The organism is Saccharicrinis aurantiacus, from assembly GCF_947489045.1.
Lineage (GTDB): Bacteria > Bacteroidota > Bacteroidia > Bacteroidales > Marinilabiliaceae > Saccharicrinis > Saccharicrinis aurantiacus.
In genome coordinates this window covers 57,672-115,342 of sequence record NZ_CANLCN010000014.1, presented here as the reverse complement: position 1 = coordinate 115,342, position 57,671 = coordinate 57,672, and the positions used below count along the sequence as shown (strand labels likewise).

Genomic DNA, 57,671 nt, shown 5'->3' with positions numbered 1-57,671 from the left:
TTTGGCTTTATACAAAGCTATATATACTTGCAATCCGAGACAATTGGCATATTTTATATCATCAATAACCTGTGGAATGGCTTGGCTATTTTTAGGTCCACTAAGTCTCACATACTTAGCTCCGGACTCTTTAATTAAACGGAGAATCTGCTTACGATCATCAGCTTTCTTTTTAAAATCGAGGTTCATTCGGGTAACTCCGAGTTCAAAATCGATCTGTTTTTGCGATACCGCTTGCTGCATTAATGCCCAATAGCAGCAAATAATAAGAAGGATGTGTTTATGTGATACCATACTTTGTGCCTTAATATTGTTTATGCTAAAATAGCTGTATTTTTTATGTCATAAATGTGTTGCAGGACTCTTGTTGTGCTTGGGAGTTTTTATATTTATAGAGTTTGCCTATCTAAGTAGATGTGTTCAGAAGAAGCAACAGAGCACGTGGCTTACGGGGTGAAGCGGCATCCTTTGCGAGCCCCTTATGGCGAGTAAAGATATAGCGGAAAACCCGACCCCGATTTTATAGTGGTATTATTTGAATAGTTATTGTTGGAGGGGGAAGCCCCAAAAACAAAAAAAAGCTACCTCGGAGTGAGATAGCTTTTGGTTTCATATGTGAAATATATTTTATAGCTGTTTTGTAGTTAGTAAGAAGCGGCTTCTGACCACTAAATAAAAACTACCTGCCTATTCAATTACTTTTAGCTCTTTACCTATTTTAATGAAAGCGGCAATGGCTTTATCGAGGTGTGCTTGCGTGTGTGCTGCCGAAATTTGAATTCGGATGCGGGCTTGATCTTTAGGTACCACAGGGTAAAAGAAGCCGATTACATAGATGCCTTCGTCTAATAACTTAGCAGCAAACTCTTGCGATAGTTTTGCATCGTAAAGCATTAGGGCAACAATGGCCGAGTTGGTTGGCTTAATATCGAAACCTGCTTCAACAATTTTGTTTTTAAAGTACGATGCATTGTTAATAACTTGATCGCGAAGCTCGGTTGATTCGCTTAACATGGTAAATACTTCGTTGGCTGCACCTACAATGGCAGGGGCCAATGAGTTTGAGAATAAATAAGGGCGAGAACGCTGACGAAGCATATCGATAATTTCTTTTTTACCGGTTGTGAATCCGCCTAAAGCGCCACCAAGTGCCTTGCCTAATGTGCTGGTGATGATATCAACACGATCCATAACATTGTGGTACTCGTGTGTTCCGCGACCAGTTTTACCAATAAAACCAGAACCATGACTATCGTCAACCATTACCAAACAGTTGTACTTATCGGCCAAATCGCAGATAACATCTAACTTGGCAATATCGCCGTCCATTGAGAATACGCCATCGGTAACAATAATACGGTAACGCTGATCTTGTGCTTTTATTAATTGTTGCTCCAAATCGTCCATGTTGGCGTGCTTGTATCTGTAACGCGCAGCCTTACATAAACGAACGCCATCGATAATTGAAGCGTGGTTTAATTCATCAGAAATAATGGCATCTTCGGCAGTAAATAAAGGTTCAAATACTCCACCGTTAGCATCGAATGCAGCAGCATAAAGAATGGTGTCTTCCATACCAAAGAAATCGGCAATTTTAGCTTCAAGCTGTTTGTGGATATCTTGAGTACCACAAATAAAACGAACCGACGACATACCGTATCCGTGTGTATCCATAGCTTTTTGGGCTGCGCTTACAATGCGAGGATGCGAGGATAAACCTAGGTAGTTATTGGCACAAAAGTTAAGAACCTCTTCGCCAGTGCTTACTTTAATTGCAGCGCCTTGTGCAGTGGTGATGATGCGTTCGTTTTTATACAAACCTGATTCTTTGATATTTTCGATTTCGGTTGATAGGTAATCTTTAAAATCTCCGTACATATCTGATGTTATTAATTTTAATTTGCAGCAAATTTAGAAAGCTTAGTCTTAAAAAAGAATGACTTTTAAATAATTATTTACGTGTATTGTTGTTCTTTTTTCTAAATCGTTTTCGCCACAAAAGATAACCACTCAATACCACCAAAGCACTGATTATACCCGATAGTGGTACAATTAAAATATAAAACATACCCAATACATCTTGGAATATCCTGCCGGTGTGTATCTCAAGCGATAGGTTCCATAGCGATATTGGTGAGGCCTTTATAATGTTATTGGGCATTGGAGGAAAGGCCTTGTTATGATGCAAGGGTAGGGCGCCTCTATCGTAGTCGATCATGTACTGCGAGCCATCAGTATTGGTAATTACTCCTGTTATTTTATGATCGCCCACAGGACGACACGAACTCTTACCTTTATATAGTTCAGATTTTGCATAGTTATAAATATCAGGATGGGAGGGATGCCATAAATATAAACCACTGAACGATGCGACTAAATATGCGCCATTTCCAAACGGTTCAAGTGTATTGATGCCCATAACGCTAACAGGTGGCTGCACTTCAAAAGGACGAGGTAGCCACTCGTTGGCAAACATATAATGGGTGCCTTCGGATGTTGATAGTATAAATATACCTTCTTGCCTATCGTAACAAAAGTCTCTAAGCTTATCGTGCCAAGGGTTGGGCTGATCGAGGTGGGAATACCTAATGGGTTTTGTTTTGCTATTTACAATACTTATTAATAATGGCGGACGTAAAAACATGCCGGTAATAAACAGTATCAATAATGCAATATAGGTCCACCTGCCTAGGTAATTGTGCCACATTAACGACCACCGATTGGTTTTAACCAGTGCAGTCACTGATTTTTCATTACGCTTCCTTTTCTTAATCCAGCTGGGAAATATAAAGTATACAATGCCCGTAAGTGATAAAACTAATGTGATGAGGCCCAATAAACCTACAAACAGTTTGCCAGGTAGCCCGAATATTTCGCCAGAGTGAATTTGCCACGTAGTTTTAAATAGACTTACTTCGTTTTTGTAGTTCGGAGGTTCATGTAATTGTTGTTTGTTTAGTTCTGTGTAGATGCCTTTATCTGCTCCCTTATAGAGATGAGATCGGGTTAATGCAAATAGGGTATCGCCTATGCTTTCAATGGCAACAAATCGCGCGTTGCGGTCTTCAGTATTCAGTTTGTGCCATGCTTGCTTTTGCCAATTGTATGTATATAGTCCAAACAAGGTAGCGGCATATAGTTGATTGGTACTGGTGTAATGTATATCAAAAATCTTTTTGTTATCTATCCCTTTAGGAAAACCTGAGTTAAAATTGCGATAATTAATAAAGCTTGAATCGGTAAGCCATACGCCTATATTGCCGTACACTAAAATACTATCGGCATTTATAATTAGGTTGCCTTTTAATGCTGCATTGTTCCAGTTGGTGTAATTAAAACTTTTAGGTAGCAAATTTCTATTCACATCTATTGATGAGAATACATCTCGATGATTCATGAATATACCCGTAATGCTATAATACAGTAACAGGAACGAGATGATTAAGCCCGGCCATTTATGGCATTTCTTATAAAACTTAGTGAATCTCTTATTGAATTCTTTCATTGAGCTTATTCTAAAAATATATGCCAAAAGTACAATTGCTTTATGGAATTGTATTACTGAGTTTTATAAAAAAGCACTCTGTTGCTTAAAAGGAGTGTTTTGCATTTGTATATTTTACTTAACTTTTTTTAAGTGAAACTTAACTTTTTGTTAACTATATTTATTGTGTTGCTATTAATTAATATCTCTAGAGACCAGATTGTATTAATACCATAGAAACGTCTATCCCTAATGCAATTGTACTTCAATGGCAATTAAATTTTATTAATCGTCTTTCTTAAAAGACCTAAAAAATTTAGTTATGGAAGTAAAAAAAGCACCCCACGCAGATTTGGAAAAACGTAAATCAATGTTTCTTCAAATAGGATTTGTTCTTGTATTAGCATTAGTATTGGTGGCCTTTGAATGGTCGTCGTATAGTGTGAATGTTCCAGATGAATTTGAAGTGAATGGTGATGAAATAGCAGATGTTATCATCCCAATTACGTATCCTAAGGATGCAACTCCGCCACCACCACCTCCCAAAACAATTATTGATATCATAAACTTAGTTGATGATAATACCATTATTGAGGATGATAATTTAGAATTTACTACAGAGTCTAACGAGGATATTGTGTTTGACATACCAATAATTGAAGAAACTCGCGATGATAGTATTTTTATTATAGTAGAGAAAATGCCAAGTTTCCCGGGTGGTAACAGTGCATTACGACAGTATTTAGGTGATGCCGTTCAATATCCGAGTACAGCTATTGATAATCAGATACAAGGAAAAGTATACGTTTCTTTTGTAGTAAGTAAAACCGGAGAAGTTAAAGATGTTACCCTATTAAGAGGAATTCACCCCTCTTTAGATACTGAGGCGCTTAGGGTAGTTCAATCAATGCCAAGGTGGGAACCAGGAGAACAGCGAGATAAAAAAGTAAATGTGTCTTATACTGTTCCAATAAACTTCTCATTAAGATAGCTTAACATTTTTTAAGGAATTCAATATAGCCTTGTTTACCTGATGTTTGAGTCGTAAAATAGTGTATTATTAAATTCTGAATCCTTGATTTGGAAAAAATTAGGTGTCTATTGTACTTTTTTAAATAGAAAGTTCTATTTTTATGACCTGAAATTTTTTTAGGGTAAAATAAAATTTACTAAATGAGCTGTTATAGCTTATTTATAGGCATCAAAAAACAAAATTAATTATGGAAGTAAAAAAGTCGCCAAAAGCGGATCTTGAAAACAAGAAATCAGTTTTCATGCAGGTCGGTTTGGTAGTCGTTTTAGCCCTTATTCTTATTGCGTTTGAGTGGTCTACTACAGATGTAGATGCGAGTCAATTTGCAATGATGGAAGATGTAGAGGCTGAGGAAGAGATTGTTCCTATCACTAGACAGGAAGAAGTTAAACCACCACCACCACCACCACCACCAAAAGTTACTGATGTATTAAACATTGTGGATGATGATGTTGAGCTTGATGAAGAGCTTGATATTGAAGATTCTGAGGTGGATGAGGACATGGAGATTGAGTTTGACATGGACTTAGAAGAAGAGGAGACAGAAGATGCTCCAGTATTCTTTATCGTGGAAGAGATGCCTGAATTCCCAGGTGGAGACTTAGAATTAAGAAAATATATTGCTCAATCGGTTAAGTACCCAGTAATTGCACAAGAAAACGGTATTCAAGGTCGTGTTTATGTACAATTTGTTGTAAGTACTAAAGGAGCAGTTGAGCAAGTAAAAGTTGCCCGTGGTGTTGATCCAAACCTTGACAAAGAAGCTATTCGCGTAGTTCAGTCAATGCCGAAATGGAAACCAGGTAAGCAACGTGGTAAAGCTGTAAAAGTATCTTATACTGTGCCTATTAACTTCGTGTTACAATAGTAATAAGATTCATAATATTTAAAAGAGGTCATCCTAGGATGACCTCTTTTTTTATGCATTTATATTAAAGTAAACCGAAAGGTATAAACAATAGATTTTTAGTATTTTAAAAACACTATCTTTGCTCTGATTTAAAGAGATTAAATGGGAAAACACATATCTACATCTCAGGAAAGAGAAAAAGTAATTTTAGTAGGGATCAAAACCCCTGATATAACAAGTACTCAGTTAGAAGAGTATTTGGATGAGTTGGCATTTTTAGCTGAAACCGCAGGTGGAATTCCTGTGAAAAGATATACTCAAAACTTAACCATGCCCGATAATAAATATTTTGTGGGAAGTGGTAAGTTGGATGAAATACTTGAAGGAGTAAAAGTGCACGAGGTAGCATCGGTAATTTTTGATGATGAATTAACACCATCGCAACTCCGTAACTTAGAACGTGAACTTAAGGTGAGAATATTAGATAGAACAAATCTTATTCTCGACATATTCGCGAAGAATGCAAAAACAGCAGCCGCAAAAACGCAAGTTGAGTTGGCACAATATCAATATTTATTGCCTCGATTAACGCGTATGTGGACTCACCTAGAGCGCCAACGTGGAGGTATTGGAATGCGTGGCCCTGGTGAAAAGGAGATTGAAACAGATAGACGTATTATTCGTGATAAATTAGCCAAGCTGAAGCAAGACCTTGTAAAAATTGATAAGCAAAAATCAACACAACGTAAAAATAGAGGAAAACTAGTTAGGGTTGCTCTGGTAGGGTATACCAATGTGGGTAAAAGTACTTTAATGAATACGCTGAGTAAGTCTGATGTACTGGCCGAAAATAAGTTATTTGCCACACTAGATACTACTGTTAGGAAAGTGGTGATTGGTAATTTACCATTTTTAGTAGCTGATACAGTTGGTTTTATACGTAAGTTACCCCACCATTTGGTTGATTCCTTTAAATCGACATTGGATGAAGTTCGTGAAGCCGATATCTTAATTCATGTGGTTGATGTATCGCATTCTGGATTTGAAAATCAAATTGAAATTGTAAATCAGACCCTTCGTGAGTTAGATAAAACGGAGAAGAAGATGATTATGGTATTCAATAAAATTGATGCCTACTCTTATACAAAAAAGGAGGAAGACGATTTAACACCAGTTACGCAAGACAATTTATCATTAGATGATTTAAAGAAAACTTGGATGGCCAAAGGTGTTGATACTGTATTTATTTCTGCAAAGAATAAGGATAACTTGGATGCCTTTAAAGAAATTGCCTACAATGAGGTACGTAAAATACACACGGCTCGGTTTCCATTTAACGACTTCTTGTATCCTAATATAAATCCATTGGATTTAATAGAAGACTAAAATATTTGTCTCATCCCTTAAGTTATAGGGGTGAGATATTTTTTGAGTTTTAGTAAGCATCACTTTTCAACACCTCACTAGGTAATATATTAAAGGTCTTTTTAAATACGTTGGTAAAGTTTCCTATGGAAGAATATCCCAATTTAAAGGCCACCTCCGATACGGGACTTCCTTTAAGTAAAAACTCCATTCCTGCATCCATTTTAATTCTCAGAATATTGTTATAATAGGAATCTCCCATTATAGTCTTAAAAATGCGTTGGAACTTACTCATACTCATTCCGAGTATTTTAGACGCTTCCTCGATATTAGGAATGTTACCTATATTGCCATAAATATTTCCCATAAAGTTATTTAGCTTGGCTAAATCATTCGGATGAATTGATGATTTTACTTTTTGGGTATTAATATTTCTAAGCACGTCAGTAAACAGGAGATAAATTAGCTCGATGCTTTTAATTTCCAGGTAAGGCAGTAATATTTCATCCTTACTATCTAAATGATTTCGAATTAGAGTAGTTACCAAACTAGAAGTTGAAGTTGTGGATATATTCAGATATAGATTGTTGGTATACTTAAGGTTCTCTAATATTTGGGTAGGAAACGATATCGCCTTGTTAATCTTTTCGAACCATGATTTGCTGAAATGTACAAATAATAGATTGCATTGAATATTGGGTAACCAGAGTTTCCGTCGGTAATTATTTCTTGTAAATATTACAGCGCCATGTTCTAAAGTGTTATCATCAGAATTAGTTTGGTTTGCAATGCGTTCAGATATATTATGAAAAAGGAAATATTCAGTAGGCTCTGTATCATTAAATCCCCATTGAATAAGTAAGGGTTGATTTAGAACGAAATCAAAAACATATAGGTGTAAATCATCATGCAAATGATAGGTTAGTATTTGGCCAGTGCCATATATGGATTTAATGTTATGTGCGAACTCATCTGTACTATCGCACATTTTGTCTAAAAAATGACTTAAGCTATTCTCCTCATTAAAATGGAAGTTCATATTTATTCAGTGAAATTATATAATGACATGATTTCATAAATATATGAACAATCTCCATAAACCTCAAGGAGGTGAAACCCCATATATTTGTAATGTAAATTAAAACGAGGAAATATGAATACTAAAATTTTATTATTCAGTTTGCAGGTCATGATCGTAATGCTTACCTCATGTACTAGCACAAAAGTTGTATCAGATGTTAACGATACTTATGATTTTAACAAAGTTAAATCGTTTTCCTTGGCATACAATGATGAAAAAAGTAGCCAACAAACCAATGATCTAAATAAAGATCGTATTGAGAAAGCTATTATCAAAGAATTAGAGGGTCGAGGCCTTAAACTCGTATCTGAGAATCCGGATGTAGAATTGCATTATTTTACAAAAGTTGAGTTAGAAAAAGATGTGTATGTAAGTGGATCAATGACTGGCAGTGGTTATGGTAGAGGTGCATATAGAGGTATGAATGCAATGGGGTCAAAATCTGCATCAGTAGAAACCACAACGCATGGTTTTATAGTAGTGGAAATGATTGACGCCGAACTTGGCGATATGATATGGTACTCTTATGGAGAAAGAGAAGTGAATAACAATTCTGTTGGAAAAAATGCAACTGAAAAGATTCAGACGGCAGTAGAAAAAATTATGGAGCCGCTTCCAATAAAGAAATTGCAGTAATGTAGGCTGAATGAGCTACTCGTATCTTTTTAATTAGTGAGCAAACTATTTGTTTGTGAGTTAAAACTATAATCGAAAACTTAAATGATAACATATAATGAAATACAATATTAGAACCATATTTATTGCTTTAACTCTTGTGTTATTTGCGATAACAGAACTAAGTGCTCAACAAGATACGTCAGCTGCGCCAGTTGCTGCAAGTACACCAGGTCAACCAGCCGCACAGCCAGCACCAGTTGCCACTACTACTTCTATTGCAAAGGGATTAGGATTATTTGTTTTTCCTGGTGAAGGGCAAACACAAGAAATGCAAGATGCCGATGAAATGTCGAGTTATAAGTGGGTTATGGAGCAAACTGGCTATGACCCAATTAATCCGCCTCAAATACAAGCTAAAGAAGTGGATACTTCATTGGATGGGTCTGCAGTAGTAGGTGGCGCAAAAGGAGCCGCAGCAGGAGCTGCTATTGGTGCAATTGCAGGCGATGCAGGTAAAGGAGCCGCTATAGGAGCAGTTGCAGGAGGTTTAGCTGGTAGAAGAGCTAGAAAGTATGGCGATCATGTTGAAAAGCAGCATAATGAGCAGGAAGTAGCTGCTCAGAAAGCTAAAATTTTAGATGATTTTAAAAAGGCATTTTCAGCAAGTATGGAAGCTAAAGGCTATACAGTTAAGTAATATTTCAGTTATTTCATAAAGGGTATAAAATAAGAAAGGCTCACAATTATGTGAGCCTTTCTTATTTTATTATTCTGAGATAGGTTTATTTTACCAAACCTTCTTTAATCATATATTCCGCAATTTGAACAGCATTTAATGCAGCCCCTTTTTTAATTTGATCTGCTACACACCAAAATGCAATACCATTTGGGTTTGAGATATCTTTACGGATACGACCCACAAAAACATCATCACTTCCTGCTAAATGAAGCGGTAATGGATATTCGTTTTCCTCTGGTTTATCCATAACAGTGATACCTTCTGTTTTCTCACATTCAGCTTTAAAAGCTTCAGGGGTAACAGGCGATTCTGTTTCGGCCCAAATAGCTTCAGAATGTGCACGCATTACTGGTACACGAACTGTTGTAGCACTTACTTCAATATCCGAATGCATAATTTTCTTCGTTTCATTATACATTTTCATTTCCTCTTTTGTATATCCATTATCGGTAAATACATCCACATGAGGAATTACATTGAATAGCAACTGGTGGGCAAATTTGTCAACGGTTAAATCATTTCCAGCTGCAAAATCTTTTACTTGCTGCAATAATTCTTCCATCCCTGATGCACCTGCACCACTAGCCGATTGGTATGATGAAATATGAACTCGTTTGATATGAGATAAATTCTCTAATGCTTTTAGAGCAACCACCATTTGGATAGTCGTACAATTGGGATTTGCAATAATATTACGCGGACGATCCTTGCAATCTTCAGCATTTACTTCAGGTACAACCAATGGCACATCAGCGTCCATTCTAAATGCACTTGAGTTATCAATCATAACTGCTCCGTGCTTTGTAATGGTATCTGCATAATCCTTTGAAATACCACCTCCTGCTGAAGTTAAAGCAATATCAATGTCTTTAAAATCATCATTGTGCTGTAATTCTTTCACAGTAATTTGTTTGCCCTTAAATGTATAAACGTTTCCTGCACTTCGTGCTGATCCAAAAAGAACCAGTTCGTCTAACGGAAAATTACGCTCTTCCAACACCTTCAAAAATTCTTGTCCTACTGCGCCACTCGCACCAACTACTGCTACTTTCATTTTCTGACTACATCTTTTTTTAGTTGAATTATTAAGTATAATCTTTTGATTATTAATCAATATCAACTATTTTAAATTATTAATTAATTTTTGTTGTGATTATAAAATGGGAATAAACTCATTTTATGTTGGTGATGATGATGATATTTATCATGCAAAAATAACTATTTTACCTTAAACCTAAACCTATGAAGCTTCTTTTTTTCACGCTTTTATTCTTTCCGTATATACTTAACGCCCAATTTTCAGAAGCATGGAACTACCCTAATTTATCATCACAATCAAACTGGAGTGGCGACCTTGAAAAGTTCAAGATATATACAGCCGGAAAGCTCCAGTTAAATGCCCCTGCAGTTACTTCAGATGCTTATATATTTAGACCGAGTGAAGCCATTAATAATGCAAAATGGCAATTTGATGTTAGTATGGCTTTTAATCCATCAGCATCAAATTATATGAAAGTTTATTTGATAAGCAGTACTCAATATATATCTGAGAATACTGAAGCGTACTATGTAATGATTGGTAACACTGCCGATGAAATTTCGCTTTGGAAATTAGTGAATGGCAAGAATACTAAAATTGTTGATGGACAGGATAAAATAATTGCAGAAAATATTAACGATATATCAATATCTGTTGAGCGCGATGCTATTGGTAATTGGAGTTTAAGTGGCAATGTTAATGGCATAGTAATAGATGCTTTACAGGTATTTGATGATGAGATTAAGGGTAGTTCTTATTTTGGTTTGTACTGTAAATATACCTCCACCCGCAGTGCTAAAATGTTGTTTGAGGGTATCGAAGTAGAAGGGGATGCTTTTGTAGATGATGAAAAGCCGTATGTAAAATCTCATACCTTATTAAATGGAACTACGATTCAGATCATTTTTAACGAAAGCATCATTTTGCCGAGGGAGTTATCTGATTTATTTATATTGCCACATCAAATTCAAGTAGAATCTTATACAATTGATTCTAACATTCTGACCCTTCAATTGAATGATTATCTGCCTGACACTAAAGATGGAAGTATCGCGATAAAAGGGATACAAGATTTGTTTGGTAATACTATGGATGAGGAATATTTGTCCTATTCATATAACAGAATTGCGGTATCTGGTACCGAGGTATTAAACGCTAAAGCACTACTTATATATTTTTCACAAAGCTGCGAGCTTGATTCTATCCCGCAAATTACTTCTAATGACTTGCAGTTTACAGCTGAATTCAATTCAGATACAAGTCTGCTTTTGAAAAGTGCGAATCAATTCACATCAGATTTTAATTATGATTTCTCAATTAACAAGATATATAGTACCAATGGGGATGTAATACTACCATCAACTATTCAGTTTAACTATTATCAGCCCAAGCGATATGATGTTGTGTTTAATGAGATAATGATTGACCCAAGCCCAAGTATGGGACTGCCAGAGGAAGAATATATTGAACTTTTTAATAATACTGATAAAGCAATAAGCCTAAAAGACTGGTTCTTAGATGTCAATGCTAAGGAAAAGGTTCTGCCTGATGTAAATATACTTCCTCAGCAGCATTTAATATTAGTTGATAATGAAGGTGCTTATGTAACATCAGATAATATTATAGGAATTAGTGGTATGCCTAGTCTTAATAATACCAGTGGTGAAATTGTTCTTAAACATAGGGAAGGTTTAGTAGTGGATGCCATAAGATACCCTTTTGCGAAAAAAGAGGATACTTTTAAAAATGATGGCGGTTGGTCCATTGAGAGAGTTGATGTAAATAATTACCAGAATTATGGCGATAATTGGCAGTATTCAATGGCCTTGAATGGAGGAACTCCAGCAACGCAAAACTCTGTGTTTGATAGTAACCCAGATCATATTTATCCATCAGTTAAAAATATAGCTTGGCATACTGATTCGCTTTTTAGCATCACTTTTTCGGAGGCAATGAAACCAGAAGCGATCTCAGAACTTAAAGTCGCAAATATTGAGTCTTATTCCGTAAGCTTTGATTCTGTATTTATGGATAGATTAGATATCCATATAGAGCAACAACTAATCCTGAACGAGATCCACTCCCTTAAATTTGAAAACCAGCCCACTGACTTGGCAATGAATAAACTGTTAGATCTCTATAAGTTAAGATTGGCAGTTCCTGTAATGCCCGATAGTTTAGATATTATTTTTAATGAGATTTTATTTAATCCATATACTGAGGGCTCTGATTTTGTTGAGGTGTTTAATAAGAGTAATAAGGTATTTAATCTAGATTCGTTAAAAATAGCCCGCTTAAATTCAGATGGTGTCCCTGACAAATTGTATTCCTTTACAGATAATGGCAAACTTTTCTTCCCAGGTGATCATTTGGTAATTTGTAATGATTCATCAACAATTAAATCGCAGTATAAAAACGTAGATGCGGAATTGTTGATAGAAACATCCATGCCAGGTTTACCTGATGATGGAGGTTATATTGTATTGTGTAACTATAGGGGAGAAGTGATTGATGCTTTTAGTTATACAGAGGATATGCATTTTGCATTATTGAGTGATAATGAGGGTGTATCTTTGGAGCGGATTAGCTATGCAGCACATACCAATGATGTGAATAATTGGCACTCGGCCTCAGGAGAAAGTGGTTATGGTACCCCCACGCAAGTGAACTCTCAGATACTGACAGAGGCAATTTCAGATAGTGATAAAAACTTTTGGCTAACAGAGCAGGAGTTTAGTCCGAATAGCGATGGGCATAATGATGTTTTACAGATAAATTACAATGTTAAAGATAATGGCTGGATGGCTTCGATTCGTGTTTATGATGATATGGGCCGTTTGGTTGATAAACTTATTGATGGTGATTTAATGGCTCCTAATGGATTTGTAACTTGGGATGGAACAGATGCTAATCATTATAAATCACAGCTTGGTATATATATCGTATTTATTCATTTTTATCATCCCGATGGCAGAGTGGAGGATGAGAAACTAGTGGCTGTTTTAACTGCGGGGGCAATATAATATTTAGTGCTTATTCTTTAGCAATAGGACCTATATAGCGAGTGGCTATTACAATATTATCGGCATAACGCTTCATAGCCTGAGGGAAATTAGCAGTTGTTCGATGTAAGTTTAGTTGTACATATTGGGGTTTTAAATCCTCGATGTTTCTAAAACGCATATTGCTAGCTCTAGATTGTAAAATTCCATTAATCCAGAAACGGACTTCACCATTACTTTTACCAGGAGTATTTAGGTATAAACCAATTTAGTAACAGTACCATTGATCGAATTTAATATAAAGATATGGATCACCATAAATTGAAAAGCGATAAGGTTTATCACCTGCTTCAGGATTGCTCACTGTAATTTTACCCAACTCAGCAACTGATTTATCAGCTTCTGGATGGTAGCTATAAAGATGTCCGAACCATAAATATCCATCATTCGCTTCAGGCTTTTGAGAAGGGCCCCAGCCTACAAATTGACAAGAGGCTGCATACCAATTGGTACCATCGCATGGTTCATTTAGTCCTGATGCCCCCTGTTCATTGTATATGCCAAATCCTTTTACACCAACCCCTTCCATTCCATCTCCAGGGTGAAAGCTTTTATCGTACTTTAAATACATCCGAATAAAATATCCTTGTCTCACTTCTTTGTGGGCGGCATCAGGAATGGGGTATCTGCATGTTGGTCCATTTTCTCCTTCTTGCCAGGTGTGCAATGCTCCATATTTGCTTTCTAATGCAGCACTAGCAGTTATATCAACATTGTTTTTGTACCTATCCTCTTCTGTGTAAATATTTACTTCGCCATTTTCGAAATCATCTGCGCTAAGCACGTACTCATTACTTTCAATGTCTACATCGTTATTATAGCCCGCAGCAATGCCATAATTAATCCCTGTTGACAAGCCTTCATTGTAAAAGGGAGGTAGAGGAGTATTTGATTTACTCTTTTTACAAGTTGTTAAGGCAAGAAAACTTAGAAAGACTAATACTATAATATTTGGTGCAAGTTTCATCTTAATAAAATAATGCTTTAGCGCTTGCTTGTCAACTAATAATATATTGGTGTTATATTTCGCTGTACGTTATACATGCATGGCACGCATTGTTAATATATTTAAAAGTACTTTATCCACTTGTTGCTACTTTGGCGTTTGTAGTTAGAGAAGTATTTAGTAGGGAAATATAAAGCAATGGATAGTGTAATTGTAAGTGCCCATATTTGCCAAATATGGTTAAACCCAAAATATTCACCTTGCTGGGTGCCATATATTGCAGTAAGTATTTTATACAATGTTAAGAGTACATATAAATGAAATATGTAAAAGAACATTGGTGCTGAGCCATATGTTTTTAAGGCTGTGGTAAACTTATTATTCATGTTTTCAAACCACGCTAAAAGTAAACAGCCAATTCCAATGGTTAATAATAAGAAGTCGAGTGAAGGTGGATATTTGGTATAATTTATAAATGACATAAGAGTTTTAACAAACGTTTCTTGAAATTCAAAAGGAAGCGTTTCTCCATACATATTAAAATACCTGAATACAAAAAGCATGAATAAGCAGCTTAAGCCAATATATACTAGGCTAATTTTTCTGGTATTTGATGTTATAGTTTTACCAAATAAAGGTCCTGCAAAATAACCCAATAGAATTACGCCAATCCAAGGCAGTACAGGGTAGGATGCTTTAATAGTTAATATCTCATTGTTAATTAAAAATCCTCTATCGTGTAAAATTGCCCATATAGTATATCCAGTTTCATCAGGAGAAAATGAAATAGGAACCAATAGATTATGTCCAAAAACTATTAGGGCGCCTAATGTACCAATCCATTTTCTATCTAGTTTGCACAATGCAGCAAGGCATATCATACTAATACCTATTGCCCAAATAACTTGTAGGTACAATACCTGATAGTCTCCAAACCAAGAGAAGTTAATAATAGTAATCTCTAGTAAAACCAAGAATAGCCCTCGTTTAAATAAAAAGGCACTAGCTGAGCGCGATGGTTTTTGAGCAGGATTGGCGTATAGCCATGCAGATAATCCTGTTAAGAAAACAAATATTGGAGCGCATAGATGGGCCGTTATTCGTGTAAAAAACAATGTTGGATGTGTATCGTCAATATCTAATGGGTCGAGAATTTTCACATGGTAAAAGAATCGCTCTCTTACGTGGTCTAATAGCATTAGTAGCATTACTAGGCCTCTTAATATATCTATTGATGCAATTCTGCTTACGGCAGGTGTATTGGTTTTATTCATTTAATGTAATTGATAAAAGGACAAACTATTAACTAGCGGTTTTCTTATTTATTAAGGTGTAATTTGTATTCTGTTTTTTGATACTACAACAATTATTAGAACACTTTGAGCACTTTCGGTTATAAAAATGTAAGCCAGCCAGTAAGCTAGCTGCTATATACAAAGGAAATATAGCTACATCAAAAAATATTAGGTGTTCATTAATTATTAGTAAGCTTATCATGCCAAATAACAAATAAAGAGAGATGCTAATCCAATTTTTTGAAGAGCTCTTTGCTGAAAAATAGACCGCAATAAACGATATAGCCAAAAAGATAAAATCAACTACCTTCCACCATATTGGAGCAGTGGCACAGCAGCTCGAAGTACATGCTTGAGCAATAAATATAAAAGGTGTTGTTATGCAATGTATTAAACATAGAGTTGAACTTGCTATGCCAATAGAATCAGCCGATACGATTGTTTTAATGGATCTATTAATCATAGCTCAGCATTGCTTAATAATGAGTATAGGTTTTCTTTTATTTCTGTTTCATTTAAATTGGTTCCTATAAAAACAAGGGTACTTTCTTTTACTTCATCGCTATTCCATAAACTGCCTTGTGTTATCTGATAATCATTGCCAACAGATTGAATAATTAGTTTATGTTTCATGTCCTCAATACACAAAATGCCTTTTACTCTGAGGATTGATAGAGGATTGAGAAACATAAAATTATCAAACCACATGGATATCCTTTCCATGTTAAAATATCCAGGAATTTTATAGGATAGGGTTTGTACTGTGTGAGAATGGTTCTGTGTTTTTTTTATCAAGCTAAGTTTACTAAAATCAGAAATTGAATCTTCAAGTTTATTCACCTTAAACATTTCACAATTAAGAATCTTAGTTGCATCAACTTTGCCATGTGTTGTTTTTTCAATTTTTGCAAAAGGGTTTATTTCAGATACTTTTTGTACTATCTCATCTACTCCCTCTTCAGGTATTAAATCACACTTGTTTATGATAAGAAGATCAGATTGGGCAACTTGTTGATTTACTTCATGAAACTCGCCAACTCGGTTTAAAAACGATTTTGCATCAATCATGCAAAGTACACTATCAAGACTGAAGTATTTTTGAGCACGAACTCCTGTAAACATGTTTACAATTTGTGCAGGATCTGCTACTCCAGTAGCCTCAATTAAAATATAATCGTAGTTTGTTTTAGATATTATAATGCTATTAAGCAAAGTACCCAACTCCGTGTTTAAAGAGCAACAAATACATCCACTTGTTAGCTCATAAACCGAACTTTGTTCTTTGTTTTTTATTAAACTACTGTCGATATTAATGTTACCAACTTCGTTTTCAATAATAAGAAAGTTTGTGTTTTCTGAGGTTTTCAGAATTTGGTTTAGTAGCGTTGTTTTTCCTGCCCCTAAAAAGCCTGTAATTATAGTAACAGGTATTGGTTTTTTATTCATGATAGTGACTTGTTAGTTCTTTTGAGCACAATGGTTGCACTTTCCTTTTACTATTAGTTCAATTTCGTTGGCTGTACAGCCCTTGGGTAATATAGGTTGCGGTATTTCAATTGTATCAAGGCAGAGAACAATCTCGCAGGTATTACAAAAAAAATGAGCATGCTCTTTTTTTCTGGTAACAGAATTATCGAGTTCGTATTTTGTTAATTGATTATCAACTACAATTTTATGAAGTATTTTATGTTCCTCCAGTGTTTTAAAAGATCTGTAAAATGTTGTTCTATCGTAATTCTCTGTTAATCGATCACGTATTTCTGTATCAGATAATGCTTCATTCGCATTAATAATTACATCAATAATCCCTTCTCGACAACTGGTTCTTTTTAGCTTATGTTTGTTTAAAATGACATTAGACTCCATAAAATACAATGTTGATTTAAGTGCAACAATGTTGCAAGTATAGTCTAAATGCAACATTGTTGCAAATTATATAGCAGCTATTTATCAATAAGAGTCGTTTTTGATTTTTTAACATTATGTCAATAATAGATCTGAAAGCGATGTAGATTCAGCGATTGATGTATGTGTTAAAATCAGATTCTAGTACTTCACCATAAGTCACTTACTAATAATAGTTGAAATTATTATTATGTTGATGTAACTTGTTCGTAAAACTCAACATAATATCCATAGGTTTAATATTCTATTGATATTGTGATAAATAAGGGAGTGATACTCCTGTTGTATTTTTGCACCACATTGTAATTTAAACTACTAATTGATATACTAATGATGAAAAACTTAATTAGACATGGATTATCCTTTGTACTCTTGTTTTGCATGGGATCTTTATTTGCGCAAATTACAACCTCAGGACTTTCGGGTAGAGTGTACTCAGGGGCTGAACCTTTAACCGGAGCTACAGTTCTGGCTATTCATGAGCCATCGGGTACTCGTTATGCTACAATTTCAAACTCCGCTGGGCTTTTTGATATTCAGGGGATGCGTTCCGGTGGGCCTTACCGAGTTGAATTTTCTTTTATCGGATATAATAAAGAGGTGCATACTGAGGTAAATTTGTCGCTTGGTGAAACCTATCAAATTAATGCCGATTTAAATGAAGGTGTTGATATGGAAGAGGTGGTTGTAACAGCTAGTGCATCGGCTTTTAATGCTGAGAAAACAGGTGCATCAACAAGCATTTCAGGTAGCCAAATGAAGAGTATGCCAACCATAAACCGAAGCGTTTCGGATATGGCTCGTATGTCTCCATATGCAACAGGAATGAGTATCGCTGGTGGCGATGGACGATCAACGAACTTTACCTTAGATGGAGCAAACTTCAATAACAACTTTGGTCTCTCATCTTCTCTTCCTGGAGGAGGTAACCCAATTTCGCTTGATGCTATTGAAGAAATTCAGGTGGTTGTAACACCTTATGATGTGCGTCAAACTAATTTTATTGGAGGAGGTATAAACGCTATTACAAAATCAGGTACAAATACTTTTAAGGGAACAGCTTATGCATATTATACAGATGAGAGCATGCGTGGGAATAAGTTTGGTGATTACGATTTTGGCGAGCGCCCAGATTATTCGCGTACAATCATAGGAGCAACCTTAGGCGGACCAATAGTTAAGGATAAACTATTCTTTTTTGCGAGTGCAGAAACTGTGAAAGAACCAGGACAAGTGGTAAACTGGAGAGCCTCTGAGAATGGGATAAGTGATGGAGCTACAACTTCACGTGCTAGTGTGGGTGATATGCAAAAAGTAAGCGATCATCTTAAGACAAAGTATGGATATAATACAGGATCATTTACTGATTTTCCTGGAGATGAATCCAATATTAAATTATTGGCCCGAATAGATTGGAATATTAACGATAACCATAAGTTTAACTTCCGTTACAACTATACAAAAAATCAAGGATGGAACCCTACCAATGGTAATTCTAATAACGCAGGTACGCGTAACAGAGATATGGATCGTATTTCTCAGTACAGTATGGCCTTCTCAAATTCAATCTATTCCATAGATAATATTATCAATTCATTATCAACGGAGTTAAATAGTAAGTTTAGCGATAAATTGCACAATAAATTAATTGTTACTTATACTGATGTTGAGGATATGCGCGGATCTAACTCTAGCCCATTTCCTTTTATTGATATCATGCACGAAGACGCTTATAATGCAGGTAATGATGAGCCATACATTTCAGCAGGATACGAACTCTTTACATGGAATAATGGTGTAAATAATGAAGTGTTCAATATTACCGATAACGTAACTTATTATGCCGATAAGCATAAATTTACGGCAGGTGCTAGTTATGAGTACCAGATGGCCAACAATGCCTATATGCGAAATGGTACTGGTTATTACCGCTACAAGAGTTTAGATGATTTCTTAAATGATGCTACTCCTGTTGATTTTGCCTTGACTTATGGTTATGGTGGCGAGAAAAATCCTGCTGCTGAAGTGGCATTTAATCAAATTGGGGCATATGTGCAGGATGAATTTAACGTTAATGACAATTTAAAATTAACTGTTGGTGTTAGAGCTGATTACTTATGGTATAAAGATGACTTGATTCGTAATAACGCCATTTACGATTTAGACTTTGGTGGTCGTAAAATAGATACTGGTATGTGGCCCGATGGTAATGTACTTTGGTCGCCACGTGTTGGTTTTACTTGGGATGTTAGAGGTGATAAAACTTTTAAAGTACGTGGTGGAACTGGTATCTTTACAGGTCGTTTACCTTTGGTATTTTTCACAAATATGCCTACAAGTAGTGGAATGGTTCAGGGTAGTTTTCAGGCAAATACTACTTATGATAATGGTGATACACGTTATCCTAATCAAGAGGGTAGTAACTGGGCTGCACTTTCTGAAGTGTTTGGTAATGGTATGATTACTGATGTTGATGATATGATCGATAAACTTGCCAACGCAGGATATATTAAAAAAGATATTACTCCTGAGGATGGTGCTTTACCAGGCGATATATCAGCTATAGACCCTGACTTTAAAATGCCTCAGGTTTGGAAATCATCACTTGCAGTGGATTACACTTTGCCAACTTCATTTCCTTTTACTGCTACAGTTGAAGGTATCTATACTAAAACTATTAATGGTGTAATGCTTAAGAATTGGGATTTAGAAGAAATTGATGATTCTTGGGAAAGGTTTCAAGGCTCAGATAATAGATATATTTATCCGTCTGATATAAGCCATACCGGTACAGATGCTTTTGTACTTTCAAATACAAGTGAGGGTTGGGGTGCTATCGGTAATATTACTTTAAATGCAATGCCTGTAAAGAACCTAAACCTTATGGCGGCCTATACGCATACTATGAATAAAGAAGTTTCAGGTATGCCAGGCAGTAGTGCATTCTCTGCTTATAACGGAATTGTTAGTGTAAACGGTCCTCATGCTTCCGAACTTCAGCGCTCGCAATATATGGTTCCTGATAAATTGATTGCCTCGGCTTCATACAGATTGCAATATGCGGGGAATAAATTAGCGACTACTTTTAGTTTATTTTATTCTGGTTTTTCTCCAGAGGGCTTTAGTTATACCTATGCTAATGATATGAATGGTAATGGATTTAGCAACGACTTAATTTATATTCCAAGTCAAAAAGGCGAAATTAAATTTGTTTCGTCGGCCGATGAAGATGCATTCTTTAAATTTGTAGAGCAAGATAAGTATTTAAGCAAGCACAAAGGAGAATATGCCGAGGCTTATGCTGCTCAAGCACCTTGGGTACATAATTTTGATTTACGAATTCTTCAGGATTTTAATCTTAATGTAGCTAACAGAACGCACACCTTACAATTGTCAATTGATGTACTGAATATTGGTAACTTATTGAACAGTGAGTGGGGAACCTATAAAAACCATACTTCGGCTAATAATGGTAATGTTTTAAGATACGAAGGTTTAGATCAACAAAATAATCCAACCTTTTCAATGCCAATGATTGAAGATACTGATGGTAACGATGTTTATCCAACAGAATCGTTTGCCAATAACTACGATTTCAGACAACTTTGGAGTTTACAAGTAGGATTGAGATATATCTTTTAATTCCAGATTATAATATTAGAGCTATTGCCTATTTGGACTAGCTAATAATTTTGGTAAAACAGAATAATTAAATGGGATGCTATAGGACTTTGAGTCGCTATTGCATCCTTTTTTTTATGTAGTCTAACGAAGATTATTGTATGAATAATTAACTATTGCTTAACTACTTTCTGAGTTAGTTTTTCGCCATTAGTTAAAGATATTGTTGCAATATATATCCCCACAGGTAAATTGGTTAAATCAATTTGATAGAATTCATTATTAGAGGTGCTGATCTCCTTAATAATAAGTTTTCCGCCAATATCAGATATTTGTACCGACTCAACTTTATGTGTGGACACTTTAATGTTTAACTGGTTTTTAAATGGATTAGGATAAATATTGATACCCTCAATTGTTGTAAACGAGGTATTTGTTGGCGTTGTGTTAACTTCAATTTCAGCATAAGCATTTCCTGTAGCATCCGGTAGAGATTGTATCTTTGCGATATAGTCTGTGCCAGATTCAATATTAATATCACCATAAGTTCCTTGATAAGTATATGAACCTATCCCAGCATCAATGGTTTCTATAAACTGGTCGTTACCCTCGGCGTCTTTGGTATTGATAAATATGTTTGTGCCTCCTGTTGCATTGGTATCTTCATCCCATGTAATGGTAAAACTATTGCTATTTTGTGTTACTAATTTGATATTACTTGGAGCAATTGCATTTGTTGATTTCTTAAACATAGTGATGTTGTCAAATACCCATTCTTCGCCCCCTGAATTGTCGTGCACATTAAAAAATAAAGCCAGTTTATTGTAATGAGCATTCGTACCTTCTGGTTCTGTTAATTCAGAAAAGTGGAGTTCAATAATTTGCCAGTCGCTACTCATAGAAGGAGTTACCTGAGTTTGTAGTGAGGTGTAATTACCCGAAGTATCTTCCAGTTTGCATAGAATCTCAGTTGCGGATGGTGCTAAAACCATCATTTGAATATGATCGAGATCAGTATAATTAATAGATTCGTTAAAAGTTAGAGAGGCGCAATTGCTCCACGCTAAATTTGATGGAGTGATGTACTTTCCAACATTTTGTGAGGTGTTAATACCCTGTTGGCTTGGATTTGTAATTACGGATGCAGTTCCATTCCAAGCATCTAGTTGATAAGGAATATCTTCAAAGTTTACCAATACGAGTTCTTCGATAGGCGATTGATAAGAATCCCAACCGGGCATATCTTCAAGGGTAATTACCTCATCGTAGTTGTAAACGGTTTCTATATCGTTAATTGAGTTAGTTGGATTGCCATTTACATCAATATATAAACCGTAAGCCCAGGTCATAAAAAAAGACATTTTGGCTTGAGTACTGATCACGTTCTTTTTTGGTAAGTAAAAGCATTCTCCAAAGGCAACTGGTTTGTCATTTGCTTCCTGGACTAATGCGTTGTAATAACTGGTATTAGAAAACCCATCGGCATAAATATCAATGGTAGCCACGTCAAAGAAATCAGCCCCTGGGTTGTGTTGTGCAAAGTTGGTATGGATATCTTGTACATTCCATATCCAAATTAAATTATCAAGCCCAAGGGTATTTTGCATGTAGTTGTAAGTTAATTGCCATAATGCATTTGTATTGGCTGCTCCGCCTGAGTTCCACCAAAATAATCTTTGGTTTTGTTCATGAAAGGGTCGCCAAAAAACTTCAATGCCCTTCTCTTTTAAATACTCAAGATGAGGAAGTGCAATGCTATTGATTCGTTGTTTCCAAATGGTATTTAGTGTTCCTCCATCTGTTAACAGATCGGTCCATTCAGAAGTGGTCAGTGAACTTATTATGCCGCCATCCCATTGGCATGGTTCTGACTGGTTTGGAGGACATGCATGCCACATCATATTAACAATAGCCCCATTGTTCCACTGTTTTTCAGCTTCGTAGGTAATATCCCAACGCAAGTTGGAATTGCCATGGAATAATAAGTCGCATCCGTATAATGCGGGATATTTACCCGTTATTGAATGTACTTCTTCAGTCCAGTAGCTGGCATCAGTACTGCTACCCTGATAGTTTTTTTGGTCGTTGTGTTGGCCTGATACGATCTTCCCATCAGGCACGCTATATAGGTAGTTTAAGGATTTAAAATTGGTTTGGGCCTCTACAATAATAGGTGTAAAAAGGCATAAGGCCATTAAAATGGCACGGTGTAAATTTGTTTTCATAAGCTAAAAGGAAGTGAATAAAGGGTAATACCAAAAACATCATCAAATGACTGATATAAATTGAATAATGCATTCGGTATAAGAGAGATTATGGTGCCTGGTTGGAAAGACGCAATGCTATTCAGGCACCATAAAATATAATCAACTGTTACTTTGCAATAATCATTCTGCGAGAAGCACTTGTATTGCCATTTTTTAGAGTGTAGAAATACACACCTGCGGGTAAAGAGCTTGTGTTAAAATTAACAGAGTGCTTACCTGCTTCTAATGTTTGATTTACTAGAGTAGCTATTTCAATGCCATGTACATTAAAAACTTTTAAAGTTGTGTTGGCCAGCTCACTTAAACTAAATGTAATATTTGTATGATTAGTTGCTGGGTTAGGGTAGTTCTGATTTAAAGTAAAACCGGCTTCAACTTGCTCTATTTTAGTAGGAGCATTGTTTAAAATATCAATCATAGTATCCGCATATCTTTTGCCCAATTCTCGCGCCCCTGCCGAATCAAAATGGATATTGTCGTCTTGTATAGAGCACCCTTTTGAAGAAATCACATGAGCTGTTGGGATTGTTGAAGGTAATTGGTCAATAGTGGCGTTCATATCTCCTAAATCACCACCGTCATCATTATGTCCTACCTGACCAGCTAGGAGCGGCACCATATCTGCATCTAAAGATAGATCACTTAATATATTTTCATATACAGTTTTTACGTATCCTGGCCAATTTACTTCATCACCAGCCCAATAATTCGATTCTCCTTGATGTAATAAAATTCCTTTTATAACACCACTCTTTTTTGCTTCAGTAGCTAGGGCAATCAGCTTTTGATAAGGGTTGCCGCCATAGTACATATCAACTTTATCTTGGAAATCGGCACTAATATGATCTTGATATAAATCTTTATCGAATAAACGAATATCAGAACCTCCAACTGCCACATGTACTAATCCCACGGAAATACTTTCATCAAGGCTTGCAATCATTGTTTTACCAAAGTTATCAGCTACGGATAATTGAGTGTAGCATTGGCAGAGTGGAGGAAGTGCATCGTACCACTTATTGTTGGTTCGGTTTAGGTTATTACAGTCCATTGCCTGGTATATTTTAAACCTACTATTAGCCACTTTATCCGAACTTTCTATTGGAGCTGAGCCCTCCATGTTTGATTGGCCTATGCATAGGTAAATATGAAAATTAGGATCAAAGGCAATATCTTGGCCTGATTGATCATCCATATTTATTGTTGCATTGGCATAGGCTGAGTTATCAGCATCGGGCAACGATTGAATGGTTACGTTGTAAACACCACTTCCATCTACAGTAACTCCATTTTGGTCACCTTCATAAATATAACTTGTTTCGTCAACAGCTAATGTAGTAACATAAGTAAAGCCATTTCCATCGCCAATCTTCTCAATAAATACATTGGTTCCTCCCGTTGCATTGGCATCATTTTCCCATTCTAAAGTAAATCCGTTGGCAGTAATATTTGAGAAGTTTAAATTAGTTGGTGCATTGGGTTCTGGATCTGGAATAACTTGGTTTTTAGATAAGTTATACCACATTTTTTTTGACATATGTGCCAACTCTTCATAGCTGTAATCTTGCTCACCCCAATCAAAATTCTCAGATAAATATTCTACCGCTGTACTTAGTGCTATAAAATCAGCACTTTCTCCGGCTTCAATATCTAACACAAAATCAGTGCTACCTACAGTAATGGTAACTATATTTCCTACTTGTATCCATGTGCCAGTCCCAGTGGGCACTCTTCTGTAACGGTAATTAAAGTCCCACGATTTGGTAGCATCTGCAAAATCAGCATAAGCCCCATCTATACCAGCATTATTCTCATAGGTTCCGTAAAGATTACCATCGCCATTGGTACCTGTTGTGGTAAATGTTATCGTATTATCTAGTTCGGCGTTAGCATTGGGTAAGTAGTTTGTTAATAGCTCAGTTTTTTCCCAACCCCACGTTTCCCACGAAAAGAGGTCGCTATAAATACCCATATCTTTAATGTGCCAAGTTCCTTCAATGCTAATGTTTTCGGCCTTAATGAAGCAGCTCGAAATAGAGAGTATACCTATTAATGTTAAAAGAGTAAATTTTTTCATATAAATGTAATTTAGATTATACAGAGTTTATCTTTTTAGATCATCGATCCCTGATGGAAGAGAGATTAAAAAATGATGCTACAAACCTATTAATGAAAAAATGTATTTATTTGTTAATTACTATTGAAGTATAATACTTTGATGAATTTTAGGTTTAATTGTTAGTTCGTCTATGTATAAATATATTGTTATTATGTGTTTTGTGGCTTCGTAATAGGTGGTGTTATTATGAGTAGAAGTATGTTTTTATAAGATATCATGAGGCTATTGTAATCTTTTTTGATTTTAGAATTACTATAATAGCACCAATTTTATTAATAGAAGTTAATTGCTAAGTGGGTGATGTTTTTTGGCACAGGCTTTGCAATATTCCACAACGAAGAGCAAGAGAGTTTTTCATAGATTAGGTTAGGGTTTAGGTTATAAATTGGAATGTCTCTAAGGCATTCCAATTTTATGAAATCCGCACAAAACAGACATAAGAAGTTTTTTTTCATAGATTAGGGTTTAGGTTAAAAGAAAGGGATTCAACAACGGTTGAAATCCCTTTTTTTGTGCAATTATGTTTCTTGTATTTCATATATTCATCCCTCTTTTGTGAAGTTATTGTTTAACCATCAATTATTATAAGCCATGAGAATCTTATTTTCTATATTGCCTCTAACTATGCTGCTGTTTTCTTGCTCATTTCAGAAAAAAGGAAGCAGTAATGCCATCGCAAAAGTTGATACTTTAAGTTCCTGCAGTTTAGAACTTGAGTGGGAGTCTGACTCCATATTTCAAACCCCAGAATCGCTTATTTACTATGAAAAATCGAACGAGTTTTTCGTATCTAATGTGAATACTGAGCCTTGGGGTAAAAATGGCGATGGCTTTATCTCTAAAATGGATATAAGCGGAAATATTACCGAACTAAATTGGATTGAAGGATTCAACTCTCCCAAAGGAATGGGAATTATTGAAGATTTTCTATATGTGGCTGATTTAGATTGTGTAGTTAAAATTGATATTCAGAAAGGGGAAATTACAGAGCGTATTAATATTGAAAACGAAGATGGTTTAAATGATATTGCAACGGGTATTAATGGGGAGTTGTATGTCAGCTCCAGCTCAAATAGTATTATATATAGAGTAAAAGATTCTAAAGTCACTAAGCTGGTTCAAGGCGGAGATGAAAGGTATAACGGGTTGTACTACTTGCAGGAAGGCTTAATGTTAGTTACCAGTAAAGGACAGCAGTTAAAAAAATTTAACTTTGAGAGTGGTGAATTTACCATTTTAGCTAATGACATTGGTTCAGGTGATGGCATCGTAAAAGTGGAAGATGATGTGTTTATTATATCCGATTGGAGCGGAGAGATATTTTTAGTGAATAAAGATTATTCCCTAGAATCTCTTTTAGATACCAAGGCTGTTGGTAAAAACACCGCAGATATGTGCTATCTTCCAAGTCAGAATCTCTTATTGGTTCCTACATTTAGTAATAATACAGTTGTTGCTTATACAGTTAAGGGATTAAAGAAATAGACATTTAAATTGATATAATAATCATTAGAGAGATTTATAACCACATGAATTAGGCTTTCGTGTATGATTATACTGTTAGTGTAACGAATAAGCTATCGCTTATTTCAGTCTCAAAACTATCCCTGAAAGCAATCCATACATAAATATCCTCTGCTTTATATTTGATGTCGAAATTCCAGAAGTAAGATTTCTTTGAGCGCTCTATACCCGTATATTTATGATCGGAGTAGATTTGTCCTTTAATGCGCAACATAACAATTAGGGTATCTGTTTTATTGGCATTGTTAGGATTCTCCCATTCAAATAAAATACCATCCTCTTTTATGCTACCTTTTACTAAGCTGGGTAAAGCAAGACTTCCTTTGCAAATAAGTGCTTTGGAGTAATCAATTTCTAGATTAGGATAATAACCTTTGGTTCCATTTTTTAGGTTGTAGGATTTGGCTAATAAGTAGGGCTTTTTCTGTCCTTGAGGATCTACAAATGTTTTCAATAGTAGGTTCTTAAAAGGGCGCAGAAAATCATTAATCAATATTAATTTCTCGCGTTGGTTTAGTTGAGGCCGAGATTTAGCGTCCTTGTAGTCTGCAGGTTTAGATCTAACATAAGTTGCTCCATCCACCTCATAAATGATTAATTCACCAATACTCCCTGTTATGCCTTTTAATACACTATTTTTTAAATGTGCCATAAGTAGATGTTTTAATTACGCTTCTCCATGCTTAATGTATACCATCGTTGATATAAAGTGCAGTATGATACCATAATAAGCCATACTAAAAATAATATAAATGCAGATGAAAGACAAGTTAATAACGAAAAATGATGAGTTTATATCGAATTTGACTCCAATTTGATACGAGTTTAATTAGAATTTAATGCATCGTATATACGCAGTATTCCCTAAGTAGGTATAGCTTAAATAAGCACATAATAGGACAGGGTTAGCTAATATGTGTGACCCTGTTGTTCGCAGGCTTAATAGTACAAAAATGACTTTTCTGATATGAATATTGATGCAGGCATAAGTGATTTAGCTAAAGAGATACATGTCTTCATATCAAACGATGATAGAGACGAAATGAAACAATCTTTTGAAGCAATAAAAAATGCTTTTCAAGATGCAAAGCTTCATATTTTTGAAGATAAAAAACACTTTATACTTAAACACTTGGGCACAGAAGATTTTCCTGAAATATATGAGGTTGCTAGACCTTAGTCCTGGTAAAGTTTAATAAAACCCTTTATTTCTGTGCTAAATATCCAAACCATCAGCCATTGAATGATACTTTTTATCTATACCCGATATTATCAAATGATCTAATACCGATATGCCTAGTAGTTTACCACCCTCTATAAGCTTATTTTGGAGTGTTTTATCAGCTTCGCTTGGATTGAGATTTCCACTTGGATGATTATGAGCCATAATTATTGAACTTGCCGCACATTTTAAAGCTGTAGTAAAAACAATTTTGGGATCGACAATACACGATGACATACCACCAGAGGATATATTACTTATACCTAATATCCTATTAGAATGACTTAGAAGCAACATCTTCATTTCTTCTTTATAGCCAATATTCATTTCATCCCAATTTCTGCGGAATATTTCAAAAGCATCATCAGGAGCACTTATAACCGGACGGTTAGAAAGACCTTGTATTGGTTTATATACAACCTCCACTTCATTTAATTGATAATAATCACGAGACATAAAAATCCCCTTGTCGCTACTATTGAACTTACAAGGAGATTGTATCAGTGGCTATTTTGCACCCTTACGCACATAGTAAATGTATTATGTTCTTGTAGTCTTATAGTACGTTTTTAAGACAAAGACTAGCAGTATTAGTGTATATAAAATTTGAGCAATACAAATGACTATAAGAAAATAGGAAATGTTTTTCTTTAGACTGATTCCATCAATAGTGTAGTAAGCCAGTTTGCTGGAAATAAATTGTATTGTATTTATTATTAGAATAATTATTACATGTTGATTAGCTCTCTTGAATGTTCTCAAAATAGTTCGATAGAATGAGACTTGTTTACGAAGCGATATATTTTTATTACCTCTTCTTATTTCTTCATTGTTTAAGCTTAACTTGTCCCGGTAGTTTTGAATGAATGAATATAGTAATGTAAATACAGCTAAGCATATTCCGATAATTGTCAATGATATATTGCTTATATCTACAAGATACTCGTTTATTGTATTTATTTCAGACATGACATTCACTTGAGTATGAATATACAATTGGAGTTAACTTTTCAATAATGAAATCTTCTTCAAAAAGTTTGTTCCTGTCTCCATCTGTATAATTAATTTCTTCGTTAAATGCTCTTTCAATTGTTTCTTTAATGTTACTTATCTCTTCGTTACGTTCCTGCGTAATAATGTAGTTTTTATTGCCTACAGGACATTTTACTAATCTTTTATACCACGGTGCTTCATCTGAGCCCGAAATTGTATCATCAAGTGAGTTAGATGGAACTGATTCAAAGTCATAAGTCTTTTTAGCCTTTACCGTCGTTTTAACGTGGTGAGCAGTGTACTTAGCTTCAGTCTCTGGAGTTGTAGACGATGATGAAAAAAGGGTAATTGACATATTTGGGATGATTGTGCCTCTCAACTCATCTATTACATCAGGTAACCTCATATGCTCAACCGTTTCTTTTATAACATTCTTCAAAACCATTTTAAAGGCATTCTGGTGCTCCTCAGAGGTTTTGTACGGATCCTCATATAGATAGAACATCCATCTATATTTTGAGTTATTAGCCTCTAAATTCACTAACTCAGGGACTACAAGAACAAAGAAATTATCACTTCCTATTTCATCGTTAGGGCTTAATTCTTCAGTGTTGCCATCGTTCCTTTTAATACTGACATCAAATAATTTTGTTCTGTAGGAAGATATTTTTAATAGAAGACATGGTGTATCTCCTATACTCCTTTCAATAACCTCGATATTATCAATAACTTTCTCCTCATGTTTATTACGGGTTGGTTTAGTTATCTTTTCATTTTGGGAGAAATACGTTTGTATCTTATTTTTAAGTGCTCTTATTAAGTCATCGTATGAAAGACCGAAAGCATCAGCCTGAGAGACATCACTATTAAGAGATTTATATCCTGTGAAGTACACAGGAACCTTTATTTTATAAGAACTATTTTCTTCTTGCGGATTGCTCAAAACTCCCCCCCCCCCCTTTAAATTGTATAATAAGCACGATTATATTAAGCTCCAAATTACCTCTCAATATAGTAATATAAATATAACAACGTTAGAACCTTCCCAAAAACTTCACAAACTCTTCAATATCGCCTATAGCACTTGCTTTTTCTAGTGATGTCATATATTGGTTGCGTTTTTCGACAGGAATTACAAGCCAGTCATAACCACCAGAGAATAACATTACATTTAGCAAGAACCGCCCTATACGTCCGTTTCCATCCATGTATGGGTGAATATATACAAATATGAAATGCCCTAAAATCGCTCTAACTGCTGCGTTTTCTTCTTGCTCCAATAGTTCAAACAATGTTGGCATGGCATCCCTTACCGCATTTGGTGTGAATGGCGTATGTTGTGATCCTCTGATATAAACTTGCGCAGATCTATATCCTGCAAGGTCAGATGGCTTTACTAAACCCGCCGCTACAGAAGGAGCAAATAACTCTCTATACCAATCATTATGATCTTGGTCGACAACTAAGCCTGAATTTTTCCCTTCGTGAATTGCTTTGATACTTTCTTTTACTGCATTAAAGCACTGAAAATACCCACGAGCTGCCATTGCATCTTTTTGCTGTTTAGCTTGAGGATCAGTATCGGGTTTCCAATCGCCAGATTTTACTTTTTCAATCAAGTCAATTGTTACATTATATCCTTCAATAGATAGAGAATGATAGGCATCTTCTTTATATCGTTCATCAATAGACTTTAAGTATGCATCCAAGTCTCTGTGTGTATTTTTACTTTCAGGAAAATTATCGATCACAGTTTGACGCATGTTATGCCACATCAATTTTATTCTATTAGCTGCTGGTGATGTTTCTTTTGGGTTTAATATAGTTGGCAATTGCTCTGCAAATGGATCTTCTTCTTTGATGTTATAACCCAAAGAATTCATCGTGTTGATTATTTGATCAGCAATACGATCATTACCAATATTACGAAACGCTCCTGCTAATCGTGCCGCCCTTGTTGACATTCCTTTATCTAATATGATTGTCATTATTTCGGATGCATCTTTTATAATTGATAAACATGTCCGAGCATCAGTTGAGTGTTTTTGATAAAAACCAGGAGTAGCCGTTACAAGAGCCAAAGGCAGATTAACTACATTAATTCCATCAATTGAAGAAATATTTTCTTCGTCTGGAATGTCAAGTTTTGCATCTATGAATGAAGTTCCGTGCAATAGTTGAATAATATTATTTTTTGCATCAGGAGAGCGTACAAGTAATTGCTGAGGAATAATTGTACTTCCTGCATGAATTAGTAATGACTGTTCTGGTGATAAACACCAATTATTACCAAAACGATCTGTAATATATTCTCGTGCAAATGACCAGAAACATGTATACCATGATGTTGTATCACCATCTCTTTCATCAGGACGTGATGATATGTACCAACTTTTAATCACAGGTTTTAAAAAGCCATTATCAACTAATCTTTCACGATGAGCACGAGATATTTGAGATGATTTTATAACTGCAATCCCCTTGTCATTTTGAAGTTCTTTAAGTACTTCCAAAGAGTTCGCTAGCCTTTCTTGTGGTGTTGCCATGATATACCTTTTAGTAATTAGTGTTCTTGCAAATATAGTAAATAATGCGATTGTAATTTAAGTAATATGTGCATTTATATTTTTAGTATATCATGTTTTAAGGAATTTCTCAAGTAGCTTTGAAAGACGAGACGTAGAAGCTTAATTGGTTGTTTTTATAACAAGCCGTGATAAATCACCTTCTGTTCTTCATAAAAATTATTGTGCGTAATGAATCTCAATGATATATGGTTTTATCGTTACAATGTATCGCCAGACTAATGAAGTGTTATTCAATAAAGAATATTAATAAGGTGGCTTTAAAGGTTGTTTATCTTGGGATAGGTATGGTACTTTATATGTCCACTTACAAATAAGTATTCAGTTTAAATTAAAGGAAAAAGCATGGTGTAATCTGAAGTTAAGGTTATATTTTTTAAATTCGTCTACTTGTAAAACAGCAAAATAAGATGATATGTACGTTGATTCAAGAGATTTTAGTCATATTATTAACAACTTTCGTTTGGATTTACCTAAGCTTTCGATTAAGGTTGATAGGGTAAAAAGTAACTTAAATAAACAGTTAGGGAGGATTTCTAAGATTCAGCACACAGAAAAATTAATTAGTTGGAGGAATCCCGATACAAAAATTGAGTGGCAAATTTACTATGCTTTTGAAAAAATAGATACACGTGTCCATGTTGTAGTAATACCATATACCTCAATAAACCACGATGGAGCTAGAGATTACTTTGTCCCATTTGCATCTGATTTTGATCTAGCGCTAAGTGAGAAACCGATATTATTTAAAGTGTTTAGAGGGCATTTTATACGTAGGTTTCGAGAACGAATGAATGATGATAGTATTAAAGCATATCATATATTCTATACCTTCACAATAAGTAGTTTAGGTATGATTGTCGACTCTTTCAATCAAAATATACATTGGAAATTAGGAATCCATACTAATGGTATTGCAATGGTTAAACCCGATGAACAAGCACTACTATATGACACTTTTGTACCAGCAGAAGAATTAAAGCCAGACCAAAAAGAAGCACTTGTAAAATATTTTAATAATATCAATGATATTAGATTGATACCAAAACTTTGTGAATTAAGCCAATACGAACATTGGGGGGAGTATGTTACTGAAGAAAAGATAAATGCATTACTTCAGGTTGTAGCATCTAGTAATAAGCTTTCAGAAGATCAAAAGGAAAAATTTTTCACAGTCTGTCAAAATATAATAGATGGATAACTGGCTATACCAAACAGATCTTTTTAAATAAAAATCGATACTTTTTGAATATTTTGAAAAGCTTATATGAGAAATTGTTGCTTATAACCGACTTATATAATGAATAGTTGTAGGTATATAAATAAAAAACGCCCACGGTGGAAGCCCGCAGACGCTTAATCTTAAGTGTGGAGAATACCGGAGTCGAACCGGTGACCTTTTGACTGCCAGTCAAACGCTCTAGCCAACTGAGCTAATCCCCCATCATTTTGTGGCTGCAAATATAGTAAAAAAAAGCATGCTGCAAATAGCTGCAAAAAAAATAGGCTTTCTTATTTAAGAAAGCCTATCATTTTATAAACCTTGATTTTTTACTTTTTGATTATTTTGTCGATAATATGGTTGTCCTTCATTAACAAGTAAACACCATCAGGTAGATCGCTAATATTCTCGTTACTTTCAATACCGGTAATTTGTATTTGTTTAACCTTTGTACCAATTGTATTGTATAATGATAGGGTTGAACTAACTAATTTATTATCCACAACTATTGTTATTATTCCATTTGTTGGATTAGGGTAAACTTTTTTTACTTCATTATTCAAGTCTTTAACTCCATTATAGAACTCCCATGTGGCATATAAAGTAATATCTGCTAGACCTACTTCAAATTCCTCTCCTGCCTCATATGAATTTCCTGTTCCATCAGCGCTTGTGTTCCAGTTTACAAATTTGTGGTCTTTTTTTCTGAATGACGCAGCACTGGGTAGGATAATTGTTTCTCCATTTGGAGCATTTATTGGAGTAGGTACACTACCATAAGAATGCTCGTTACCATCAAATGAAATTTTAGAATCAGCGAAAATAGTAGTATATGAAGTACCAATAGTTAATACTTCATCACCTTCAGATAGGTCTGTTCCATTGCCAGAGCGATAAGAAGTGAACTTATTGGAGCTATGGGTTGGAAAGAATATGGGCATTAAATCCTTAGGATTACTTACTATAAAGGCATTCTTATCAATATATCGAATATTACTATTTTCCTCAAATGTTATCTCTTTTAGCGGATACATTGCATCTAGTGCCCAATATTCTATTGTATCTACAGACGCAGGAATTACAATCTTTGTCAAGTAATTATTCATTAAAGCTAAGGTTTCTAGACGCTTTAAGTGCGATGGAAGTTTAATTTCACCAATATTTTTAGTTTGAAAAGCATCAGATATACCCTCAACTTTTTGACCATTTAATTCATCAGGGATAATGACGTGGAAATAATCATCATTATGCTGATAAGATGTAATAGTTCCATTTCCAATAATAACATCATCATCTTTTACTTCATATGGAATATCAGTATATATGGCATTCATAAGGTAACTATACTCAGTTAAAGGAGGAATTTCTTGGTCGAAAATAGCCCTATATATACTACCAAAACCACTGTTGATATTAGTAGGCAATGATATATGCTCTATCGTATTATCATCAAATGCATATTTGCCTAATTTTAATAGCTTACTTTCATTCTCAAATAATATAGATTCTAGCTTATTGTTTCTAAAAGCACCATAACCAATTCGAATAATACTTTTAGGTATGTGTATCTCCTTTAGGAGGTTGTATTTAAATGCGTTGGGCCCAATATCTTCAATAGTTTCCGGAAGGATCAAATAATTTAAGTTTTTCTTCTCAAATACACTAGATCCAACACCTGAAATAGTTTGCCCATCAACTACCGAAGGGATGATAATATTTTGTTTTGTACCAGTGTATTCTATTATAACACCATCTTCAACTACCATATCATCAGCCTGTAATTCAGAATACGTAGCAATGGATACAGAGCTACTAAGAAACAATTCTATTGGCACTTCAGTCTCAACAACATTACCTGAAGCAGCGTAATGAATAAATAGTGGATTAGAACTTGTTGGTAAATTAATTACTGTATTTGAACCACTAAATGCATATTGGCCAATTGATTCTAGATTACTATTATTGTCAAATGTAACTTGCGTAATATTATTTGAATAATAGAATGCTTGGTAGCCAATATTAACAATTGATGTCGGAAAATGTAGCGTTCTTATGTAATTACCATAAAATGCCTTTTCTCCAATACTTTCAATGGTGTTGGGTAATTCTATAGATAAAATTCCTTTAGCATTGAATACCTCTGTGGCAATTGCAATTATTGATTCATTATCAACTACGTTGGGAATAATAATATCACCTTCTGTAAATTCATCAGAAACTGAAGTTATAACTCCATCTTCAACCTCTACATCATTGTCTTTAATGGTGTATGGAATTCTTGTAAGATATGCATAACCATGACTTGTAATGGCATCAGTCGTATTACCTCCTTGTAACCTATAACCTAAAAATCCTGCGTTAGCATTATCGGTAGGTAGTTGTAATGGAAATGCTTCGAAACCTTTAAAGGCATTCTTACCAATACTTTTAATAGTACTGTTTTCTTCAAAACTTATACTCTCTATAATTGATCTACTATTAAATGCGGATTCTCCAATTTGTTTAACAGCATTTGGTATAATAATTTCAGTGAGATAATTATCTGCAAAAGCACGATTGCCAATAGTTTCTAAATTATCAGGGAGCACTATTGAATTAATTTTACAGTATTCAAATGTACGATCCCCAATTTGTGTTAGGGTATGTGGTAAATTCACAGCTACTATTTGCTTGTGGCTAAAAACTTCATCACCAATACCAATTATACGCTGGTTGTTCAAGTTAGATGGTATTGTAATTTTAGGATGATAATAGTCAGTAGCTATTGCCGTTATTACGCCATCCTCAACTACAAGGTCGCCATCAACAAAAGTATAGGTGGCATCAGTTTGATAACTCTTGCTCGCATCAATTATTGCATCAGGCTGAACAGTTGTGCCATCGTTAGTGCTATAACCGTTAAAATCACTATAAAGAGACCTTGGCAAGCTTACTTCGTGCCCAGCAAAAGCATCTTCATCAACAAATAAAAGATTACTAGGACTAAAAAAGTTAATGTCAATATTGGTATTACTTTCAAAAATATTAGATGCAATATACTCTATGTTTTGTGGGATATTAACATTCTCAATATTATTATAAGCAAATGCCATATTCCCTATTCTTCTAAGATTATATGGGAGGCTTACTTTTGTTAGTTGGTTGTATCTAAATGCCCACTCTTTTATAGTTGTAATTGTATATGGCAATGTAATTTCTACAATTCCTTTGTTATTGAATGTATATGCACCAATACTTTTTATTACCTGCCCATCCAATTCGTTTGGTATAATAATAAAACGAGAGTCAAAATTGTAAGAACAAGAAGCAATTTCGCCATCTACAACCTCCACATCTTCATCAGTAAGTGTATATGGTATTTTAGCGTAAATTGGAGCTGCTGGGTTGGTTATTACGTTACCAGCAAATAAAAATGATCCCTCGTAACTATAATTGTTGAAAGAAGTATTTGAGTGTGTTGGTAATGTTAGTTCAACATCAAAGTCTTGTGTTAAAAAGGAATTATAAGCAATGTATAGTATATTGCTATTTGGTTCAAAGTTTACATTTAGTGCTACTTTATTATTACTAAAAGCGGAATAACCTATTTTTTCTACATTTGATGGGATCGTAATTTCATGCAATGAGTTATGCTCAAATGCACTATTACCTATGGTAACTAATTGAGAGGGGAGATGTACTTTTCGGAACCATTTTGACCTAAATACATTATATCCAATTCCAATTATTTTTTCACCATCTAGTTCATCAGGTATTGTAATAGATTTATGATCCGTATTGTTAGAATAAGAGGTGATTACACCATCTTCTACAGTTACGTCTTCATCAGTAAGTGTATATGAGATTAATGCATAGAAGTACGAACTAAAATCTACAAATTTATCATCAGGGAGCATTGGTAAATAATTCTTAGTGCTATAATAATAATCAAATGATTTACTGTTATGATTTGGTAAAATAATTTCTTTTAGATTATCGTTGTCAGCAAAAGCATTTAGTTCTATTTTTTCAATTTCAGAATTCTCAATAAAGTCAACCTTTGTTAAATTATTATATCGAAATGCATTTTGGTTTATAAGTTTTAGTGACGATGGAATAGATACTGTTTCAATCTTATTTTTTTCAAAAGATGAGTTATCAAGTTCTATTATGGAGTTTGGAAGTATTATTTCCGTTAAACTATTATTGAAAAATGCTTTTTCGCCAATATACTCCATTGAATTGGGTAGCTGTAGGTATCTAATGCCTTTATTACATAAGTCAAGACAATTAATACCCGTGATCTCCTGATCGTCAAGTGTTGATGGAATAATAATTGATTTATCATATGTGCCGATAGAACAAGATGTGATAATTCCATCTACTACTTCTACCTCATCATCAGTTAGTTGGTAGTCAACAAGAGCCATAATATCATTACTGAAATCACTGATTAGTTGTCCAGGGAGATATTCAGTTGAACTATTAAATGTATAATAATACCTAAAATTACCACTATGCGTAGGAAGCTCAATCTCGGTTAGTTTGTCGTTGGAAAGGAATGCCCAACGTGATAAATATAATAAATTACTTTCGGACTCAAAAACAACTCTTTCAATTCCTGAAGAACAGAATGCATAAGGATTAATCTTCTTAATCGTTGATGGAAATGAAACATCTTTAAATCTAGACCTTTCGAATGCAGATCGCCCAATAACTTCAAGAGTCTCAGGAAACTTTATATACGTTAAGTATTTATTTTGAAAAACACTATCGCCTATCTCTTTAACTTCTTGTCCATCAAGAATTGCAGGGATAATAATATTTTTGTATTCAAACGAATAATTACAAGATATTAGTTTGTCATTCACTACCTCTACGTCAGAATCCGTGAGAGTATAATGTACTACTGTGTTTACTTTCTTAGAAAAGTCGCTTATGCTTTCGCCAGGGTTAATTTTGTTATTGTCAGAATCGATGTAGTATTGAAATCCATCTTCTTGATGAGTTGGTAGTAAATATGAGCTAAGGTCTGGGTTTTCAAGAAATGCCTCTTGGCCAATAGTTCTAATTTGGCTATTTTCGGTAAAAGTTAATGATGTAATAGTATTGTTTTTAAAGGCGTAAGCTCCAATTGTACTGACATTTGAAGGGATTGTTAATGTGGAAATTCTATTCCCGTTAAAAGCACCTTCTTTGATTGTTTTTAGATTAATAGGGAAGTTAAACTCTGATATATTACAACTAAAGAAAGCCCAATTGCCAATAGTTTCGAGTTTACTATTATCCGACAATTCGATTTCAGTAATATTGTTGCTTCTAAATGCATTCTTTTCAATACGTTGAACATTTGCAGGGATAGATAATTTGGCTATTCTGTTAGATTGGAATGCAGATTCTTCTATAGTTATTAAGCTTTCGGGTAAAGAAATGTAGTTTATAGACTTACTTGCAAAAGTGCCATTTCCGATGCTAGTTATGGTTTGGTCCCCAAGAGTGTTGGGGATGACAATACTCTTATTATCGAAGGAATATGTACATTCGGTTATTACACCATCAACCACAACTGCATCATCGTCAGTTAGTGTATAAGGGATAATTGATGTTAGAGACGACTCTGCATCAAGCTCATCTCCTGGATTATACTGATAAGATCCAACTTGATATATGAAAAAGTTATCATCCGCATGAGTGGGTAATATGTATTTTTCTATATTGTTATTTAAGAATGCATAGTTACCAATTGAAAGTATGTTACTGTTAGCTTCAAACGTTAAATTTGAAATATAATTCATTTCAAAAGCTCTAAATCCTATCTTTTTTACAGAGGATGGAATTACTAGGGCCTTAATGCCGCATCTACTAAAAGCTTCATCACCAATGTTTTCCAATTTAGAATTTTCTGGTATAACAAGAGTCATTTTCCAATTATGATAGAATGCCTTATTACCTATATCTTTTAACGAACTAGGTAAAGTAAGACTAATAATACTATTGCTTGCAAAGGCCTCAGAATCTATATTTTCTATACCATTAGGCAGTTCCAAGCTTGCGATGTCATTGTTATAAAAGGCTTGAGAACCGATAGTTTTGATGCTTTGAGGTAGTGATACCGATAACATATTATTTTTACTAAAGGCAGAAGAACCAATCTCAACAAGAGAGGGTGGAAGCTCCACTGAAATAATGTCTTTTTCTTTAAAGGCTTCATCTCCAATCTCTACAACTGTCTGGCCTTTTAGCATTGATGGTATAGCAATATTTTTAGTGTCGAATGAATAGTTACATTCAATTAAACTTCCGTCAATTATAGTTACTTCATTATCAGTTAGGGTATGAATTAGGTATGAAGAAACTTCATGCTGTAAGTTACTATTTATATCTCCCTGATTGAGTTTGGCATTATTGGTAATGTAATATACAAAGTCAGGGTTTTTATTTACAGGCAGAATATATTGACTGATTACATTGTTATTAAATGCATGTTCTCCGATGATTTGGATGTTACTATTTTGTTCAAAGGTTAAACTACTAATGTTATTATTTTTGAATGAATACTTACCGATATCCTTCACATTTGAAGGTATTATCAAGGACTCTATTGAATTATTATAAAAAGTATACTCACCGATGGATTCCAGACTTTCTGGTATTTTAAGTAATTTGATATCGCAATAGGAAAAGGCATGGTTACCAATATTTATGATACCATTCGGTAAGTCCAGATTAGATATATTATTATTACTAAAAGCATACGCTCCAATATGCTTAACTTCCTTTGGGATTGAGATGCTTAATATCTCTTTATTTTTAAATACTTCATCACCGATACCTGTAATTGTCTGATTATTTAATGTCAGTGGTATGATTATATGTTTTTCTTGAAAAGAGTATCTACATTGAGTTATTACCCCATCTGTTATTGTTACATCAGCATCTGTTAAAGTATATGGAGTAAATGCCCTTATTTCTTTTGTATAATCAGTAATAATATCGCTAGGTTGAAACTCTTTACTATCGTTGTAGTAATACTGAAAATTAGGGTAGGCATGTGAAGGCAAACTAATTTGCATTGATTCAGAGTTGGCACTGAATGCATCGATACCAATATATCGTATATTACTATTACTTTCAAAACTTAGTTCCTCAATTTTAGAGGATAGAAATGCTTTATAGTCAATGTGTTTAACGCTTGCGGGTATTGTGAGATTTTTAATCTGATTACGATTAAATCTAAAAGCACCTTCACCAATGTATTCTAATTTGGTGCCTTCTGCAAATGAAATGCTATTACAAAAGTTGCTAAGGAATGCTTCTTTACTTATTTTTATTAAGGATGCAGGTAACTGTAGATTAGTTATATCATTGTGAGCGAAGGATTCTTGTCCAATTTCTTCTAGTCCTTCAGGTAATTCGAGGTCGGTTATTCTTTTAGAGTAAAATACATTGTCTGCAATCTTTTTTATATTTTGATTATTAATAGTTGAGGGTATGATGATGTTTTTAAGTTCGAATGAATAACTACAACTTGTTATTATGCCATCTTCAACAACTACATCATTATTAGTCAGAATGTAAGGCATCAAAGCTTTTATTTCGAGCGAAAGATCAGTTATTTCATCTCCAGGATTGAATTGGCTATCTTTACTATAATAATGTTTAAAATTTGAGTAAGTATGGGTTGGTAGCACAAATTTCGTAATTTCATTATCTATAAAAGCATTACTTTCAATAAGCATTATGTTACTGTTAGGTTCAAAGTTTAAGCTTGAAATTGAACACGATTTAAATGCATAAGAACCAATTTCCTTAACAGAAGCAGGTATAGTTAATTCAGTAATGGGGTTTTCTCTAAAAGCATAACCTTCAATAAGCATTATGTTACTGTTGGGTTCAAAGTTTAAGCTTGAAATTGAACACGATTTAAAAGCGTCAAAACCAATTTTTGTTACTGTTGAAGGAATGGTTAGGTTCGATATTGAACTATTAACAAAAGCCCTAGACCCAATTGTTTCTAATTGCGAATTTTCAGGTATGATTACATTCATACCATTATTATTCCAAAATGCCTCATTTCCAATGTGTTTTAGGCTTGCTGGTAGTGAAACTATTTTTAGATCACGAGCGCGAAATACGTTGTCGGCAATTCCGGTAACATTTTGCTCTTGTAAAATATCAGGAATGATAATATTTCTGAAATCAATACTATTGGCACAATAATCTATGGTTCCATCAATTATATTTACATCATTATCCTTTAAAGTGTATGGAGCAATTGTAGAAACTGACTCATTAAATCCAATTTCATCACCGTGGTAATACTTTAATCCATCATATATTGAATAGTATTCAAATGATTCGTATTTGCTTGTTGGTAAAGTATACTTATTGTTGCCTCTAAAAGAGGAATGTATATATATTAAGCTACTATTATCTTCAAAAGTAATGCTTTCTAGTTCATTATTTGCCGTTGTATTTGTAAATGCGGCATAATGAATTATCTTAATACTTGCAGGGAAATGTAATGATGAAATCTTATTATTTCTAAATGCTTCAGAATAAATATACTCAATTGAACTACCTTCTTCGAATATTAAAGAACTAAGATTGTTATTATCTTTAAATGCAGAAGAGAGTATTGTAATAACAGATGCCGGAATATTTAATGTTACTATGTTATTTCCATAGAAAGCTAGTACACCTATTTCTAACAAAGTACTTGGTAAAGTAACACCAACTAATTCTTTTCCTTCAAAAACAGATCTCCCAATTCCCAAAATAGTCTGCCCATCTAAAACATCAGGAATAATAATATCCTTAAGGGCAAAATTGTAAGTACATTCGGTAATGGTTCCGTCAACAACGGTAACATCGGAGTCGGTTAATGTGTAGCTTTGGGCATTGATAGCCACATAGCAAAATGCCAATAGCATTGCTAGGTAAAATTTCTTCATAGAATGAGGTTTAAAACGTTTTTTTTGTGTATTAGGCTGTAAATATAGTTCTTTAACTTAGTATTTTTGTTGATTACCTATGTATCAGCCTAATTTTATTGTATTTCGGGTTTAAAAATATTTTTGTTTCAGAAAGCTGTAACTTTACGCAAAGGCTAGCCGTCACACTATAAAATCGGCTAAACCCCGACTTAATTGATTTATGACAGTAACGGAATACAATATAAGTGTAGAACAGTATGCCGACAGTATTTATCGTTTTGTGTTGAAAAATATAAAAGACACCGAAAAAGCGAAAGATATTGTTCAGGATACCTTTGAGAAGGTGTGGAAGTCGCATGCCGATGTGGAGGCATCTAAAGCGAAGAGTTACCTTTTTTCCACTGCTTACCATACACTAATTGATTCTGTACGAAGAAATAAATTTAATGCCGACTGGGAAAAAAGCGATACAAGCCATATGCAGACTAATAACGATTATTCTGATTTAAACGAAGTATTGCACCGAGCATTAGATCAGTTGCCACCCGATCAGAAAAATGTAATTCTGTTGCGCGACTACGAGGGGTATTCGTACAAAGAAATATCGGATATGACGGGTTTAACTGAGGCACAAGTAAAAGTGTACATTTTTAGAGGACGAAACTTTTTAAAGAAATATATAGGGAAAATTGAAATGTTAGTTTAAATAATAATTAATGATAAGTTATAAGCGGTAAACGATTTTTCATGATGTATGAAGTTGATAAGTGAGATGAACAAATCTTGATACTTGATACTTGATACTTGATACTAAAACAAAATGATAACTAAAGAGAATTACGAAATATGGATGATTGATCATATGGATGGCAACTTAAGCCAAGCCGATGAACAAGCATTGATGCAGTTTTTAGCTGAGCATCCAGAGCTCAATGAAGATTGTAGCGATTTTGATTCGTACACTCTTAAACCCGAGGAGCTTAGTTTTGGAGATAAACTAGCCTTGATTAAAACAGAAGCTGATGAGTTAGAAATTCCGAAAGCAGATTATGAGGCTATAAAATTACTTGAGGAAGGAAAAAGTGATGCAAATAATCCATTATTAGATGCGTATAAAAAAACTATAGTTAAGGCCGATACGAATATCACTTATCAAGAAAAATTACAACTAAAAAGAGCAATTGTAATACCATTTGTATCGCAACTAACATTCAGAAGACTAAGCATTGCTGCTTCAATAGTTGTAATTTTAAGTATTGGTTTCTTATTCAATAATGAAACAGCTGTTGATGGCCCAATAGCCATGCAAACTGAACTTCCAAGTACTGAGGCCAAAAGTGAGACCTCTATAATAGATACCGAAAGCCAAGTTGCAATATCAGAAAACGAAGAGACGGCGCAGGTTAACTATAAGATTACTGAAAGCATAGAGAATAACGAGGAATCCAATTCTAAGCATAAACGTTCAGAAAACTTGTTGGCAAGGATGAATCCGAAAGGTATAACTCCTTTGCAAACCCAGTCGGTTAAAGCATATGAGGTTGGGCTTAATAGTATAATGCCTTTAATGATAAAACAACAGCTTACCGAGCAACAATTTTATGCGCAGTTAAAAAAGCAAGAGATGCAAACCGAAAGTGAAGCTTTATCGCGTAAAGCAAATAAAATGGCGAATAGAGCAAAGGTGATTAACTTTTTATCAGGTAATGAAACTACCATTAAAAAATACATTAATAAAGAAGGGCAACTGATTGCCTATGAAGTCGAGTCAGAAGGGGGTATGTCTTTCATACGTAAAGTGAAGGGCAGTAATTAAACATATTATTAGTAGCAGACTTAATTTATGCAGATCAACTTTTGTTTTGGATAGGATATCATGTCTAAAGTAAAATGTGAGTCAGTCGTAATTTACAGTGAGCTTACTAAAGTTACCAATGGAGGTAGAGAATTTTTAAAATGTGAACGTGATGGAAAAAAATATATTATTTGTGATAATGGTGTTACTAAGTATCAACATTATTGCACAGGAAAAATCAAATAAAACAAACATTGTTATAATTGATGACAATAACGAAACTGTGGTTCTTGGCGTTTCAAAGGCTAAAGTTGAAGTCAATAACGAGAATGATACAATTACCAAAATCACTCTAGGTCACAAGCGTTTTGATATTATTGAAGGAGATGATAAAACCAAGGTAAATATGGTGCACCTTCCTCGCGAAAAGTTTAAAGGTCATTATGCCGGTGTTCAGTTAGGATTCTGTAGTTACTTTGGTCCTGATTTTAGTAATACAATGCCCGAAGGAGGTGCTTTTATGGAACCCAATAAAGGAAAATCGATGGCCTTTAGTATTAACTTTTTACAATACAATATTGGCCTACAGAAACATAAAAAGAATATTGGTTTAGTTACTGGTATGGGCTGGACGGTTTATAATTATCGTACCGATAATCAATATAAGATTATGCGTAATGAAAGTGGAATAACTGTTGGCGAGCCAATTGCTGAAAAGGTTACTAAGAATAAAATTGTCAGCAATTATATCAACATCCCGCTTTTATTAGAAGCACAAATTCCTTCTTCCACCAATCGATCAACAGCCTTTATATCAGCCGGTGTTTATGGAGGTTTTAAAATTGGTTCGCACACAAAAACGGTAACCGAGGGTAATAATAAAAGTAAGTCGAAGGAGAATATAAATCTTAATCCTATTCAATACGGAGCTATGGTACAGTTGGGCTATAAGTTTATAAAATTATACGCCACTTATAATTTCTCTAGTCTGTACGAAAAGAATAAAGGTCCTGAATTATATCCATACAGTATTGGTTTAACGCTAGTTAATTTCTAATAGCCATGAAAGTACTTATTTCAATTATAATATTTGCTTGGTGTTCATTAGTAATCGCACAAAACAAGCAAAGCTATTTATCTAGTTACGATAAATACTGGGAACTTTCTGATGGCTTTTATCGAGTGATGGAAAGCGGAAAAGTTGGACTTATTGATTCTGTAGGAGCAATAATCATCCCTACAGAATACAATCAGGTGTGGAATCTGCAAAGCAATGGTAATGTTAAAGTGCTTAAAGATGGTAAGCTGGGTATTTATAACGTAAGCGGATCTATTGTTGTGCCTACAGAGTACGAAATGATATGGGGTTTTAAAGATGGCAAAGCACGCGTACTTCGTAATGGAAAAATAGGATATGTAAATGAGAGTGGCAACGAATTTATTCCATGTGTTTACGATCAGATATGGGAGTTTGAAGAGGGCAGAGCCAAGGTGCTTAAAAACGGAAAAGTTGGTTTTGTAAACTCTCAGGGTACTGAGATTATTCCTGCAGAGTACCACACTATTTGGGATTTTAACGACGGTAGAGCCAAAGTACTCAAAGATGGTAAAATTGGAATGATTGATATGGATGGTTTCGAAGTGATCCCATGCAACTTTCAGCAGATATACGATTTTAATGAAGGGCAAGCCAAAGCCGTACTAAACAACGAAATTGTATATATCGATACTAACGGCAACCTTATTGATAAAGGCGATGTTAAAACCACGAGCATAACCGTTGTAAATACTGACGCAGGAGCTGGTAAAGACGTTAAAAGTGTTGAGATACATCTGTCAGAAGGAGATACCACCATTGTTACCTTGTTTGGCAATCAAATGGTAGTTGTTGAAGATGGTGATAAAACAGAAATTAGTATAGGCAAAAATAAGTACAACGAACACAAAAAAGACAAAAGCAATCGTAAGTTTAAAGGGCATTATTGGGGCTTAGATTTAGGGCTGAATAGTTACCTAAACGAGAATGGAGAGATGAGTTTGCCTGATGGTTATGAGTTTCTTGATTTAAACAGTGCCAAGTCCACTGAGGTATCTATCAATTTCTTGCAAGGAAACATTCCGCTTTCGCGAAGAGGCAACATCGGTTTTGTAACCGGATTGGGTTTAACTTATAACAATTACAGATACGCCAATGCAACTATTCCTATATATGAGGATGGGATGTTAACATCAGAACCCATTGAAGGAAATTTAAATAAGAATAAATTAACCACGCTCTATCTCACAGCACCTTTCTTGTTAGAGTATCAGTTTAGCCGTAAAAGCAGAAATGATTTTTATTTATCCGCAGGTCCAATAGGAGGTTACCGTTTACGCTCGCACACTAAAGTTGTAACCATGGAAGGTGGCAGCAAACAAAAAGACAAAAATAGAAGCAGCTTTGGCTTAGAAGATTTTAGATACGGCGCTCAAGTTCGTTTCGGATACCGTTTTCTTAATCTATATGCTACCTATTGGATGAGCCCAATGTTCGATACCAATAAAGGTCCAGAATTATATCCTATCTCTGTAGGTTTTGCTTTCTATCCCGGAAGGTGGTAACCCTCAGGTAAACCCCTTTTTACTATAAAACTAAGGGTCTTGCCTTGCAGGCCGGGCTATGCGCTATATCTTTGTTTCGCCAAAATGGGCTCACAAGGGATGCCACTGTACAAGCCAGCAATAAAAAGTCAGTGGCTTAAATGATTCATGTCTAGCAATCATGGATCATTGAAAAAATAGACACGATCATTTCTAAGGTACTACTAACCATTATAGAAAATCCTCAAAAGCGTTTCTATTGTAAGCCATATTCAAGGTGTTTTCCCAATTGTTATGTACAATAACTGTAACAAATATATACTTTGTGCGTACCTTATATTTGTGATTGTTAATCAGAAAAACCTTAACATGTCTAAATCTAATTTTATTGCATTTGCCATTTTTATACTAAGCGTATTTTTTGGTAAGCAAAGCCTTGCACAAGGTAAAATTGTAAACCGCCCAAAGGCCGATCAATTTAAAACTCTCTACCAAAAAAGTGCCTATGTGGCAGCACACTCAAGCTCCGAGTATAAATTTGTAATCGAAAATAATAAACTTACCGTTAGGCAAAACGACAAAATTGACTTCATTACACTTAAAAGTAATGTAAACCTCTATTACAATACATTCTACAATAACAATGTTGTACCATTAAGTGGATCCTTAAAATACTCATGTGGTAAAGGCGGATTACGAAGCAATAAGGTGTTTGGTAATTACGAAGTAAACAACATCTTTTATACCGATGCTAAATTGGCACAATATTCAACTCAGTTGTTATACGAAGGAACCGAAGTTACCTTTAAATCAACCACAGAATATACCGACCCAAAGTATCTAACTAAGGTGTTTTTTCAGGATGATGTGCCCATACACAAACGCGAAATTAGTTTTGTTATCCCAAATAATGTTGAGGTCGAGTTATTAGAAATGAATTTCGATAACTACGAAATTATAAAACAAGTGGAAGAAACTCCAACGGGCATAATGTATAAATACACCTGTAATAAACTTAAAAAACAAAGCACAGAGCCCAATTCTGTCGGTTATTTATATTACGCCCCTCACTTTGTAATAGCTACAAAGACTTATCAAACAGCAAGTGGAGAGGAGACTGTAGTACGTAATGTCGACGATTTATATAAGTGGTACCATTCGCTTACCGCACAAGTGAATGTAGATACGGATTGTTTTAAAGACAAGGTGAAAGAATTAACTGCAACAGCAAGTACCGATGAGGATAAAATAAAAGCCATTTACTATTGGGTGCAAGAAAAAATCAAATACATAGCCTTTGAAGATGGTTTAGCAGGATTTAAACCCGATGAACCTCAAAATGTTTTTACTAAAAGATATGGCGATTGTAAGGGTATGGCTATTTTAACCAAACACATGTTAAAAGAAGCAGGATTCGATGCCCGTTTAACTTGGATTGGGACAAACATCATTCCGTATAATTACAATATCCCATCCTTAGCTGTAGATAATCATATGATTTGCACTCTCAATCATAACAATACATTCTACGTTCTTGATGCCACAGAAAAGTATATGGCGCTTGGGAATAATGCAGAGCGTATTCAAGGTCAGGAAATGCTTATTGAAAATGGAGATCAATTCCTTAGAAAAACAGTTCCCGTAAATAATGCAATAGCTAATCAAATAGATCGTTCAGAAACAATTCAAATTAAAAACGATAGGCTTATTGGCGAAGGGAAAGTAAGTTACGAAGGAGAATCAAAGAAAGATATTCTTTACGTCTCAACTAATAGCAAAGTCGATGATCAAGTTTCTCTATTCGATTATCTTTCGGTAAGTAGTTATTCCAATAGCGATGAGGTGAAGGTAAACAACATTCCCGAAGCAAATAGAGACCTACCACTTGAAATTGATTATACCTATGTATTAAATAACAAGGTGAGTAACTTTGATGGAGAATTATTTATTTCGTGCGATTGGAGAAACTATCTAGCAGAAGCAGATATTGATACCGATAGAGAAAGTGACTTTTACTTTGGCCGTAAAATATATAATCAAATTCAAAAAAATATAGAAATACCTAGTAGTTATAAAGTGGAGTATTTACCAGATGCAATTCAAACTACAATAGGTGATGTAAGCATTGAACTAAGCTACCAGGTGCAGAACAATAAAATTATATATACCAATAAAATTGTAATTCCGCATGGTATCGTTAAAAAGCAACACTTCGAAACTTGGAACCATGCCATCAAAAAAGTAAATCAATTCTATAACGATCAAATTATCTTATCAAAAAAATAAACCTATGTTGAGTAAGCTAACAATCTCAATCGCCCTCTGCTTTATTAGTATGGTTCATATATATGCTGATGAAAGAGCCGAAGAAATAAAGCAATTAATGTGGCATTCCGATAACCCAGCCTTCTCCGTTACGGAGACACCCGAAAAATGGAACAACGAGTCGGCAGTTATTATAGCTAAACATCACCGTTTCGAATATAAAAAACCTGCTATTATTGCCGAACTTCAGTCAAATGATTTTTTTCATCAGCGAATTAAGCTAAACGATAAAAATGCAATTAATGCTTATGCTGAGTTAACATTTCCATCCGAGAATAGGGGATATTATGTATATGTTGGTTTTAAGGTTATAAAAAAAGACGGAACCGAAATTATTATTGATAGTAAGGAGGCCGTAGAGATGGAGGCACAAAGTCGCAAGGATAAAAAAGCTTACAAAAAGATAGCTATCCCTAATCTAGAAGAAGGCGATATTCTAGATTACTACATTTGCGAAGAGTTAACGATTCCCTTAGGAGCGTATAAGTTGTTTAACTTTACTCCGGTGCAATATTATTTACCTCAAGAATATCCAGTTATGGAGCAGCGTATCGAGTTTAATGTACAACGTCGTTGTTTTATTGCACTCAATTCTACCAATGGTGCGCCAGAGTTTGAGTTAAAAGTAAATGAGAAGAAAAAAGAGAATTACTATTACTTGGTAGATAAAGACAGAGAAAAAGTTGATGAGCATAGGTGGTTGTATCCGTACAGACAATTACCAACTATTAAATTTAAAGTGACCTATGCTTCTAATTCGGCGACTAAGCTTGATCAGTTTGTGTTTTTAGGTAAACCCGGTATTGCCGAAAATAGTATAACAGAGAGTGAGCTGATTACTTATATGAAAGATAGAATGAGCATTAAGCACAAGGTATCTGGCGCAAAAAAGTATACTAAAACTAAGTTAGGCAAAACAGCTTCTGATATTGATAAAGCCACATGGGCCTATTATTATAACAGAAATGAGGGACACCAGTGGGATGAGGTCAGAGAAATCTCAAACTACAGTTTAGGCGGTTCACCAATTTCCGATGAGTTATATTATTTACGCAAAATGCATTATTATTTGGCTTCGCAAAAAATACCCCACGAACTTGTTGTTGGGGTAGATAGAAATGTGGCTGACTTAGACGAAATCTTAATGACCAACGAGATGCGATTTTTCCTCCGGATTAAAGAGGGCGACGAATATTTTTACATCATGCCACAAATGAGAGGCGATTTTCCGGGTATATTGCCTTACGAGCTGGTTAATACCAATGCTTATATTATTAATCCTAAAAAATGGACTATAAAGAAGGAGATATTGCGCTCATCTCAGAAATATCCTGATACCGAAAACACAAGCTCAACTCTAGTTATAGATGCGGATTTTAAAAAATGTGTTGTAAGCAACACTTCAAGTATCTCAGGTACTCAAAAATCCTACTACCAAGGCGGTTTGTTAGACTATTACGATTTTATTAAAGAGGACGAAGAACATTTTGAAATTATTAAAGACTTTAAAGGAACTTCTTTTTCTAAAAAGAAACTTAATAGCTTAAAGGAATCGTACCTCAATAATAAAGACAAGAGAATAGCGGAGAATATATCTTACCTTGTTGAGAATAATTATAAGTTTAAAGTAGATACGGTAACTAATTTTAGCTATACACAAACAGGAGCTTATAAAGAAAAGCCTGAATTTAAGTTTTCGTATATCATAGAAACTGAGGACCTAGTTCATAAAGCAGGTAGAAACTATTTATTAGATGTAGGAAAGTTGATTCAAGGACAAGTAAAAATAGAAAAAGAGGAATTGGAGCGAGAACAGGATATTTATATCTATTCTCCAAGAATATTTAATTACACCATTAAATTTGATTTACCAGATGGTTATACAGTCCAGGGGCTCGATAAACTCAATATTAATGTAGAAAGTGACCAAGGTGGTTTTGTGAGTACTGCAAGTATTGAATCAGGACAAATAGTAATAAATACCTCAAAATTTTACAATCAATACTTCTCGAAGGCAGAAACCTGGGATAATTATATTGATTTCCTAAATGCGGCTTATAAATTCACTGAGCAAAAACTACTGATTAAGAAGTTATGATTCTTGGATTCTTGAAAAAATGAAGAGTAAAATATTACAAAAGAAACGCTCTCTAATTTTATTAGAAAGCGTTTCTTTTTTTTAAATATTAAAACGAAGCTTAATTCATACTACTACTTCAACCAAATTTTTAAAATACCTCCACTTACAATATCAGCATGCTGAATAAAATAGCTGTTTAATACTTTCCCATTCAGCTCCATTTTATCAATGGTAGTGGCATTGTCGTTTGCCTTTATGGTTTCAATTTTAAAGGTGTTGCCCGAATATAAGGTATCATCTAAAGTAATTTCAATGTTATCAAAATACGGACTACAAATGGTATAATGTGGCACGGCAGGGGCATCTGGGTATAGTCCCATCATGGCAAATGTTAACCAAGCGGACATGGTTCCTGTATCATCGTTACCCGGAATTCCGCCTGGCGTATTATGGTAATGCTCATCAATAATTTTACGTACCTCTTTTTGCGTTCTCCACTCTTCGCCTTTTATGTAGTTAAATAAGAAAGCATAACCCATGTCAGGCTCATTATCTGGTTCATATAAACCATTATCGAACACGCTTTGCAACTTATTTACAAACGCCTTATTGCCGCCATTGGTTTTAATTAATCCCTTGGCATCGTGGGCTACCATAAACGAATAATGCCACGATGTACCTTCAATAAAACCAGTTACAGGCTTAAAGTTGGCTCCATCCATTGGCGAGAAAGGTGCGTACCAAGTACCATCATCCATGCGAGGGCGCATTACGCCTTCTTGCTTATCGTACATGTTTTTATAATACTTTGAGCGGGCTGTAAATTCTTTATAGATATTATTTTGTCCCATATCCTTTGCCATTTGAGCAATAGCGAAATCGGCAACACAATATTCAAGGGTTGTAGATACCGAACCGTCGAACTCTTCCTGAACAGGAATATATTGGTGCTTTAAATAATCAGCCAACTCAGGGCGTATTGGATTATCACCTTCTTGTTTGGCGCTTTTTAGCATGGCTTCTAGGGCTAAGTTAGTATCAAACGCATCTAAGCCGCGCATATAAGTATCGCCAATAACAATGGCTGCAGGGTCGCCAACCATGGTAAATGTTTCCGTTGAATTGAGCTCCCATTTAGGCAACCAACCATTCTCTTTGTACATATCAAGCATTGAGTTTACCATACCCAGCTGTTGCTGTGGGTAAACCAAACTCATAAGTTGATGCATATTTCTGTAAGTATCCCAAAGTGAGAAAACCGTATATCTAGTATCACTAGTATTACCAACTTTGCTCGATCCCACCATTGGATAATCGCCATTTACATCGTTCAAAGTATTCGGATGAATTTGCGTATGGTATAAAGCCGTATAAAAAATAGTTTTTTGGTCCTCTGTGCCACCATCAACCTTTATTTTATTTAGAGCTGTATTCCATGCCTCGCGAGCATCAGCTTTAACAGCATCAAAGCTTTTGCCAGCAATTTCTTTTTGTAGGTTCTCGCGTGCATTTTCTATGCTCACATAACTGATACCGATTTGTACCTCAACTGCTGTTTCTTGCTCAAAGTTGTACGAAAAGTAAGCACCAATGCTATCGCCAACCAAAGGTTTCATATACTCCTTTAGGATGCGGGTTTTGCCATTGTAAGCCATCCAATTGCCTTCAACACCATTGTATTGAGCGGGCTTTTTCCATGCCCCAAAGTCAGAAGATTCTGTATCTACTTTCACCACGAAGTAAACTGGATAAATCTCCTCAGGATTGTTATAACAGAACGAACCTACTGTTCTAAATCCTTCTAACTCGTTGTTATCGGTAATGCGTAAATAACCATCTTGCTCGTTGGTTAAACCTAAGCCTAGGTTTAGTAAAATATTAGCCTGTCCTGCAGGGAAGGTATAGCGGTTAATGGCGCTGCGTACACTTGCTGTAACCTCGGTTTTAACCTTGTATTTATCCAAGTAATTGGAATAATAACCAGGGTAAGCTTCCTCGGCAGAATAAGGTGTTGCATATTCGTTTGTACTTGTTTTTAAGTCGCCAGTGGTGGGCATTAAAATGATGGTACCTAAATCGGGACAACCCACACCTGATAGGTTTACATGACTAAAACCCGTAAATGTTTCATTGGCATTAGAGTAGGGTGTACTCCACCAGTCGCTATCCTTTTCGTGTTTGTTTGGTCGGCCAGCCACATTAAAAGGCACTGCCGAAATCATACCGCGCGGAACAATGGCACCCGGATTTGTTGTTCCGTAGTTATCGCTCCCAATAAATGGATTCACAAAATCAACCGGCTCCTGTGCCCATAAGCTTTGCGCGATAAAAAGGCCAACTATAAATAAAAAAATATTACGCATAAAAGTCGTATTTAAAAACTTAGTTGTTAGTATTAAGTAGTAAGACATAAGTATAAAGATTATTCTTTATACAAGATCGATAGTATTAACCCGGTCTATGCTTTTGTTTTATTACAGATAATTATAAAGATCAAAGGCTCTATAGTAATCAAGTAAATCTTAATTCTGTAGAGCCTCTGAAAGTTGTGTGTGTGAAAGTCAGACTTAAAGTCTACTGTCTTATAAAAAGTAATTTAACTTCTGTCTTCTGACTAGAAACTAGCTTACTATTTCTTTATTGCTCCACAGTTATTTCATCAATAAACATATACGATGGTAAACCAGAACCACCATGCCATGTAGGTAAATCACCAGAACCTTTGATGATTACTTTTAAATAGCGTCCAGTGGCTTTTACGTCAATTGATTTAGTTAGAACAATAATATCTAAATGCTCTGTTGTTTCAGGGTATGATGCTGAAGCTACTTCAGTAAAGTTTTCGCCATCCTCAGAACTTAATATCTGAATGCCACGAGGAGGGAATATCCACGATCCTGTGTTTTGCGAAAAGTTAATGGTAACTCTGCTAACATCGGTTGCTTTACCAAAGTCAATTACACCTCTAAAATCATCACCTTGAATACCGGTCCATTTACCATCAGTGTAATTGTTTGAACCTGTAATACCATCAATTAAAGTATGGATGCCAGGGTTATAACTCTTACCTAATTTAGTATCCGTAGTTAATTTAGGATAGCCTGTATTATCGCTATTGTAAATTGACTTGCGGAAGTTAATGGTTTTTACATCGCTAGTAATATATCCATCCTTAACAGAAATAGCCTTTAATTGCGTTGACTTTTTAAGTGTGAATGGCTTTTTATATTTCTTCGATTTTGTTGTTGGCTCTGAACCATCAAGCGTGTAATAAATAGTTACGCCTTCAGTTTCTGAAGTTAACTCAACCGGAAGTGTTTCAGGGAAAGTGTATTTTGAATTTTTAGCGTAAGGCATAAATGCTCTTGCTTGCGGAAATTCAATTTCTTCACCTTCGTTAAGTGATAATTCAACCGGACAATCTTCAGGGTTTGAACCCCATGCTTGTGGCGTAGCACTCATTTCAAAAACCAAGTGGCCACCATTCATAATATCAGCGTGCTTTAAGAAAGTTTTAGTGTATTCTTTCCCATTTAAAGTAGCCGATTTAATGTATACGTTTTCTGGCGAGTTATTTTTAGCCTCAACTATAAAGCTTTTTCCGTTCTCAAGATTGATGGTAGTTTTATCAAACACAGGGCTACCAATAATATACTGGTCGCTAGCTGGGTTCATTGGGTAAAAACCCATTGATGAGAAAACATACCAAGCCGACATTTGGCCCGTATCTTCGTTACCGCTATAACCATCGCGCTCACTTGTGTACATCATATCCATTACCTTGCGAATCATTTCCTGTGTTTTATCAGGGCGTTGTGCAAAGTTATAAGTATACACTACGTGATGCGAAGGCTCGTTACCTTGCGCATATTGGCCAATAAGACCTGTTACATCGTGTGCATGTTCATTATCGTTTACCGCTTCTTGCTCAAACATTTCGTTAAGCTTAGCCACAAAAGCTTCTTTTCCACCAAACATATCCACCATAGCAGTCATATCGTGCGGTGCAAAAAATGAGTAGTGCCAAGAGTTACCTTCTGTAAAGTCGCCCGATCCGAATAAAGAAATGGCCATTGGATCAAATTCGGGATCCCAAACACCATTCTCATCGCGACCACGCATAAACTTAGTTTCTGGGTCGAATAAGTTTTTGTAGTTATAAGAGCGTAAAGTAAACTTCTTATAGTCATCCTCTTTGCCTAAAAATTTAGCTACTTGAGCAATGGCATAATCATCAAAAGCATATTCAACAGTTTTTGATACTGAGTTAGCTTCATGCTCACGAGGGATGTAATTTTGGTGCTTGTAAAACTTTAAACCTTGGTTATCAGCATTAGCTGAAACTAACATGGCTTCGTAGGCTTTTTCAACATCGCCAGTGTAATATCCTTTTAAAATAGCATCGGCAATAACCGGGATAGAGTGGTAACCAATCATTGTATTGGTTTCGTTATTCCAAAGTTCCCAAACTGGTAGTTTACCCGACTCTTCAAATTTCGAGATCATCGATTTTATGAAGTTGTCGTTATACTTTGTATCAATAATTGAATACAATGGGTGTAGCGCTCTAAAGGTATCCCAAAGCGAATATAAAGTATAGTTTGTTCTATCGTCAGCCGTATGAACTTTCATATCCATACCTCTGTACTCGCCGTTTACATCTTCAAAAATGTTTGGGTGAATTTTGGTATGATACATTGCAGAATAAAACACAACCTTGTCGTCTTCGCTTCCTTCAACCTCAATTTTAGCAAACTCTTTATTCCATTGCTCACGTGCTTGAGCGTGTGTTTTTTCAAAGTCGAAGGCATTGTTTTCAGCTTCCATGTTTTCCCAGGCATTCGCCGATGAAACAGAAGAAATAGCCACCTTAGCCATTATCGCTTCACCTTCAGTGGTGCTAAATTTTAAAGCTGCTTTTACATTTTTACCGTTGGCCGTTTCTTTTGAATCTATCACAACATCATCTTTGGCAATATCGATGCCCTTAAATGGTTTTGATAATTCAATGGCAAAATAAACGCGTTGGTCGCCTGCCCATCCTTGCGAGAAACGGTATCCCTCAAGTTTGGTATCAGATACCACGGTTAATTTTGTATCTGTTGCATTATCAGAAATGCCATGTTTTAAATCGATGATGATATTACTTTGCTCAGACTCACGGAAAGTATACTTGTGCATACCTGTGCGTAAAGTAGTAGTTAACTCTACGTTGATATGATAATCTTGTAAGCGTACTGCGTAATAACCTGGCGAGGCTTTCTCGTTTTTATGGCTAAAGCGACTGCGGTATCCCGCATCAGGATCGGCCTTTGTGCCCGGATTGAAATTAATAGCACCAACAGTTGGCATTAAAAGGATATCGCCATAATCGGCACCACCTGTTCCGCTTAAATGCGTGTGCGAAAATCCGATGATTGAGCTATCAGAAACATGATATCCTGAACACCAATCCCAACCTTCAACACCTGTATCCGGACTTAATTGCACTAATCCGAAAGGAGAGGTTGCACCTGGAAAGGTATGACCATGACCACCCGTTCCGATAAAAGGATCGGCATATTTACTGTAATCTTGTGCGCTTACGTTGGTAGCAGATGAGCCTAGCATTGCTATAAGGCCCATGCTCATAAACACTGATTTTATCTTTTTGTGTAAGATGTGCATATATGTGTAATTTTTTGGTTCTTTTTATTCTTCGTAATGATAAATGGCATCCTGTAAAGTGGCTCCATTGGCATCGTGTACCGCAAAGTTGAATCCTTTACGTAAGCTGTAGCCACCGTATTCGCCTTTGTTATTGATGGCAATAAAACCCACTTGCAGGTAATCAAACTCAGGACGACCTTTATGGCGTTTGTATATTCTGTGAGTAGCCTCTTTACAAGCATCAAAAGGAGACATGCCGTTTCGCATTAACTCTACCACAATGGCACTTCCGGCAGTGCGTATAACCGCCTCGCCTAAACCTGTGGCTGTAGCAGCACCGACTTCTCCATCAACAAATAAGCCAGCGCCTACAATTGGTGAGTCGCCTACGCGGCCATGCATTTTCCAGGCTGCGCCCGATGTGGTGCACGAAGCTGCTACTTTGCCTTCCTTATCAATGGCCAGCATACCAATGGTATCGTGGTTCTCAATATTGATGATTGGCTTATAGTCCGATTTCTGTTTCCACTCTTCCCAATCTTGTTTCGATTTTTCAGTCAGTAAGTTTTCTTCCTTAAAGCCTTGCTCGCGAGCAAATTGCTGAGCGCCCTCACCAGTAAGCATTACGTGTGGTGTTTTATCCATCACCAAACGAGCTACATTGATTGGGTGCTTAATGCCCTGTAAGAAACTAACCGCTCCTGTACTGGCATCATGGTCCATAATGGCAGCATCGAGGGTTACGTTTCCATCTCTATCAGGATAACCGCCATAACCAACGCTACGTACCTCAGGGTCAGCCTCAGGAATCATTACGCCTTTTTCTACCGCATCGATGGCATGGCCACCCGCTTCGAGTACTTCCCAAGCTTTGGCATTAGCTGCTAAACCATGGTTCCACGTGGAAATAACAAGGGGTTTGCCTCCGTTAGTTGCTGTAAAACCAGTTCCCTTAGGCATATTTGCTTTTATTGAATTGGATACAAATGCCAATCCGCCCAAAGCGCTTATTTTTAAAAAATCTCTTCTCTTAGTCATGCCACTATTTTAAATCATCAGATGGAGGAAATGCGCTAGCATCAGTCCATAAGTTTTTATTAGGTGTTGCACCCATTGTGTATACTAATTTGCCACCATTCATAATGTCTTTATGATGGATGTAAGATGTTTGAAGATCTTGCCCGTTTAAAGTGGCTTTTTGGATGTAAATATTTTCATCAGAAAGGTTGATACTTTCAATAGCAAATTCCTTACCACTTTCTAATTTAATAGTGGCATTATCCACTAAAGGTGTACCTATAACATAAATTCCATCAGCAGGATTAACTGGGTAAAAGCCCATAGTTGTATAAATATA

38 protein-coding genes and 1 tRNA gene (2 of these 39 cut by a window edge) are annotated in these 57,671 nt (G+C 35.2%); 16 read left to right on the top strand and 23 right to left on the bottom strand.

Annotated features, from left to right (window positions below):
* The 3 genes from QMO11_RS15630 to QMO11_RS15620 all read right to left on the bottom strand — a co-directional run.
* On the bottom strand, positions 1–294 hold the start of the coding sequence (locus tag QMO11_RS15630) for a hypothetical protein (RefSeq protein ID WP_282038170.1). The gene continues 843 nt to the left of window position 1, outside the view; only the first 294 of its 1,137 coding nucleotides appear in the window; it begins with the start codon at positions 292–294; its stop codon lies off the left edge, out of view.
* Between the two features lie 393 nt (positions 295–687).
* On the bottom strand, positions 688–1,878 hold the full coding sequence (gene kbl, locus QMO11_RS15625) for a glycine C-acetyltransferase (protein ID WP_282038169.1): 1,191 nt from the start codon (positions 1,876–1,878) through the stop codon (positions 688–690).
* A 73-nt stretch (positions 1,879–1,951) separates the two neighbouring features.
* The gene (locus QMO11_RS15620) at positions 1,952–3,505 is read right to left on the bottom strand and encodes a PepSY-associated TM helix domain-containing protein (RefSeq protein ID WP_282038167.1); all 1,554 of its coding nucleotides are present in this window, start codon (positions 3,503–3,505) and stop codon (positions 1,952–1,954) included.
* A 301-nt stretch (positions 3,506–3,806) separates the two neighbouring features.
* Between QMO11_RS15620 and QMO11_RS15615 the strand changes: the two genes are divergently transcribed.
* From QMO11_RS15615 to hflX, 3 genes are all read left to right on the top strand, one after another.
* Complete coding sequence (locus QMO11_RS15615; protein ID WP_282038164.1) at positions 3,807–4,475, top strand: energy transducer TonB; 669 nt, start codon at positions 3,807–3,809, stop codon at positions 4,473–4,475.
* A 283-nt stretch (positions 4,476–4,758) separates the two neighbouring features.
* The gene (locus tag QMO11_RS15610; RefSeq protein WP_282038163.1) at positions 4,759–5,385 is read left to right on the top strand and encodes an energy transducer TonB; all 627 of its coding nucleotides are present in this window, start codon (positions 4,759–4,761) and stop codon (positions 5,383–5,385) included.
* Positions 5,386–5,529: 144 nt separating this feature from the next.
* Entirely contained in the window at positions 5,530–6,753 is a 1,224-nt protein-coding gene (gene hflX, locus QMO11_RS15605; protein WP_068472122.1) for a GTPase HflX, read from the top strand.
* Between the two features lie 49 nt (positions 6,754–6,802).
* Here the strand turns inward: hflX and QMO11_RS15600 are convergent, their stop codons facing one another.
* Positions 6,803–7,771, bottom strand: a complete 969-nt coding sequence (locus QMO11_RS15600) for a helix-turn-helix transcriptional regulator (RefSeq protein ID WP_282038161.1) — start codon at positions 7,769–7,771, stop codon at positions 6,803–6,805.
* Between the two features lie 114 nt (positions 7,772–7,885).
* Between QMO11_RS15600 and QMO11_RS15595 the strand changes: the two genes are divergently transcribed.
* Both QMO11_RS15595 and QMO11_RS15590 read left to right on the top strand, forming a co-directional pair.
* A complete protein-coding gene (locus QMO11_RS15595; protein ID WP_282038159.1) occupies positions 7,886–8,449 on the top strand; it encodes a DUF4136 domain-containing protein in 564 nt (187 codons plus the stop codon).
* Between the two features lie 97 nt (positions 8,450–8,546).
* Positions 8,547–9,128 carry a glycine zipper domain-containing protein gene (locus QMO11_RS15590; RefSeq protein ID WP_282038157.1) on the top strand — a complete coding sequence of 194 codons (582 nt, stop codon included), beginning with the start codon at positions 8,547–8,549 and terminating at the stop codon, positions 9,126–9,128.
* 85 nt (positions 9,129–9,213) lie between these two features.
* Here QMO11_RS15590 and QMO11_RS15585 read toward each other — a convergent pair whose 3' ends face one another.
* Entirely contained in the window at positions 9,214–10,224 is a 1,011-nt protein-coding gene (locus tag QMO11_RS15585; RefSeq protein ID WP_282038155.1) for an aspartate-semialdehyde dehydrogenase, read from the bottom strand.
* A 188-nt stretch (positions 10,225–10,412) separates the two neighbouring features.
* Here QMO11_RS15585 and QMO11_RS15580 point away from each other — a divergent pair, with 188 nt between their 5' ends.
* Entirely contained in the window at positions 10,413–13,232 is a 2,820-nt protein-coding gene (locus QMO11_RS15580; protein WP_282038153.1) for a lamin tail domain-containing protein, read from the top strand.
* A gap of 10 nt (positions 13,233–13,242) precedes the next feature.
* Here the strand turns inward: QMO11_RS15580 and QMO11_RS15575 are convergent, their stop codons facing one another.
* The 6 genes from QMO11_RS15575 to QMO11_RS15555 form a co-directional block, all read right to left on the bottom strand.
* Positions 13,243–13,392 (bottom strand): hypothetical protein, encoded by a 150-nt coding sequence (locus tag QMO11_RS15575; protein WP_282038152.1) that lies wholly within the window; start codon positions 13,390–13,392, stop codon positions 13,243–13,245.
* A gap of 87 nt (positions 13,393–13,479) precedes the next feature.
* On the bottom strand, positions 13,480–14,238 hold the full coding sequence (locus QMO11_RS15570) for a hypothetical protein (protein ID WP_282038150.1): 759 nt from the start codon (positions 14,236–14,238) through the stop codon (positions 13,480–13,482).
* A gap of 101 nt (positions 14,239–14,339) precedes the next feature.
* Positions 14,340–15,491, bottom strand: a complete 1,152-nt coding sequence (locus QMO11_RS15565; protein WP_282038148.1) for an acetyltransferase domain-containing protein — start codon at positions 15,489–15,491, stop codon at positions 14,340–14,342.
* A gap of 28 nt (positions 15,492–15,519) precedes the next feature.
* A complete protein-coding gene (locus QMO11_RS21990) occupies positions 15,520–15,975 on the bottom strand; it encodes a MerC domain-containing protein (protein WP_425595548.1) in 456 nt (151 codons plus the stop codon).
* The gene (locus QMO11_RS15560; RefSeq protein WP_282038146.1) at positions 15,972–16,958 is read right to left on the bottom strand and encodes a CobW family GTP-binding protein; all 987 of its coding nucleotides are present in this window, start codon (positions 16,956–16,958) and stop codon (positions 15,972–15,974) included. The genes QMO11_RS21990 and QMO11_RS15560 overlap by 4 nt, the downstream gene beginning before the upstream one ends.
* 12 nt (positions 16,959–16,970) lie before the next feature.
* The gene (locus QMO11_RS15555) at positions 16,971–17,435 is read right to left on the bottom strand and encodes a Fur family transcriptional regulator (RefSeq protein ID WP_282038145.1); all 465 of its coding nucleotides are present in this window, start codon (positions 17,433–17,435) and stop codon (positions 16,971–16,973) included.
* A gap of 312 nt (positions 17,436–17,747) precedes the next feature.
* On the opposite strand from QMO11_RS15555, the gene QMO11_RS15550 reads away from it, so the two are divergent.
* On the top strand, positions 17,748–21,059 hold the full coding sequence (locus QMO11_RS15550) for a TonB-dependent receptor (RefSeq protein WP_282038144.1): 3,312 nt from the start codon (positions 17,748–17,750) through the stop codon (positions 21,057–21,059).
* A 152-nt stretch (positions 21,060–21,211) separates the two neighbouring features.
* On the opposite strand, the gene QMO11_RS15545 is transcribed toward QMO11_RS15550, so the two are convergent.
* Positions 21,212–23,263 (bottom strand): glycosyl hydrolase, encoded by a 2,052-nt coding sequence (locus QMO11_RS15545; protein ID WP_282038142.1) that lies wholly within the window; start codon positions 23,261–23,263, stop codon positions 21,212–21,214.
* Positions 23,264–23,411: 148 nt separating this feature from the next.
* Positions 23,412–25,382 carry a sialate O-acetylesterase gene (locus tag QMO11_RS15540; protein WP_282038140.1) on the bottom strand — a complete coding sequence of 657 codons (1,971 nt, stop codon included), beginning with the start codon at positions 25,380–25,382 and terminating at the stop codon, positions 23,412–23,414.
* Between the two features lie 633 nt (positions 25,383–26,015).
* On the opposite strand from QMO11_RS15540, the gene QMO11_RS15535 reads away from it, so the two are divergent.
* Positions 26,016–26,909, top strand: a complete 894-nt coding sequence (locus tag QMO11_RS15535) for an SMP-30/gluconolactonase/LRE family protein (protein WP_282038138.1) — start codon at positions 26,016–26,018, stop codon at positions 26,907–26,909.
* Positions 26,910–26,976: 67 nt separating this feature from the next.
* On the opposite strand, the gene QMO11_RS15530 is transcribed toward QMO11_RS15535, so the two are convergent.
* Complete coding sequence (locus tag QMO11_RS15530; protein WP_282038136.1) at positions 26,977–27,600, bottom strand: DUF6266 family protein; 624 nt, start codon at positions 27,598–27,600, stop codon at positions 26,977–26,979.
* 315 nt (positions 27,601–27,915) lie between these two features.
* Here QMO11_RS15530 and QMO11_RS15525 point away from each other — a divergent pair, with 315 nt between their 5' ends.
* On the top strand, positions 27,916–28,128 hold the full coding sequence (locus QMO11_RS15525; RefSeq protein WP_282038135.1) for a hypothetical protein: 213 nt from the start codon (positions 27,916–27,918) through the stop codon (positions 28,126–28,128).
* Positions 28,129–28,164: 36 nt separating this feature from the next.
* Here QMO11_RS15525 and QMO11_RS15520 read toward each other — a convergent pair whose 3' ends face one another.
* The 3 genes from QMO11_RS15520 to QMO11_RS15510 all read right to left on the bottom strand — a co-directional run bounded on the left by QMO11_RS15520 (position 28,165) and on the right by QMO11_RS15510 (position 31,709).
* A complete protein-coding gene (locus QMO11_RS15520) occupies positions 28,165–28,626 on the bottom strand; it encodes a JAB domain-containing protein (protein WP_282038134.1) in 462 nt (153 codons plus the stop codon).
* A gap of 505 nt (positions 28,627–29,131) precedes the next feature.
* Positions 29,132–30,058 (bottom strand): hypothetical protein, encoded by a 927-nt coding sequence (locus tag QMO11_RS15515; protein ID WP_282038132.1) that lies wholly within the window; start codon positions 30,056–30,058, stop codon positions 29,132–29,134.
* 139 nt (positions 30,059–30,197) lie between these two features.
* Positions 30,198–31,709 (bottom strand): Fic family protein, encoded by a 1,512-nt coding sequence (locus QMO11_RS15510; protein ID WP_282038130.1) that lies wholly within the window; start codon positions 31,707–31,709, stop codon positions 30,198–30,200.
* Between the two features lie 454 nt (positions 31,710–32,163).
* On the opposite strand from QMO11_RS15510, the gene QMO11_RS15505 reads away from it, so the two are divergent.
* Complete coding sequence (locus QMO11_RS15505; RefSeq protein ID WP_282038128.1) at positions 32,164–32,949, top strand: hypothetical protein; 786 nt, start codon at positions 32,164–32,166, stop codon at positions 32,947–32,949.
* A gap of 168 nt (positions 32,950–33,117) precedes the next feature.
* On the opposite strand, the gene QMO11_RS15500 is transcribed toward QMO11_RS15505, so the two are convergent.
* A tRNA-Ala gene (locus tag QMO11_RS15500) sits at positions 33,118–33,191 on the bottom strand.
* 108 nt (positions 33,192–33,299) lie between these two features.
* Positions 33,300–41,903: a leucine-rich repeat protein gene (locus QMO11_RS15495; RefSeq protein WP_282038127.1), complete on the bottom strand. Its 8,604-nt coding sequence runs from the start codon at positions 41,901–41,903 to the stop codon at positions 33,300–33,302.
* Positions 41,904–42,105: 202 nt separating this feature from the next.
* Between QMO11_RS15495 and QMO11_RS15490 the strand changes: the two genes are divergently transcribed.
* From QMO11_RS15490 to QMO11_RS15465, 6 genes are all read left to right on the top strand, one after another.
* Positions 42,106–42,591, top strand: a complete 486-nt coding sequence (locus tag QMO11_RS15490; RefSeq protein ID WP_282038126.1) for an RNA polymerase sigma factor — start codon at positions 42,106–42,108, stop codon at positions 42,589–42,591.
* A 114-nt stretch (positions 42,592–42,705) separates the two neighbouring features.
* Positions 42,706–43,701 carry a hypothetical protein gene (locus tag QMO11_RS15485; protein ID WP_282038124.1) on the top strand — a complete coding sequence of 332 codons (996 nt, stop codon included), beginning with the start codon at positions 42,706–42,708 and terminating at the stop codon, positions 43,699–43,701.
* A gap of 151 nt (positions 43,702–43,852) precedes the next feature.
* Positions 43,853–44,737, top strand: a complete 885-nt coding sequence (locus tag QMO11_RS15480) for an outer membrane beta-barrel protein (RefSeq protein ID WP_282038123.1) — start codon at positions 43,853–43,855, stop codon at positions 44,735–44,737.
* 5 nt (positions 44,738–44,742) lie between these two features.
* On the top strand, positions 44,743–46,281 hold the full coding sequence (locus tag QMO11_RS15475) for a WG repeat-containing protein (protein WP_282038121.1): 1,539 nt from the start codon (positions 44,743–44,745) through the stop codon (positions 46,279–46,281).
* Between the two features lie 348 nt (positions 46,282–46,629).
* Positions 46,630–48,546 (top strand): transglutaminase-like domain-containing protein, encoded by a 1,917-nt coding sequence (locus QMO11_RS15470; RefSeq protein ID WP_282038119.1) that lies wholly within the window; start codon positions 46,630–46,632, stop codon positions 48,544–48,546.
* 4 nt (positions 48,547–48,550) lie between these two features.
* The gene (locus QMO11_RS15465; protein ID WP_282038118.1) at positions 48,551–50,683 is read left to right on the top strand and encodes a DUF3857 domain-containing protein; all 2,133 of its coding nucleotides are present in this window, start codon (positions 48,551–48,553) and stop codon (positions 50,681–50,683) included.
* A gap of 113 nt (positions 50,684–50,796) precedes the next feature.
* Here the strand turns inward: QMO11_RS15465 and QMO11_RS15460 are convergent, their stop codons facing one another.
* From QMO11_RS15460 to QMO11_RS15445, 4 genes are all read right to left on the bottom strand, one after another.
* Positions 50,797–53,028 carry a GH92 family glycosyl hydrolase gene (locus tag QMO11_RS15460; protein WP_282038117.1) on the bottom strand — a complete coding sequence of 744 codons (2,232 nt, stop codon included), beginning with the start codon at positions 53,026–53,028 and terminating at the stop codon, positions 50,797–50,799.
* 274 nt (positions 53,029–53,302) lie between these two features.
* A complete protein-coding gene (locus QMO11_RS15455; protein ID WP_282038116.1) occupies positions 53,303–56,296 on the bottom strand; it encodes a GH92 family glycosyl hydrolase in 2,994 nt (997 codons plus the stop codon).
* 60 nt (positions 56,297–56,356) lie between these two features.
* Positions 56,357–57,352 (bottom strand): isoaspartyl peptidase/L-asparaginase family protein, encoded by a 996-nt coding sequence (locus tag QMO11_RS15450; RefSeq protein WP_282038114.1) that lies wholly within the window; start codon positions 57,350–57,352, stop codon positions 56,357–56,359.
* Positions 57,353–57,356: 4 nt separating this feature from the next.
* On the bottom strand, positions 57,357–57,671 hold the 3' end of the coding sequence (locus QMO11_RS15445) for a GH92 family glycosyl hydrolase (protein WP_282038112.1). The gene runs 1,935 nt beyond the window's last position; only the last 315 of its 2,250 coding nucleotides appear in the window; the start codon falls outside the window, past its right edge — the gene reads right to left on this strand; it ends in the stop codon at positions 57,357–57,359.

Coding starts and splice junctions, on each gene's coding strand:
- QMO11_RS15585 (WP_282038155.1), bottom strand. CDS start 10,224: ATGAAAGTAGCAGTAGTTGGTGCGAGTGGCGCAGTAGGACAAGAATTT.
- QMO11_RS15460 (WP_282038117.1), bottom strand. CDS start 53,028: ATGCGTAATATTTTTTTATTTATAGTTGGCCTTTTTATCGCGCAAAGC.
- QMO11_RS15575 (WP_282038152.1), bottom strand. CDS start 13,392: ATGCGTTTTAGAAACATCGAGGATTTAAAACCCCAATATGTACAACTA.
- QMO11_RS15590 (WP_282038157.1), top strand. CDS start 8,547: ATGAAATACAATATTAGAACCATATTTATTGCTTTAACTCTTGTGTTA.
- kbl (WP_282038169.1), bottom strand. CDS start 1,878: ATGTACGGAGATTTTAAAGATTACCTATCAACCGAAATCGAAAATATC.
- QMO11_RS15485 (WP_282038124.1), top strand. CDS start 42,706: ATGATAACTAAAGAGAATTACGAAATATGGATGATTGATCATATGGAT.
- QMO11_RS15595 (WP_282038159.1), top strand. CDS start 7,886: ATGAATACTAAAATTTTATTATTCAGTTTGCAGGTCATGATCGTAATG.
- QMO11_RS15555 (WP_282038145.1), bottom strand. CDS start 17,435: ATGTTGCATTTAGACTATACTTGCAACATTGTTGCACTTAAATCAACA.
- QMO11_RS15615 (WP_282038164.1), top strand. CDS start 3,807: ATGGAAGTAAAAAAAGCACCCCACGCAGATTTGGAAAAACGTAAATCA.
- QMO11_RS15565 (WP_282038148.1), bottom strand. CDS start 15,491: ATGAATAAAACCAATACACCTGCCGTAAGCAGAATTGCATCAATAGAT.
- QMO11_RS15610 (WP_282038163.1), top strand. CDS start 4,759: ATGCAGGTCGGTTTGGTAGTCGTTTTAGCCCTTATTCTTATTGCGTTT.
- QMO11_RS15570 (WP_282038150.1), bottom strand. CDS start 14,238: ATGAAACTTGCACCAAATATTATAGTATTAGTCTTTCTAAGTTTTCTT.
- QMO11_RS15495 (WP_282038127.1), bottom strand. CDS start 41,903: ATGAAGAAATTTTACCTAGCAATGCTATTGGCATTTTGCTATGTGGCT.
- hflX (WP_068472122.1), top strand. CDS start 5,530: ATGGGAAAACACATATCTACATCTCAGGAAAGAGAAAAAGTAATTTTA.
- QMO11_RS15535 (WP_282038138.1), top strand. CDS start 26,016: ATGAGAATCTTATTTTCTATATTGCCTCTAACTATGCTGCTGTTTTCT.
- QMO11_RS21990 (WP_425595548.1), bottom strand. CDS start 15,975: ATGATTAATAGATCCATTAAAACAATCGTATCGGCTGATTCTATTGGC.
- QMO11_RS15470 (WP_282038119.1), top strand. CDS start 46,630: ATGTCTAAATCTAATTTTATTGCATTTGCCATTTTTATACTAAGCGTA.
- QMO11_RS15540 (WP_282038140.1), bottom strand. CDS start 25,382: ATGAAAAAATTTACTCTTTTAACATTAATAGGTATACTCTCTATTTCG.
- QMO11_RS15560 (WP_282038146.1), bottom strand. CDS start 16,958: ATGAATAAAAAACCAATACCTGTTACTATAATTACAGGCTTTTTAGGG.
- QMO11_RS15600 (WP_282038161.1), bottom strand. CDS start 7,771: ATGAACTTCCATTTTAATGAGGAGAATAGCTTAAGTCATTTTTTAGAC.
- QMO11_RS15505 (WP_282038128.1), top strand. CDS start 32,164: ATGTACGTTGATTCAAGAGATTTTAGTCATATTATTAACAACTTTCGT.
- QMO11_RS15520 (WP_282038134.1), bottom strand. CDS start 28,626: ATGTCTCGTGATTATTATCAATTAAATGAAGTGGAGGTTGTATATAAA.
- QMO11_RS15545 (WP_282038142.1), bottom strand. CDS start 23,263: ATGAAAACAAATTTACACCGTGCCATTTTAATGGCCTTATGCCTTTTT.
- QMO11_RS15490 (WP_282038126.1), top strand. CDS start 42,106: ATGACAGTAACGGAATACAATATAAGTGTAGAACAGTATGCCGACAGT.
- QMO11_RS15475 (WP_282038121.1), top strand. CDS start 44,743: ATGAAAGTACTTATTTCAATTATAATATTTGCTTGGTGTTCATTAGTA.
- QMO11_RS15465 (WP_282038118.1), top strand. CDS start 48,551: ATGTTGAGTAAGCTAACAATCTCAATCGCCCTCTGCTTTATTAGTATG.
- QMO11_RS15525 (WP_282038135.1), top strand. CDS start 27,916: ATGAATATTGATGCAGGCATAAGTGATTTAGCTAAAGAGATACATGTC.
- QMO11_RS15455 (WP_282038116.1), bottom strand. CDS start 56,296: ATGAGCATGGGCCTTATAGCAATGCTAGGCTCATCTGCTACCAACGTA.
- QMO11_RS15510 (WP_282038130.1), bottom strand. CDS start 31,709: ATGGCAACACCACAAGAAAGGCTAGCGAACTCTTTGGAAGTACTTAAA.
- QMO11_RS15620 (WP_282038167.1), bottom strand. CDS start 3,505: ATGAAAGAATTCAATAAGAGATTCACTAAGTTTTATAAGAAATGCCAT.
- QMO11_RS15580 (WP_282038153.1), top strand. CDS start 10,413: ATGAAGCTTCTTTTTTTCACGCTTTTATTCTTTCCGTATATACTTAAC.
- QMO11_RS15450 (WP_282038114.1), bottom strand. CDS start 57,352: ATGACTAAGAGAAGAGATTTTTTAAAAATAAGCGCTTTGGGCGGATTG.
- QMO11_RS15550 (WP_282038144.1), top strand. CDS start 17,748: ATGATGAAAAACTTAATTAGACATGGATTATCCTTTGTACTCTTGTTT.
- QMO11_RS15480 (WP_282038123.1), top strand. CDS start 43,853: ATGGAAAAAAATATATTATTTGTGATAATGGTGTTACTAAGTATCAAC.
- QMO11_RS15530 (WP_282038136.1), bottom strand. CDS start 27,600: ATGGCACATTTAAAAAATAGTGTATTAAAAGGCATAACAGGGAGTATT.